We start from the raw sequence: 57,671 nt of genomic DNA on the forward strand, positions 1-57,671 counted from the left end.
AAATGAGTCCAACTTTATGGGGTCACTTCATAAACTCCGGCTTTTTTGTGATTAGAGATTACTGAAAAGCGCTTTTTGGAGAGCTGACCGAAAAGAGTTCTTGGTAAAGTTTGGCGGCGTAACCATCGGTCATCCCCGAAAGATAATCTGAAATAACCCGTAGCGAATTTCCACCCTTTTGCTGCTGTTGAATATAACGCAGCCGCGTATTTTCAGGGAGTAAGCGTTCGGGTTCCACTGACAAAACTTCAAAGAGTTCCATTACAATTTGTTGACCTTTAAATTCTTGTGCCTGCATTTCGGGTTTTCGAATCACCCATTTGAAGATAAATTGCTTTAGTGAATTCAACAAAACTTTTTCAGCGGTGCCTAACTGAACCTGATATTGAAGCAGAGGGCAGTCAAAGTCGTAGTTGGTCGATTCAAGCCTGGCTGATGTGAGCAGTCGGTTGACTAGGCCCCCAATGGCTTGTTTTCGAAGGTGATGGCTGCCGGAGAATAGATCGTCTGTTAATCCAGTCGCACTGAAATTGGTTAACTCTGCTTCTAATTTTTTTAAATCAGAGAGCATATTTTCTTCCCAGTGATGTCGGTGAATGAGGCCAACCACAATAGCGTCTTCAAGGTCATGAACGCCGTAAGCTATATCATCTGCAGTTTCCATAATAGACGCATCAATGCTTTTTAAAGCACTTTTACCATGGGTCGTTGCTGATGGTTGCTGCAGTAATGTTTGAAAGTTCTTTTTATCATTGCCACTGAGTGGTTCAAAAACCCAATTTAATTGAGCACAGTCATCATCGAACAAAGCTTTTGGTGGAAGCCACTCGCGAGTTTGTAAATGGCGGAAGTTGGTAACATCATCGGGTAATTTACCTCGCCGAATGCTGCTGGCCAGTATTGGGTACTTTAATAAGCCAAGCAGGGTGCGTCGGGTTAGATCCATGCCGTGCTCAGGTGTGTAAGCTTCAAGCTGAGTAACAATCCGAAATGTTTGGCCATTGCCTTCAAAGCCGCCGTTGTTGCGCATCATGTAATTAAGAGCAATTTCACCGCCGTGCCCAAATGGTGGATGGCCGATGTCATGGGCAAGACAAAGAGATTCAAGCAACGGCTCGGATAATTCAAGCTGAGCAGCCAGATCAGGGTATCGGTTGGTTAGATGGACAACCAGGCTTGCACCAATTTGACTGGCCTCCAGTGAATGCGTCAGTCGTGTGCGTGGGAAGTCGTGCATGCCAACATACATAACCTGAGTTTTAGCCTGCAACCGCCTGAAGGCTGCACTATGGAGGATGCGCGCTTTATCACGTTGAAAATCCGTTCGGGTGTCGTTGGGGCGCTGATCTGATATACCTGACTGACGTTCTGTCCAAATCATCTAACTGCTCAGTGATGTTGTTGACGAATGAGTAATCATAGTACGATAGATGCATTATTAAGAAAAGTAGGAAAAAGCACATGTCGGAAGTGAAGGTCGCTTTAGCTCTGGGCTCCGGAGCTGCTCGAGGGTGGTCACATATTGGTGTGATAAAAGCGCTGGAAGAGATGGGTGTCCGTATTAACATGGTGGCCGGAACCTCAATTGGTTCGTTAGTCGGGGCCGGTTATGCATCAGGACGACTGGCTGAAATTGAGCAGTGGGTACAGGGAATGAACCGCTGGGAAGTTTTTAACTTGCTGGACTTTGGCTTTAATCATGGCGGAATTATTGGTGGTGAAAAGGTATTTAACCGCGCAAGGGAAGAATTTGGTCATCGCAATATTGAGGATCTGCCTATAACTTACGGCGCTGTGGCTACGGACTTATACAGTGGTCGTGAAATTTGGCTACGAGAGGGCGATCTTTATGATGCTTCAAGAGCTTCTTGTGCGATGCCCGGGATATTGTCGCCTAAGTCATTTGATGGAAGATGGTTAATTGATGGAGGCTTAGTCAATCCGGTGCCGGTGTCTTTGTGTCGTGCCTTAGGTGCCGATTTTGTTATTGCAGTGCACCTTAACTCGCAACTGAACTCTAAAGCTCAACAACGGCGGGGGCGCAGTATCCCTCCGCAGACAGAGGCAGAGCAACTCGAGAAAGAAAAGACTGATATGGAAGTTCAGGATAATGAAAATGGCTTTTTCGATAATATGTGGTCGGGTAGCAAGGAGTATCTGGATAGCTTTAAAGAGCGTTTTCGGAACAATGGCGAAAAGGCCCCCGGTATGTTCAGTGTTATGGCCAGCTCTATCGATATTATGCAGGAACGTATTACCAAAGCGCGGATGGCAGGTGATCCACCCGATATATTGGTACAGCCCAAGCTTGGTCATATTGGCATCATGGAATTCTACCGTGGTCAGGAAGCCATTGACCTAGGTTATGAAACCACGACGAGGATGCGTGACTTGATTATGGAAGAGATTGACCTATATCGAGAGCGCCAAGGTTAAATAAAATCTAGAGAATATAAAGCCGTTTCACCTGAGTTTTGTTAGGTGAAACGGCCACAATGTTAGTAACCAGCCGCGTGTCCGTCTTTACGGCTTTCAGAAGCACCAATATAGACATCTTGTTCATGGTCTTTCCAGATAGCCTGATAGCCACCGTAGGGCCCCACGGCTTCCTGTAGTGTGTGCCCCATTTTTATTAATTCACGGCGAGTGTTTTTTGAGAAACCATTTTCCAGACTGACCACGCCACCATCTTCCATGACCGATCCTGTTGGCTGACTTGAGCCTGTATGCAGAATGCGCGGCGCATCGCCAGCCTCTTGCAAGTTCATACCAAAATCAATGAGGTTGATAAGAATTTGTGCGTGCATTTGTGGCTGCGTAGCTCCTCCCATAACCCCGTAGCTCATAAGCGGCTTACCGTCCTTAGTGACGAAAGCAGGTATAATGGTGTGGAAAGGGCGTTTCCCTGGTTCAAACACGTTACGGTGGTTTGGGTCTAACGCAAAGAGCTCGCCCCGGTTTTGCAGAACGAAACCTAAACCGGTTGGAGTAATGCCTGAACCCATACCGCGATAGTTACTTTGAATGAGTGACACCATATTACCGTGTTTATCGGCAGTAGTCAGATAGATGGTATCACCTTCGGTTGGCGGATTACCCGGCTCATAAGAGCGTCCGGCGCGTTCAGAGTTAATCAGTTGCGCACGTTCTTTGCCGTACTCTTTGTCGATAAGACCTTGAACCGGTACGTCATTGAACGCAGGATCCGAATAGTATTTAGCACGATCCTCAAACGCCAGCTTTTTGGCTTCTACAAAATGATGAATGTACTCGGGGCTATCATAACCCATAGCTTTGATATCAAATTGCTCAAGCATATTAAGAATTTGCAGCGCAGCGATCCCCTGGGTGTTTGGCGGTAACTCCCATAAATCGTATCCGCGATAGTTGGTCGATACCGGATCGACCCAGGTTGAGCTGTGTTGAGCCAAGTCGGTGTAGGAGAGAAAGCCACCGTGTTCTTCGACAAAGTCACTGATAGTACGAGCTATTTTCCCCTTATAAAAGCTATCACGACCTTCGTTTGCTAGTGTTTTATAGGTGTTAGCCAGAGCAGGGTTTTTAAAGCGCTCGCCTTTCTCTGGTACATTACCGTCACGCATAAAAACGTCGGCAAAGCCTGGAATGTCTTTCAGTACTTCGGCATTACGCTTCATGTAATAAGCGATGACTTCAGTAACAGGAAAACCTGATTCAGCATAATCTATAGCTGGCTGCAGGATATTATCCATACTCATCTGGCCAAAACGACCGTGTAGCTCAAACCAACCGTCAACTGCACCTGGAACCGATAACGGCAGTACGCCGCGTGCAGGGATAGAGTCATATCCATTTTCTTTGAAGTATTCCAAAGATAAGCTCTGTGGTGAGCGGCCTGAGGCATTTAATCCGTGCAACTTCTCTGAGTCAGCGTCCCATACAATAGCGTACAAGTCACCACCGATACCGTTGCCAGTGGGCTCAACCAGTCCTAAAACGGCGTTGGCAGCGATGGCTGCGTCAATAGCGTTACCGCCTTCTTGCATAATGTCCAATGCGACCTGAGTCGCTAAGGGCTGGCTGGTTGCCGCCATGGCTGTTGGCGCCATAGCTTCGGAACGGGTTGCAAAATGGTGGCCAGTAATACGATCGCTGGCATTGCTGGGTAGGGTTGCCGCAGCGCAGGAAAAAGCGATAGCAGCGGATGCAATGATATTAAGTTTAGCCATAGTGTTTACCTTCTCGTTTTTTTACCACTATAGGCTGGACTCTTAAAACAAAAAAGACCAGCCGCGATGGGCTGGTCTTTTTATCAGTTACAAAGCTGAGTTTATCTTAGCCTTGTTTGTCTCCGTGGTAGTACTCGTCAATGACACTTTCCATTTCGACAAATTTATCCTGCAGCTCTTGAGCTGGCTCAGCTGTGATTTTGCTGAAGATAATAACTGCCAGAGTAGAGAGGATAAAGCCGGGCACAATTTCATAAACATAAGCAGAAAGGTGCTCGCCGCCAAAGGTTGGTCCGTAAATCCAGAACAGAACCGTGATAGCACCAGCCAACATACCGGCTAATGCACCATTGCGGTTCATACGTTTCCAGAATAGGCTCAGAATAACCACCGGACCAAAGGCTGCTCCGAATCCTGCCCAAGCATTACTGACCAGACTCAGAATGGTATTTTCTGGGTTCCAGGCTAACCAAATAGCGACTAAAGAAACCGCCAGAACAGACATCCGTCCAACAAAAACCAGCTCTTTTTGGCTCGCATCTTTACGCAAAAAGGCTTTATAAAAGTCTTCTGTTAAAGAGCTTGAGCTAACCAACAACTGTGATGAGATGGTACTCATGATTGCGGCAAGAATAGCGGCCAGTAAGAAACCACTGATTAATGGGTGGAACAAGAACTGGGAGAATATAATGAAGATAGTCTCCGCATCAGGCAGGCTCATTTGGGTTTCAGCCACATACGCGATACCGACAAAGCCGGTTGCCATGGCACCGATAATAGACACTGTCATCCATGAAACACCGATACGGCGAGCGGCTTTTACATCGCTGACTGAGCGAATCGCCATAAAGCGGACGATAATATGCGGCTGACCAAAGTAACCAAGCCCCCAGGCCAACAAGGAAACAAGGCCAAGGAAGCCTAACATTTCACCGGTTTCCCCGTCTTTAAAGAACTCCAGAAAATCCGGATTCATATCACCAACCTGGCCAACAACACTGCTGTAACCGCCAAGTTCAGCAAAGGCCACTATAGGAACTAAGACCAGAGCCACAAACATAATACAGCCTTGGACGAAGTCGGTCATACTGACTGCCAGGAAGCCACCAAATAAGGTATAAGCACAGACAACGCCTGCGGTTATCCAGAGACCAGTGGTGTAATCCAAGCCGAAGGAACTGTCGAACAGTTTGCCTCCCGCAACTAAGCTGGCTGAAGTATATAAGGTGAAGAATATGATGATAACGACCGAAGAAAAGATACGTAACCGACGACCTTTATCATCAAAACGATTAGCAAAATAATCGGGAATCGTAATTGAGTCGTTAGCAACTTCGGTGTAGGTTCTGAGGCGGGGCGCCACAATGACATAGTTTAAGAATGCACCAATGACCAGACCCACTGCAATCCACAACTGAGATACGCCAGAGACGTAAATTGCACCGGGTAAGCCCATCAACATCCAACCACTCATATCGGATGCACCTGCTGATAATGCCGTAACTGCAGGGCCTAAGCCTCGTCCTCCAAGCATATAGCCGGAGACTGAATCCGTAGATTTCTTATAGGCATAAAGGCCAATACCTAGCATGACAATAAAGTACAGCGCTAGTGATATCAGAGTACCTGTTTCCACATTAAACTCCTGTTTTTTAGTTTTTAGTCAGCGATCTTATCGCTTCTGTCGCTGTTGCGTTAAATGTTCTGTTTTAAGTGTTCGTGCAGCAACTGTTGAACATAAGGTTGCTGCGTGTCTTCTAATACTATGTCTGTTTTATCAAACACGATCATTTTACCACGATACAAAATTAAGATCTTATCAGCAATATGTTTCACAATTTGCGGCGAATGTGTGACTAAAATATATGAAATTCCCATATCTTGCTGGAGATCGAGCATTAGGTTAATGATTTGAGCTCTAACAGATGGGTCAAGTGCAACTAAAGCTTCGTCGGCAACAACAATTTGTGGCTCGAGAATAATTGCTCGTGCAATACAGACTCTTTGCTTTTGACCACTCGATAGCATGTGAGGGTAGAATTCCCAGTGCTCACGTAGCATCCCCACGCGTTGCAGGGTCAAGTTAACGCGCTCCTGGCGTTCTGCCGCGGTTAGTTCTGTATTAAACAGTAAAGGTTCCTCTAGCTGTTTACCAATGGTTAAGTGGGCATTAAGCGAGTTCTCACTGTCCTGAAAAATCATGCGAACGTTGTTGCATAATTGAGAGTAGTTATGGCTATGCAGTCTCTGACCGTTAAGCCAAATCTCACCGCTAGTTGCAGTATCAACCCCGCCAATGATTTTTGCCAGTGTTGACTTGCCTGAGCCGGTTTCACCCATTACCGCCAGTATTTCTCCCGCTTCTAAAGTAAACGATAGAGGCTCTATAGCGACAGACTTAGGTGTCCAGGGCCAGCCCTTACGAGATCGAAACGTTTTACCTAGGTTACGAATTTCAAGTAAATGACTCATGAAGTGGTATCCAGTAATGGAAAGTGACAATGAAAAACGCGTTGTCTTTCATGAGTTGCGGTTGGCGCTTTAACGCAAGTTTTTTGTGCCTTTGGACACCTGGGCCCCAAACGACAGCCAATAGGCATATGACGCAATGTGGGAATAGCCCCCGGCAATGTCGGTAACCGGGCTTTATGCGGAAGTTGCTGCTGTGTTTGCAACGACATACGGATCATGGAATCGGTATAAGGGTGTGCGGGCTCCGATAAAATATCCTTTGCTGGCCCGGTCTCCATCAACTGACCGCAGTAAAGCATGGTCAGACGCTTGGTTTCCGGCAAAATGGAAGCGACATCCTGTGAAATGAGTACAACAGACATTTTTTGGCTTACCGCAAGCCGCGCTAGTAAGCGATGAATTTGCAGTCGTGTCGACGGTTCCATTGCCGTGGTGGGTTCATCAGCAATAAGTAATTTAGGGCGGTGAGCAATGGCAATAGCAATGCTGACCTTTTGTGCAATACCTTGAGACAACTCAAATGGGTAGCTATCCATTATCGACTCGTGGTCACGGATGCCGACCCGGTGTAGCAGCCTTTTAACCCGGGTTTTACGATCAACCCGGCGGCGCATAAAAGTGCCACGGACGTCTCCCTGAGGAATTGCTTCAACAATTTGCTGTTCAACGGTGCTGTTAGGATCCAAATAGGCGTTCGGGTCCTGAAAAATCATTGCCATATCGCGGCCGGTTATCTGTCGACGCTGGCGTGGGCTCATAGCTAATAAGTCCTGACCGTTCCACCAGAGACGGTCAGCTGTTACCTGCCAATTGGGATTAATAAAGCCGACAATGGCTTTTGCCAGCAAGCTTTTACCCGAACCGGACTCCCCGACAATACTATGAATTTCACCTTCGATGAGTTGCAGGTTAACTTTGTCGAGCACGCGAACAACTCCGTGTGGTGTCTGCATTTCAACTGTTAGGTTGCGGATATCAAGTAACTGCATTAACTGTTGACCCTTTCTTTTAAGGCGCGTCGCAAGCTGTCGCCGACAATGTTTATCGCCATTATCGTAACAAATAAGGTAACGCCGGGTAACACCATAGACCAAGGAGACAAGTAGACCTCATCCAGACTCCGGGCGAGCATACTGCCCCATTCCGGGGTTGGTGCCTGAATCCCCAATCCAAGAAAGCTGAGTGCAGCAATATCCATAATAGCGACCGAGAGCGATACGGTTAGCTGCATAACCAGAGTTGGGGTAACGTTGGGTAATATAACCCGGTAAAGCAAATAGGCCTTAGAACAGCCATTCAGCCGTGAGGCAGTGACGTAATCTTTGTGCCACTCTTCATGAACGGCATTGCGTGTTACAAAAATAAATTGAGGGATCAGCGATAGGGTAATCGCGAAAGCGACGTTGTTAAAGCCGGTGCCTAAAATGGCAATAATAATGAGCGCCATGAGAAATGATGGTATCGACAGCAAAGTGTCGAATAGTCGCGAGAGGCTCTGATATTTGATGGTTCGGTCAATGCCGGCAAGTGCCCCAATGCTCATTCCAATTAATGAGGATACAGCAACCATTAATATCGGCAGCCCCAGACTGTAGAGCCCGCCAATTAATAATCTTGAAAGCATATCCCGGCCAAGGTCGTCGGTACCAAAGAGAAACTGCATATTGCCACTTTCAACCCACGATGGCGGCAGTGCTATGGCATCAGAAAACTGAGTTGATGTATTAAATGGTGCCAATAAAGGCGACAATAAAACAACCAGTATCATTGCTAATAAGACATACAATGCGGCCATGGAAAGGAATCTTGCCCGAAAGCTTTTCCAGACAAGTTGCAGTGGCGATGGTGTTTCGTCGTGATGATAGAGGTTAACGTGTGGCATATTGCTCGTGCCTCACTATTGGGAAACGCCAGCCATGGTATAGCTCTACCAGCAGATTGAAAAACAAAATAACGAAAGCAAACATTAACACTGCTGACTGAATAATGGGGTAATCGCGTTCGAAAATACTGCGGATGAGCCAGTTGCCCATCCCAGGCCAATTAAAAATGGACTCAACAACAATGCTATTAGTTAACATCAGACTGAAAAGCAACGTGGTCTGATGCAGTACCGATTGTAAGGCATTTGGAATGGCATGTTTTACCAATACACGCCATTCGTTTAGACCTCGAGCGCGTGCTGCCTTAACAAAGGGTTTCTGCAACATTTCCTGTGTCGCATTGCGCATAAGTCGTAGTAATAACATCATTGGCATGATAGCCAGTATCAGCACCGGTAAGACAATATGGTTAATGGCGTCTTGAAAGGCTGCCGCTTTGTACTCTGAGTTACTTAAAAAGACATCGACCAGGATAGAACCGGTTTGTGGCTCAACACCATAAAGAGGATTAATTTGACCCGTGATAGGGAACCAGCCCAGCTTTATAGCAAAGAGCAATATCATTAGCTGCGCCAGCCAGAAGACAGGAACCGAATAGCCGATCATAGCGAGACTGATCACGGCTTTATCGGAGCGCTGTCTAAAGCGCGAAGCGGCGAAAACACCTAAGGGTAACCCAAGAGTCACTGCAACGAGCAAAGCCAGAATTATTAACTCCATAGATGCCATAAAGTGTTGAAATCCGTCAGCAAATACCGGGGTACCGTTACTGAGTGATTGTCCCCAGTTACCGGCAAATAAATGACGCAAATAGTGGAGGTATTGAGTTGCGATATTTTCATTTCCGGCACGCATTTCCATGACCAAAGGGTAGTTGCTTTGGAAGCTTCGAACACCACTCATATTGGTTATCGGGTCGCCAGGGAAAAAGTAATTCAGGCTGAAACTAAAAACCGTTAACAAAAATACGGCAATAATAAAGACTGTTAATCGTCCAATCAGGTAGCGGGTCATTGTGAGTCGTCCTCTGCCGTTTGTTTGGTCGCCAAACGGAAGTTAATGCCGCCATAAGGTGGCAACTCGACACCCGTGATGTCTTTCTGTTGAGCCTGAAAACGCTTTGAATGGGCAATAGGTAACAAGGGTTGCTGCTGATTTAACAGATGTTGAGCCGATTGATATAACGCCTTGCGTTCTTCTGCATTGGTTGTGGCTATCGCACTGTAAAGCAGTTGATCAAAGCCTGGGTGACACCAGTTAGCACGGTTACCTCCGGTGGCAACCGCGGCACAACTCAGCAACGGACGGAAAAAGTTATCAGGGTCGGCATTATCCGCATACCAGCCTATGAGGACCGTATCATGTTCTCCGCGCGAGAGGCGTCTGCGGAACGTGTTCCATTCGTACGACACAATACGTGCCGAAACTCCTATTTGAGCCAAGTCGGACTGCATTAACTCGGCCATCCTGCGAGCATTAGGGTTATAGACGCGCTGCACCGGCATAGCCCAGATATTAATGTTGAGGTTTGCATGTCCCGCTTCTTGTAACAAGCGCTTTGCTTTCTCTGGATTGTAGCGGTACTGAATGCCACGATCATCGTAAGCCCAGGATGTCGGTGGCAGTATTGACTGTGCTAGTTCGGCATTGCCGTAGTAAATAGTTTGAATGATGGCTTCGCGATTAATTGCGTGGCTTAGCGCCTGACGAACAAGAGGGTCATTAAAAGGCTCTTTTTCTGTATTAAAGGCCCAGAACGACACATTGGGGCTGACCTCATTGGTTACCTGCAACTCTTTTCTGTTGAGCGCTTTTAATTCGCTCACCAGAGGGTAAGGAATAATGTCACACTCTCCAGTAACCAGTTTTAACATACGTTTATTGGCGTTGGGAGTAATAGAGTAAACAAGGTGCTCTATGCCAGGGCCCTCGCGCCAGTAATCCGGGTGACGTGAATAGCGGATCAGTACGTCTTTACGATAACTCTCGAAGCGATAGGGGCCAGTTCCTATGGGTAGTATATCAATTTGGGCAGGGCGATCGACAACCAGCAGTTGTTGTGCGTACTCAGCCGATAAAATAATGGCAAAATCGGTTGCCAGGTTGGCCAAAAATGAACTGTCAGCATTGTTTAATACAATATCAACCGTCATTTTATCAATCTTTACCACTTTATTAATTAACTGGTCGAGGCCGGTTGCACTGAAAAAGGGGTAACTCCCTCCAACTGTGTGGTAAAGACTGGTGTCATCTAACCAACGGTTAAAACTGAACTGGACATCTTCAGCGGTGAGTTCTCGGGTTGGTTGAAAATAGTCAGTATGATGGAACTGAACGCCCTCACGTAAGTGAAACCGATATCGGGTTCCATTATCCAGTGTTTCCCAGCGCTTAGCCAGGGCGGGAACAAACTTTTGTTGGTTGGCGTCATAATCAATTAAACGGTCATAAAGTTGCGCGGCCGTTGCATCAACGGTGGTTCCTGAAGTGACCAGCTGAGGATTAAAAGTATCCGGGTTGCCTTCAGAACAATATATAATTCCATTTGCCAGGGGGGCAGGCGAAGGCTCTTCTGACTGACAGCCAGATATCAGGAATGCAGAAATTGCAGCTACAGTGGCGTACGCTTTAATCATTAGCTGCTGAAGCCCCTTCCAATAACTGATACTTTTTTAGGTACCCTCGTAACTGATGATAAGTCAGTCCGAGAAAGTTTGCTGTTTTCTTTTGATTAAACTGACATAAACGCAAGGCCTGTGACAAGACATCGACCTCATACTCTTGTGATTTCTGTTTGAAATCTATTGGCTGCTCAGGGTGCAGTTTCGGTATATCAATGGTTTCATTGCTATCACTAACGATCTGCTCGTCTTGAGCCGGGGCTTGAGGAGAAGCCTTGGGAGCCGACGTTTTTGGTCGGAACGGGCTATTGAAAGGGTCAATGACAATATCGTGGATGGGAACATGCCCATTTCCCAATCTGTACAAACTGCGTTCTACGGTGTTTTTCAGTTCGCGGACGTTACCAGGCCAGTGGTACTCCAGTAATGTCTTACGCGCTTTTTCAGAAAAGCCACTAAATAATTCAAGTTCCATTTCTCGAGCCATGGAGATAGCAAAGTGTTCGGCCAGTAACATGATATCTTCGCGCCGTTCGCGTAAAGGAGGCAGGGTGATGACATCAAAGGCAAGACGATCGAGTAAGTCGAGTCGAAACTTACCGTTAGCAGCAAGGGAAGGGAGGTCTTCATTCGTTGCCGCAATGAGCCGTGTATCGACTTTTACCGGATGGCGGCCACCAACCCGTTCAAACTCTCCGTACTCAATAACGCGCAGAAGCTTTTCCTGAACTCGTAAGGACGTATTGGCCAGCTCATCAAGAAACAATGAGCCGCCGTCAGCTCGTTCAAAGCGACCCTCGTGCTTTTTAGCCGCACCGGTAAAGGCTCCCGCTTCGTGACCAAACAATTCACTGTCGAGCAAATTCTCATTCAAAGCGGCGCAGTTCAGCGTAATGTACTGTTGCTGCCAGCGTCTTGAAAGGTAGTGACAGCGAGAAGCGATAAGCTCTTTACCTGTACCACGTTCACCAATAATGAGGACCGGCTTATCGAGAGGGGCAATTTGCGAAACTTGTTCCAGCACATCGGAAAAGCTATTAGATTGTCCGATGAGGTTATCGGGTTTCCGCTCGGGGCGCATGTCGAATGCCTTATATTATAGTTATTTTTGCTAATTATTAGTTTATTTTACGAACTCGCGCAAGTGCAAAGTGAACGTAAAATCAAAAAAACTTTTATAAAACAGCTGGTTAAAAAATAAATAAAAGTTGGCTTGATACTTGAATAATAAATTACCGAATCGTTTATTAAACCAGTATGAGGTAATTATTATGGGTATTTTTTCACGTTTTAGCGACATCGTGAACTCCAATATCAATTCTTTATTGGATAAAGCCGAAGATCCGCAAAAAATGGTTCGTCTGATTATCCAGGAAATGGAAGACACGTTAGTAGAGGTACGCTCGACTTCAGCGCGCTTGTTGGCTGAAAAGAAAGATATTCAGCGTCAGCAACAACGTATGGAAAATGAAGTTAAGGAATGGGAAAACAAAGCTGAGCTAGCGTTAACCAAAGAGCGTGAAGATTTAGCACGCCAGGCATTAGTTGAAAAACAAAAGGCACAGCAGGGCGTTGATGCGTTACAACAGGAAATGGATCGCGTTAATGAGAGTCTGGATAAGCTCAATGACGAAATTGGTCAGTTGCAGGAAAAATTGGCCGATGCTAAATCTCGTCAAAAAACTATCCTAATGCGCCAGAAAACGGCAAGTAGCCGTCTACAGGTTAAGCAGCAAGTTGATAGTGGCAAAGTCGATGATGCGATGCAGCGTTTTGACCGCTACGAAGCAAAAATTGATGACTTAGAAGCTCAGGTCGAGTCTTATGATATGGGTAAGCGGACTTTGCGCGATGAATTTGCAGAGTTAGAAAATGAGGGTAAGGTTAATGACGAGCTGGAAGCGTTGCGCGCTCGTATGAGTAAAAAAACCAAACAAGACTCTTAAAGCAGGCTGAAGAAAATGGATATTGAATCAATTTTAGGGATGTTGATGGCGCCGATCATTCTGTTCGTTGTGGTGGTCGCGCCCATCTGGATCATCCTTCATTATCGCAGTAAACGACAAATGAATCAGGGATTGAATGAAGACGAAAGGGAATCGTTGGCGTTGTTAGCTGATCAGGCAAAACGGATTCGGGAGCGCGTGCAAACACTGGAACGTATTCTGGATGCTGACGCTCCGGGCTGGAGGAACAGACAATGAGTGTACAACTACCAAAGCGTGAGCTACGTCGTGACTCTGAGAGAGGCAAAATTGCCGGAGTCTGTGCTGGACTTGGTGACTACCTGAACCTGGAACCCTGGCTGGTTCGTGTGGTGTTTTTCACCGGTTTGATTTTTTCCAGCGGCTTTTTCTTTGTTCTTTACATGGCGGGTTGGTTAATTCTGGACAAAAAACCGCCGAACAGTGGTCGTCATAATGTTGATGTAAAAACAAAGGTGTGGCAAGGCGGTGAACCGCCAAGAGACGCTTTTCGAGACATTCAACGGGAGTTTGATGAGTTGGAAGAGCAGTTGCAATCGATGGAAAAGTACGTAACCTCGAATCATTATAATCTGCAACGAGAATTCAATCGTCTGTGAGCCGTTTCCAGAAGTTTAAACACCAAACCCGCGACGTTATTCATCGCGGGTTTGATCGTCATATTCGTCTTGCTGTAACAGGGTTAAGCGGGGCAGGTAAGACAGCATTAATTACCGGTATACTAGAGCAATTGCTTTACGCAAACGAAACGCAACAGCTGCCATATTTTAACGTAAGGCAGCAACAGCGGCTTAACGGCTGTCGTTTGCATACCAGTAGTAACTGGCAGGTGTCGCGCTTCGATTACGAAGGGGCAATAGACTGTTTAACAGGACAAGCCCCCAAGTGGCCGCAGTCGACCCGAGATGTGAGTGAGATACGCGTAGAAATAAAATACCAGCCGCGAAGTGGTCTGGCAGGGCGGGTTATGGATACGCGCCGGTTGACGTTAGATTTGATTGATTATCCAGGCGAATGGCTATTGGATTTGCCGTTATTGCAACTGAGCTATGATGAGTGGAGCCGGCAACAGCAGCGTTTGCTGAAAGCGGAATTACGCGATCAATTGGCGAGTGGCTGGTTGGATAAAGTTCAAACAGCGGTAAAAGTAGCATCAGAAGAAAAAGCTGAGCAGCAATTACGCGAGTTAGCGACCGACTATCGCGCGTTTTTGCGTCAATGCAGGGAACGTAAACTGTTGTTATTGCAGCCCGGCAGAATGGTGTTACCCGGCGAACTTGAAGGGGCGCCGGCTCTGGAGTTTTTCCCCTGGCCTTTATCAGAGCCAATGCCCGAAGCCTGGGCGAAGCGCTTGCGGGAGAAGTACCGTTACTATCAACAGAACGTTATTACCCCATTCTATCAAAAATACTTTAAGCACTTTAACCGGCAGGTAGTGCTGGTGGATGTGTTGCAGGCCCTGCAGAACGGAGAACATCATTTCGCCGAACTGCAGTTGGCCATCAACGAGTTGATGAAGAGTTTTTCTTACGGTAATAACAGCTTATTGAAGCGGCTAATGTCACCAGTGATTGATAAAGTTGCTCTGGTCGCGACAAAAGCCGACAGCATTGCCCCGCAAAATCACCAAAAACTTACTCAGCTATTGCAATTAATGACGCAGAAGCAGCGTCAGGAGCTTCAGTTCGACCAAATTCCACATCAGGTATTTAGTGTTGCTGGCATTGCAACCAGCCAAATTAGAAAACTGAGCGACGGAACAACCGTGCTTGATGGTATTAACGAGCAAAGAGAGTTGGTAAGAGTGGGGGCTCCAGAAGTGCCGAATGCTATGCCAACAGAAGCAGACTGGCGACAAGGTTATGTTTATCCGCAATTTTACCCTGGCTTTACTGCGCAGGATTCGCCATTGCCTCATATCCGGCTTGATCAATTACTTGAATATGTTTTGGGAGATAAACTGAAGTGAGTGATTCACGCAAGTTAACTTATTACTCGGTTGAAGAGCCGGCAGTTGAAGTCTCTGATGACAATCATCTTCCTGAAGTTACCGAGCCAGAGCCCGCGAATGTATCGATCGCCAGAAAGTCCGGACGTTGGGGAAAGTGGTTGGCTGTGGGTGTTGTTTTTGCTTTATCGGCAGCTTTAATTGAAGCGGTCTTAATGGTCTTGGAACGGTTGCAGCAGAATGTTGTTCTTGGCAGCTTATGGGCGGTTGGTTTTGGCGTTATTGTATTCGCGTTTTTGAGCTTTATCGTGCGAGAGATTTGGTTGTTACAGCGTTTGAAACGACGCTGGAAAAAGCAATCCGCGGAGCCCGAACAACAGCTGCAGTTATTAGAACATCCGGATTTAGAACATCGCTGGCAGCAAATAAAGCAATCGTATTGGTCTGCAGACGAAAAGCGTGAACGTTTTGAAGTGGATATTCTCAGCCGTGTCGATCAGCAGGCAACACGAGTTATTAGCCGCTGGTCTGCCGAAGCTGCGGCTATGGTGGCAGTCAGCCCATTTGCTTTGCTCGATATGTTGATTGTGATGTGGCGTAACCAGCGCATGATATCGCGTATAGCTGAACTTTATGGCGTAAAACTGGGTTACTGGGCCCGGGTTCGTTTATGGCGACAGGTGTTTGCCAATATAGCCTATGCCGGTCTTAGCGAGGTTGCGGCTGACTTGGGTGCGCAGTGGGTGAGTGCTGAATTATTAACACGCCTGTCGACTCGTGCAGGACAAGGATTAGGAGCAGGGCTGCTAACCGCCCGGTTAGGGTATCAAGTTATTGAATTATGCCGGCCAATGCCTTTTGAAAAAGTTAAAAAACCCGGCTACCTGAAGCTGCAAAAGGACTTGCTAAGCCAGTTAAAGAGTGTCCTTCCCTTTGTCTATAAGTCACGTCAGACAAAGGCTAAAGCTGGCGCAGAACAAAAAGTGGAAAATTAGCGTTACAGTTTCGAAAAGCTTTGACGCAACGCAAAGATTGCCAATGAAGGTAAGCTCGTTGCACTCTGTTGCTCGTTAACAAAATTCTGACAAACGAGCAAAAATGCATGTCTTCTGACTCAAATAATAACAACAATAATTGGCAGCCAGCGACTCAGGTTATTCATGCCGGTGCAGCGCATGATGACCCTCATGGTGCGTTAACTTCACCACTTTATCAGACGTCAACATTCAAATTCTCTTCGGCTGAGCAGGGCACTAGTCGTTTTGCTGGCGAAGAAGAAGGTTATATATACAGCCGCCTGGGCAACCCAACTACCGCAGAACTCGAACGCCGGATGGCGACACTAGAAGGCTATGATGCAGCCGCAGCAACGGCAACCGGCATGGGTGCTATTGCCGCTGCTACTATGGCTTTTGTGCGCAGCGGTGACCATATTGTGGTGTCAGATGCTATTTACGGTTGCAGCTTTGCGTTATTTAGTGAAATGTTCGAACGCTTTGGGGTAGAAGCGGATTTTATCGATTTAAATGACGAAGGCCTGCTGAAAAAGACATTAAAAGAAAATACGCGCTTGGTGTTTCTTGAAACTCCGGCTAATCCGCAATTAAAGGTCGTCGATATTGAAAAAGTCCATGCTGTAATCGCCGATCGGGATATTCGTCTGATTGTTGATAACACTTTTATGACACCACTGATGCAGCAGCCTAAGCGACATGGTGCAGATATTGTGGTTCATAGCGCAACAAAGTTCCTAAATGGTCACGGTGATGTGGTTGCCGGCATTATTTGCGGTAATGCTGATGATATTAGCGAGATAAAAGGCACCACGTTAAAAGATATGGGAGCGACGATAAGTCCGCATGATGCATGGTTGATATTACGCGGACTGAAGACCCTGGATGTTCGTATGCAGCGTCACTGTGAGAATGCAGATGCGGTCTACCAATTCTTGTCTGGACGCCGCGATATTAAAAAGATTTATTATCCCGGGGCGCCTGACCATGAAGCGCAAGCATTAATGGGGAAGCAGATGAGCAGTCACGGTGCTGTTATCGCTTTTGAACTTGAAGGTGATGAAGCGAAAGCACGCTATTTTTTAAATCATCTGCGGATGATTGCTCTTGCGGTCAGTCTGGGTGATGCTGAAACCTTGATTCAACATCCTGCTTCGATGACGCATTCTCCCTACACGCCCGAAGCGCGAGCGAAAGCCGGGATTTCGGATACATTGATTCGGATTGCCGTCGGTTTAGAAGCGGCAGGCGATATTATTGCGGATCTTGAACAAGCGCTGGAAGCGTGCCGCGTGCAGTGGCAGCAATCCGCATAATCTGAACTAATAATAACAATAACGATCTAACACTAATGAGGAAGCAACAAGGCTGAATTATGGGTAAACAAAGTCAATACGTATCAAAGCAACCGGATGAAAACGGTATTATTCATTGGAGCGACGAAGAAAATCAGGTCTGGAAAGATTTGGTAGAGCGACAGTTGGAGTGCATACCGGGTAAAGCTTGCGATGAGTATATGAAGGGACTGGAATTACTCGACTTGCCACAAGATCGCTTGCCACAAATGCATGAAGTTAACGATGTATTGGAACGGGAAACCGGATGGCAGGTTGCAGCGGTTCCTGCATTAATTCCATTTGATGAATTTTTCCGTTTGCTGGCAAACAAGCAATTTCCGGTCGCTACTTTTATTCGCACACGGGAAGAGTTTGATTACTTGCAAGAACCTGATATTTTTCACGAAATATTTGGACATTGCCCGCTATTAACCAACCCGGCATTTGCGCATTTTACGCACCAATACGGTAAATTAGGCTATGCGGCTACGCCAAAAGAACGAGTTTATTTAGCTCGTTTATATTGGTTTACCGTAGAATTCGGACTATTAAAAACCGAAGAGGGCATTCGAATTTATGGCGGTGGTATTCTCTCTTCACCAGCGGAAACTGAATATGCCGTTAACAGTGATACGCCAGAGCGCAAGCCGCTTAAAGCGCTGGATGCGCTGCGTACACCTTACCGAATTGATATCATTCAACCTATCTACTACACCATAGAAAGTGTGGACGAGCTGTTTAAGATATCTGATATGGATATTATGGCTTTGGTCCATGAGGCTATGGAACTTGGGTTGTTTGAACCGAAATTTCCACCAAAAGATGCAGCTTAAGGCAAAGGAGTATTAAATAATGTCAAACTTGGAAAATGAACGTTGCGAAGCGTGTCATGCAGACGCGCCAAAAGTCAGTGATGATGAGTTAAAAGAACTCATGCGTGAAATCCCTGAGTGGACGCCAGTAACAAACGACGGCGTGATGATGCTCCAGCGTGAGTTTAAGTTTAAAAACTTTAAACAGGCGCTGGCATTCACAAATCGTGTAGGCGACCTTGCTGAGGAAGAAAAGCACCATCCTGAGCTGACAACCGAGTGGGGTAAGGTGACAGTGACTTGGTGGACGCATTCTATTAACGGTCTGCACAAAAATGACTTTATTATGGCGGCAAAAACGGACAGCGTATTTGACGCATAACGTGCATTTGTCGATGACTGCCATAAAACCCCGGTTTGTTGACCGGGGTTTTTGTTTTGTCGGCGATAACAATAGTGTATTATTTGCTTTACATTTAGTTCAATGCAGTAGGGTTTATGCGACTTGAGATAACTTGTGATGACCGTCTGGGTATCTGTCAGGATGTTCTGCAAATTTTACGAGATCACGAAATTGATTTACGTGGTATTGAAGTCGATCCGAAAGGAAAAATTTTCCTTAACTTCCCTGAATTAGCTTTTGATGATTTCCGGCACTTGATGCCACAGATTCGTCGCATCCCCAATATCATTGATGTAAAAACGATTCCTTACATGCCGTTTGAGCGTGAGCATTATGAATTCAGTTTGTTACTGAGCACCTTACCGGACCCGGTTCTCTCTATTGACAGTAAAGGCTGTATCGACATTATTAATGATGCCGGGCTGCGATTACTGGCCGGACATGAGGACAGTTTGAAAGGTGAACCATTGATGCAATATGTCCAAGGTATCTCTTTGCAACGGTGGTTGGATAAGAAACCGCGGGATCCGATTTATGAAGCGGTCACTATTGGTAACTCAGAATATTATGCTCAACTTTTACCCATCTGGGTAAATGACGTTGAAGGCAGCACCGCGTTTGCTGGTGCCGTTATGACCTGTAAGTCAGAGCCAGTCACTGCAACCTGGCAAAGTCAGAGTAATGAGAAGGCCTTTGAACGTTTGCTTACCGACAACAGTACCATGAAGCGGGTGATTAAAGATGCACAGCGTATGGCAGAGCTTGATGCACCGCTTTTAATTGAGGGTGAAACCGGTGTTGGAAAAGAGCTGCTGGCAAAAGCTTGTCACTTGGCCAGCCCGCGTAACGATAAGCCGTTTCTTGCAATCAATTGCGCGGCTTTGCCGGATAACGTTGCTGAAAGTGAATTATTTGGTCATGGTGAAGGTAGCCTGAGTGCTCAAAGCACGCGAAAAACCGGTGTGCTGGAACAATCTGCCGGTGGTACGGTGTTACTGGATTCCGTGAGTGAGATGTCGATTGGCCTGCAGGCAAAGCTATTACGCTTCCTGGAAGACGGCGTTTTCCGTCGTATTGGAGAAGAGCAGGAAGTTAGTGTCGATGTGCGAGTCATTTGTACAGCCCAAGGGAATCTTTATGAGCTGGTTGAAAACGGTGAATTCCGTGAAGATCTGTATTACCGGCTAAACGTGTTGGCGCTTAATGTCCCTCCGCTAAGAGAGCGACAGAGCGATATTTTGTTGCTGGCGGAACACTTTGTTGGGCAGGCTTGCAAAAAACTGGGGCGCAGTCAGGTTAGCCTGAGTCGTGCGGCGAAAGAAAGATTAAAGCGTTACCAATGGCCGGGTAATGTGCGTCAGTTAGAAAACACCATGTTCCGTTCGGTTTCTATGATTGAAGGTTATACACTGGAGCCAGCCGATATACGCCTACCGGAATTGAATCAAGAAGATGATCAGCTTGCACTGGATATTGACGATATGAGTCTGGATGATGCGGTACGTCGTTTTGAAAGTCATGTTTTACGTCGACTGTATCCGAGCTTTCCCAGCACTCGTCAGTTAGCTAAACGTTTAGGGCTTTCACATACTGCGGTTGCTAATAAGTTGCGGGATTATGGTATTGGGAAGCAACGAAGCGGGCGCAGTCGTAAAGCAGAACGGACAAAAAAATAGAGTTGTATTAAAAACTTTACACGCTAATCAGGCTGCACCTTGATTCAGAGCAAGTATGCAGCCTGTATAGTTAACTTTACGTTTAAGTGATAATTCCCTCCGCCACCTATCTTTGTTTTCGATTCGCCTTTACCCCATAAGTACCGCTACAGTCATGATGTTAACAACCGAATAATAAGAGGAAGTACCATGACAGATAAAATGATTAATCCGCTAAATACAGATGGTTTTGAATTCGTTGAGTATACGGCTCCGGATCAAAAAGGCATTGACGCATTAAAAGATTTGTTCGACAAACTGGGCTTTACAGAAGTGGCTAAGCACAACAGCAAGCAAGCTTGGTTATATAAACAGAATGACATCAATTTCATTATTAATGCTGAGCCAGGTGGCCAGGCTGAAGAGTTTGCTAAAGACCATGGCCCAAGCGTTTGCGGTATGGCATGGCGCGTTGAAGATGCCGCTCATGCGTTAAAACATTCACTTGAGAACGGTGCTAAAGCGTTTCCAGCGGATAAAGGCGTTGTTGAAGGCGTGCCAGCGGTCTTTGGTATTGGCGAAAGTGCCTTATACTTTGTTGATAACTACGAAAACCACGAGATCTATAACCAGCATTTTGATTTCTACGACGACTGGAATGCGAAAATGAACGGTCACGCGGCAGGGTTGTTTGATATTGACCACCTGACGCACAACGTATTCCGCGGCAACATGGATACTTGGGCTGGTTTCTATGAGCGCATTGGTAACTTCCGTGAGATTCGCTATTTTGATATCGAAGGTAAGCTGACTGGCTTGTTGAGCCGTGCTATGACTGCCCCGTGCGGTAAGATCCGTATCCCAATTAACGAATCTCATGACGACAAATCGCAAATTGAAGAATACTTGAAAGAGTACAAAGGCGAAGGTATCCAACATATTGCGCTAACCAGCGACAATATCTACAAAACGGTAAAAGACCTGCGCTCTATTGGTATGGACTTCATGGATACGCCTGAAACTTACTACGAGAAAGTGAATGACCGCGTTGAAGGTCACCAGGAAGACTTAGAGGCGCTACGCGAGCAGCGTATTTTAATTGATGGCGCGCCAATGAAAGACGGTATTTTACTGCAAATCTTTACTCAGACCGTTATTGGTCCTGTGTTCTTCGAAATTATTCAGCGTAAAGGCAACGAAGGTTTCGGTGAGGGTAACTTCAAAGCTCTATTTGAAAGCATCGAAGAAGACCAGATCCGCCGGGGAGTGTTAAGCGATGCGTAAATGGATCAGCTTTCCGAAGCAGGTGGGCAAGTCATCACGACAAGCCCATGCTGACTTTCCGGAGCAGGCCATTTATGAACGTGAAGCTGGTCGTAGTGGCTTTTTTGGCCCGGCTACGCATTTTCACCATCAGCATGCTCCGACCGGTTGGTCGGAGTGGCGTGGGCCTTTGCGTCCACGGGCGTTTGACTTTAATAAGTTAGAAGCCATAGCTCCGGAAAACCCCTGGTTAACGCCTGACTTATTGCACAACAATAATTGCCGTTTTCGCTTGTGGCATTGCCACAGTAAAATGGATTATCTAGTACGTAATGCCGATGGTGATGATTTACTGTTTGTTCATGAGGGCAGTGGCCATCTGCATTGTGATTACGGTCACATTCATCTGGTAAAAGGGGATTACTTTTTAATTCCTCGTTCGACTAGCTGGCGTCTGGAGCCTGATGAAACCATGCAGTTGCTGATGATTGAGGCAACTAATGGTTCGTACAGTTTGCCGGAAAAAGGCCTGGTTGGTAACCACGCCATTTTTGATCCAGCCGTATTGGATACACCAGATATTGATGAGGCGTTTCAGGCGCAATACAGTGAAGAACAATGGCAGGTGTATGTAAAACGTCACCAGCAGGTGTCTGTCATTACTTATCCTTATAACCCGTTGGATGCGATCGGCTGGCACGGTGAATTGGCACCGGTTCGCCTGAACTGGCGTGATATCAGACCGTTAATGAGTCACCGATACCATCTGCCACCTTCGGCGCATACAACTTTTGTTGCGGATCGTTTTGTGGTCTGTACTTTTGTCCCACGTCCTATCGAATCAGATCCGGGCGCGTTAAAAGTGCCGTTCTACCACAATAACGATGATTACGATGAAGTGCTGTTCTATCACGAAGGTGACTTTTTCAGCCGTGATAATATCGATCGCGGTATGGTAACCTTCCATCCGGCAGGCTTTACTCATGGCCCACACCCGAAGGCGTTTAAAGCCGGGCGTGAGCACAAAAAAACATTCACAGACGAAGTTGCGGTTATGCTTGACGCCCGCGATGCCTTGCATGCAAGTGATGAGGCTTTGGCAGTTGAGAACCCGGACTACGTTTACAGTTGGCAGGAGAAATAACAACTTATGAAACTCGCCACATACAGAAATGGTACACGTGACGGTCAATTAATGGTCGTCAGCAAAAATTTGAATTCAGCAGTAGCGGTTCCGGCCATTGCGTCTTGCATGCAAGAACTGCTGGACGACTGGGACGGTATTGCGCCTAAACTTGAGAAAATTTATCAGCAATTAAATGACAGTGATGTTGATGGCAGCGTTCAATTTGATGAAGCATTATGCGAGTCGCCTTTACCGCGTGCGTATCAATGGGCCGATGGCAGCGCTTATGTGAATCATGTTGAGCTAGTTCGTCGTGCTCGCGGCGCGGAAATGCCACCGAGCTTCTGGGAAGACCCTTTGATGTACCAGGGCGGTTCAGATGACTTTTTAGCACCCTACGACGACATTGAAATGGGCAGTACTGACTGGGGTATCGATTTTGAAGGCGAGGTTGCCATTATTACTGATGACGTTCCTATGGGCGTTGATGCTAAAACAGCTGGACAGCATATTAAACTGTTGATGCTGGTTAATGACGTCTCACTGCGTGGGCTTATTCCAGGCGAACTGGGCAAAGGCTTTGGTTTTTTCCAGAGTAAACCATCGTCGGCCTTCTCTCCTGTTGCTGTAACACCGGATGAACTGGGCGATGCCTGGAAAGCCAATAAGGTTCATTTACCGCTATTGTCAGAGTACAACGGTAAAGCCTTTGGTAAACCTAACGCTGGTGAAGACATGACCTTTGATTTTGGTCAGTTGGTGGCTCATGCGGCGAAAACTCGTCACTTAGGTGCTGGTGCTATTATTGGTTCAGGTACGGTTTCCAATAAGCAGGGCACTGACCACGGAACGTCAATTGAAGAAGGTGGTGTTGGTTACAGCTGCATTGCCGAAGTGCGCATGATTGAAACCATTCGTGACGGCAAGCCGGCCACGCAGTTTATGCAATTTGGTGACACCATTAAAATGGAAATGAAAGATGAAGGTGGTGAATCCATATTTGGCACCATTAATCAAAAAGTGGTTCAATACGAAGGTTCAGACAAGTGATGAAACTCTACGGCTACTGGCGCTCAAGCGCCAGTTACCGGGTTCGTACTGCTCTAAATCTGAAGGGCTTATCCTACGAGTATGAACCGGTACATTTAGTAAAAGATGGCGGACAACAGCACAGTGAAGCTTATCGAAAGCTTAATCCTGCGCGGTTGGTTCCTACCTTTATCGATGGCGATGTTAAGTTAAACCAGTCATTAGCCATTATTGAGTATCTGGAAGAGTGTTATCCACAAAACCCATTATTGCCGTCGGCTCCAGCTGATAAAGCCAGAGTCAGAGCCTTGGCTTATGATTTAGCCTGCGAGTTGCAACCTGTTACCAATTTACGGGTGTTACAGTATTTAACCGGTGAGTTGAATTGTAGCGATAAACAACGCTCAGAATGGATAGCAAACTGGGTAGAAAAAAGTTTTACCGCATTTGAACAGCGGCTGACCGAGTATGCAGGTGATTATTGCTATGGTAATTCGGTAACATTGGCTGATATCTGTTTGATACCTCAGGTATACAATGCACAACGCTTTAATTTGGATTTGTCTTCTTATCCAACCTTGATGGCAGTGCATGAACGTTTGCAAGCGCTTGACGCGGTGCAACAGGCTCGGCCTGAAAATCAAGCGGATGCACAATAATCCAGCGGATCCTAAAAAGGAAAAATAATATGGTGAAATCACGTCTGGTGATGGCCATTGGGGCGACATTGTTTGTCGCCTCTTGCGCATCGACCTCCCCACAAAGCACGACCACTGCTGATACGCAGAAAAACACACCGACCATACAAGCTAACTCTCTTGCCAGTGCGCAAGGAACAGCCGAGCTCACCATGGAACAAATTATGGCTGATCCGGACTGGATGGGACGCTTCCCTGAACAGGCGTTCTGGAGTATGGACGGTGAAGACATTCTGTTTTACCAGAAGCGCGAAGGCAGTGACATTCGTGATTTAATGATGCTGGAAAATAGTGCCGGCGAACCACAGAAAGTGGCTGTAGAAAACCTGCACCAGTATATTGCAGATGAAAAAGTTCATGCAGCTGATGGCAGCTTTTTAGCTTATACCTTCGAAGGCAATATTTTTGTTCGTTTTGACGATGGCACTGTTCGCCAGTTAACACGTGATGGCGCAAGGCAGCATAATCTGCAGCCGATGACCAATGGACAACTGAGTTATCAGCAAGATAATAACTTTTTTGTTCTTGATGTGAGTTCTGGGTTAAGCCGTCAAATAGCTTCTTTAGCCTTTCAAGAAAAGCCGAAAGCAAATGAAGAGCCGAAAGATTACCTGGCTCGTGAAGAACAACAGCTAATTCAGTATGTGCAGAAAGAACGAAAAGCGTCTGAAGAGCGTTTTGCTCAGCGTTCTGAGTTACAAAACCGAAATTCGACATTGGCGCCGGAGCCGTTCTATTTGCCAAAGGATAAAGAACTGGTTTCTGCAAGCTTATCGCCAAAAGGCGACTTTATGCTGATAGCCATTACCGAGCCGCAAAGCTGGCGTGACGAAGGCGATATTATGCCGAATTACATTAGCGAAGATGGCCGTGTAAAAAGCGAAAATGTGCGTCGTCGTGTGGCTGATGCAAAGCCGGTTGAACACCAATTGGTTTTACTTAACTTAAGTGACGGCAGCCAGTCGACGCTAACCTACAACACCTTACCGGGCTGGAACGAAGATGTTCTGGCAGAAGTTAAACGTGAAAACCATGAAGCTCGTGGTGAAACCTATAAGTCGGAAGAGAAACCTCGCCCAATTACGCTAATGGCTGACTGGGGCTGGGAAAACGGCGCTATTCAGTGGAATGAAGAGGGCACTGAAGTTGCGGTTATGCTGGAAGCCTGGGACAACAAAGATCGCTGGCTTGCAACGGTAGACACCGCCGGTAAAAAACTGGTTTCTCAAGACCGTTTACACGATGATGCCTGGATCAATTACACTCATAACGAGTTCGGCTGGTTAGACAGCGATGAGTTGTGGTTCATGTCAGAGGCGGATGGTTATTCGCACTTGTATGTTAAACCGCTAGACGGCAGCACGCGTCAATTGACTGACGGAAGTTATGTCGTTGAAGATGCAGACTTAAGCAGTAATGGTGACTACTTATACTTTCAGGCAAACATCGAGCACCCTGGTATCTATGAAGTGTACCGGGTGAAGACTGATGGTAGTGGTGACCCGGAAGCGCTAACGGATCTCGATGGTATGACAGCCTTTGAGCTCAGCCCTGAAGATGATGAGTTATTGCTGACGCATTCAACGCCGTTAATGCCACCAGAGCTATACCATAAGTCTGTCAATGCTTCTGGAACTGCAGAGCGTTTGACTCATACGGTTTCAGAGAAGTTTTTAAGTATTGACTGGACCGCACCTGAGTTGGTGGGCGTTAATTCTTCTCATGTTGACGAGCCTATTTATACCCGCATTTATAAGCCAGAAGGCTTTGATGAAAACCGGGCTGAAGAATATCCTGCGGTTGTGTTCATTCACGGTGCTGGCTATTTGCAAAATGCGCACATGGGTTGGTCAGGCTATTTCCGCGAGTTCATGTTCCACAGCTTACTGAATAAAAATGGCTATGTGGTTGCAGACCTCGACTACCGCGGTTCAAAAGGTTACGGACGCGACTGGCGCACTGCCATTTACCGTCAAATGGGAACGCCGGAAGTTGAAGATCTGGTCGATGTTGCCGGTTATTTGGAAAGCGAGCTGAATGTTGATGGCGATAAATTAGGAACCTATGGCGGTTCTTATGGTGGTTTCCTGACCTTTATGGCTCTGTTCAATGAACCCGGGTTATTTGAAGCTGGATCGGCGCTGCGTCCGGTTACAGACTGGGCTCATTACAACACAGGCTATACGTCTAATATCTTGAACCTGCCACAGGATGACGCCATTGCGTACCGTCGCAGTTCACCCATCTACTTTGCTGAAGGCTTAGAAGACGCTTTGCTTATCAACTCACCCATGATTGATGACAATGTTTTCTTCCAGGACAGTGTTCGTCTTGTCCAACGCCTGATTGAGCTGAAGAAAGAAGATTGGGAGACGGCAATTTACCCAGTTGAGCCGCACGGCTTTCGTCAGCCAGAAAGTTGGCTGAACGAGTACCGTCGGATTTTCAAATTGTTTGAAGAGAACCTTAAGTAAGCCTTTTGGTTTTACTCATCCCGCATAACGGCGTCGCTAAGGCGGCGCCGTTCTAATTTATAAAGCACTAATGAGCTCAGCAAACCCGCAGCATGAATGTAACTGACGTGTTCTCCAACAAAGTGATCCGGCTGCCACCCCAGCAACTCAATAATCACTTTGGTAACCAGCGCGACCAGTATCAGCCACATCCATTTTTTACCTGAACGAATATCTTTAATCAGACAGTAGCCAAGTAATCCGTGCAAAACCCCGGATAAACCGACGAAGGTCAGTTCAATCGGAATGATCCACAGCACAACCGATGTCAGCACGCCACTTATTAATAAAGCGTTTACTAACCAGCGCGTGGTCCAGAATTCACGCCAAATCAGCACAATAAGTGCTAGACCTATGAAGTTAAATAACGCATGCCACCAGTCTAAGTGAATAAAATGAGCGGTGATCAGCGGCCAGCCTTCTGCCATGACATTGTCTGAGTTAAAAGTTAGCAGTGGATGCCATTCAGGCATCAGTTGCAGAAATGCTGAGAACATCAAAACCAGAACAAGCCCGGCCCAGTATTGATTAAACCTCTCCATTCAGAGTCCTTTTCGTTGCGTCATGGGGTTCTGGTTCGTATGATAGGGCAAATTGTTTCCAATATGAATGAGACCTTATGAAGTTCTGGCTAACAACGATAATCGCCGCGGGTGTATTAACGGCCTGCTCACCTACTACAGAACAAGAAGCCCGTGAACCGGAAGCGGCTACCGGTTTTTCTGAAAAAGCAGCCGTAACAGCCGATAAATTTATGGTTACAGCAGCGAATAAACACGCTGTCGACGCGGGCTACAATGTGTTAAAGGAAGGTGGTAGTGCCGTCGATGCGGCTATTGCAGTGCAGGCCATGTTGGGTTTGGTTGAGCCTCAGTCGTCAGGTCCGGGTGGAGGCGCTTTTATTCTGTACTGGGATAACCAAGAAAACAAACTTTATACCATTGATGCCCGCGAGAAAGCCCCTATGGCAGCCACTGAGTCGCTGTTTCTGGATGAAGAGGGCAATGCGCCTAAATGGATTGAAGCTGTAGTCGGTGGTCGTTCAGTTGGTACTCCGGGCGTTATACGAGGGTTAGAACTGGCACATGAACGTTGGGGTAAAGCTGATTGGTCGTCGCTTTTTAAGCAAACGATAGAACTGTCTAAAAGCGGTTTTGAAGTGTCTCCACGATTGGCTAAGTTGGTTGAGATGGAAATTAACCCTGGCGTAAAAAAAATGCCTGCTGCTAGTCGTTACTTCTTTCCTAATGGTAAACCATTGGAAGCCGGAACTATCCTGAGAAACCCTGAATACGCGAGCAGTTTAAGTTTAATTGCGGAGCAGGGTGCTGATGCATTTTATAAGGGCGAGTTAGCAGAGAAGATTGTTCGTGCGGTGCAAAACAGCCCAATTGAACCCGGTGTATTAAGCCTTGAAGACTTGAGCCAATATCAGGCTAAGTTACGGGAACCAGTGTGCAATGCTTACCGACAATATCAAGTTTGTGGAATGGGCCCACCGAGTTCGGGAGGCATTACTACCTTGCAAACCTTAGGTGTATTAGAAAACTTCGATTTAAGCGAACTTAACCCGAATTCTGAGCGGTTTTCTCATCTATTCACTCAGGCGTCTCGATTAGCTTATGCCGACAGAAACCAATGGATTGCTGACCCTGACTTTGTTGGTATACCGGTTGACGCGATGCTGGATAAAGCTTATTTATCGAGTCGGGCCGATGAAATTACAGATAAGGACATGGGTAAAGCCAAGCCGGGCGTTCAGTTACAGCCTGAATATGAACAAGATATTGCTTACGAGTTGCCCAATACCAGTCATATTTCCATTATTGATGCTGAAGGTAATGTCGTATCAATGACAACCAGCATTGAAATGGGTTTTGGTTCGACTGTTATGGCGGGCGGCTTTCTGCTCAATAATCAGTTGACAGATTTCTCTCTGGCTCCTGGTAATGGGAAAGAGAAATTTGCTAACCGGGTAGAGCCTGGGAAACGGCCGCGAAGTTCGATGGCTCCGGCCATCGTGCTCGATGAGAGTGGTGAGCAAGTCTTACATGCAGTGGGGTCTCCTGGTGGTAGCCGTATTATTAACTATGTTACTCAAACTTTGATTGGTCTTCTGGACTGGGAGCTTAACGTGCAAGAAGCGATTAATCTTGGTCATGTTACCAACAGAAACGATTATACGTCGCTGGAAAAAGGCCGGGAAATCAGTGAACTGAAAGCTAAGCTGGAAAAGCGAGGACACGACGTAAAAGTTATCGATCTGAACAGTGGCTTACACGGAGTCAGTATCAACCCGGATGGCACCTTAGTTGGTGGCGCTGATCCACGCCGCGAAGGCGTGGCTAAAGGAGAGTAGGAAACGATGGGAATGTTAAGAGTGTTTTTGTTAGCTTTTGCGATGTCGACGGTTTCAGCTTGTGGTAGTGAAGAGCCTGCCGATTATACAGAGGCAAAACCCGCAGAAGTGATTAGCGGCTTTTATAATGCGGTATATGAAGAGGAAGACCTGGAAAAAGCCAAACGACTCTCTTCGACTCGCATGGCTGACTTGATTACGCATTATGGCGCTGTGAGCCAAGTAGAACGGTACGTTCTTGGACGCTATTTTGACACGGTTGAAATTGAAGTGGTCAGCGACTCTTTAACGGACTACTTAAACAATTCAAGTGAATTACGCGCGACGGTTATTTTTGAAGGAACGTATGAGGGCGATAATATTAAAGATAGCCGTGATGTGGTACTTATTCAGCAGGACGGTAGCTGGGTGATCGATAAGATCCTTGATGCCAGGTACCGCCCTTAGTTATTTACACTTGCTTTAGTTTATCCGTATACGGTGGCCAACCGAGTTGTTTACCTGCTAAGACGTGCAGGTGAATATGGTACACACTCTGCCCACCGTATTCGTTACAATTCATAACTAACCGATAGCCGTCCTCTGCAAAGTTGTATTCAACAGCTAACTTAGCGGCAATGACATACAAATGACCAACTAAAGCCGCGTTATCTTCATTGATGTCGTTTGCTGTAGCAATAGGTTCTTTGGGAATAACTAAACAGTGAAAGGGGGCTTGTGGATTAACGTCTTTAAACGCAAGCGCTTTGTCATCTTCGTAGATAATATCCGCAGGAATATCACGGTTAATGATTTTCGTGAAAATCGTCTCTTCTGCCATCTTCTTGCCCTCATTGCGTTATTTTATTCTATGGTAACTATAGCAATGAATATCGGCAAATTTAGTTAAGATTCTCTGATAGCTTATATTGACTGGCGGATTTTCCTGAGAACAACAAATCGACCATAGGGTGTTGAATTTCTTGTTCTGAAAAGTCGGCTTCTAAACTGCTTTCACTAACGTACGTCTGAATTGATGAATTATTGACGAGTATATGGTACCACGGCTGATCTTTTGCCGGCTTAGAGGTTGCCATTTTGTCATACCAACTGTCAGACAATGTGAAACATGGATCAGCATCAATAATAACACCACGGTAACCGTAAAGGCTGTGGGTAATAAGTTGACCTATTGAAAATTTAGCTTCTACCATGACGACGGTTCCTTGTTATCCGATACTATTTTTTTATCGGCCAAGGCGTGCTAAAACTGAAGTAAGATTTACACTTTATAAACAAAATAGAGGGCAACATGCTGGAATCGCAAGAAAATCGACATTTTATGCGAATGGCTGTTAATGCGGATGTGAAAGTGACTGTGAAAAACGGTAAGGGTAAACAACTATTAGACGGCGTTTGTCTGGACTTAAGTGCTGAAGGGCTTTCACTGCAATTGCCTTCAAATTTAGATGTAGGTCATAAACTGTTTGTTGAAATCTTATCGTCCGGCTCTGTTGCGCCTTTAAAAATAGACGCTGAAGTCGTTCGCAGTCAGCGACTGGACGACAACAGCGGCGATTTTATTTTAGGCTGTCGCATTATCTCAATGGACTGACAGCCAGCTGGTTACATGATTCTCATGCCAGGCTTAGCACCGTCATGTGGGTTTAGAATATAGATTTCATCTTTACCCGGGCCTGCCGCAAGTACCATACCTTCCGATAAACCAAAGCGCATTTTACGGGGAGCCAGATTGGCGACCATAACAGTCAGTTGGCCTTTCAGAGCTTCTGGGTCGTAAGCTGATTTAATACCAGCGAAAACCTGACGGGTTTCACCACCCAGATCCAACGTCAGTTTTAGCAGTTTATCAGCGCCTTCAACATGCTCAGCGTTTGCAATGAGGGCTACGCGTAAATCGACTTTAGCAAAATCATCGAAGCTGATTTCGTCCGCAATAGGCTCTTTTTTCAATTCGTCATTAGCTTCAACCGCAGGAGCTTGTGAAGCTTGTTCTTCTTTTGAAGCGTCAATCATGGCGTTTACATCATCCATTTCAACGCGCTGCATCAGCGCTTTGAATTTATTTATAGGGTGGTCTGTTAAAGCCGTTTTGTGGCTTTCCCAGGTAAAAGTATCGTTCAAGAAGTGCTGCACTTCTTCCGTCAGTTTAGGGACGACCGGAGCTAAATAAACCATTAAAGTCCGGAACAGATTGATACCCAGAGAGCAAATCTCGTGCACTTCCTGTTCGGAGCCTTCCTGCTTAATTAACTGCCAGGGTTCTTTATCTGCAATATACTGATTCGCGCGATCGGCCAGAGCCATAATGTCACGCATAGCACGAGAGAACTCACGCTTTTCGTAAAGCTCGGCAATATTGTCACCGGCCAACTGAAAGTCCTCCAGTAGCGCGGAGTCAGCTATGTTCGCAGAAAGTTTCCCGTCGAATTTTTTCTGAATAAAACCAGCACAGCGGCTGGCAATGTTAATCACCTTGCCGACAAGATCAGAGTTTACCCGCTGCGCAAAGTCAGTCAGGTTCAGGTCCAGATCATCGATGCGGCTGGTTAATTTTGCTGCAAAGTAATAACGCAGATATTCCGGATCAAGATGCTCGAGGTAAGTACGGGCCTTGATAAAAGTGCCCTTAGACTTAGACATCTTGGTGCCGTTAACGGTAATGAACCCGTGTGCCCAGACATTGGTTGGCTGACGGAAGTCTGCGCCTTTTAACATGGCAGGCCAGAATAAGCTGTGGAAGTAGATGATATCCTTACCAATGAAATGATAAAGCTCAGCTTCGCTGTCGGCCTGCCAATAAGTATCCCAGTCGGCTTTGCCCGTGGTTGTGCAGTAGTTTTTAAAACTGCTCATGTAGCCTATGGGTGCATCCAGCCAGACGTAGAAGTATTTATTTTCTGTGCCGGGGATTTTGAAGCCAAAGTAGGGGGAGTCGCGAGAAATATCCCAGCGTTGCAGCCCTTGCTCGAACCACTCGTTGAGCTTGTTCGCCATTTCATTTTGTAATGAACCAGAACGTGTCCAGCTTTTTAGCATGTCACCAAATGCCGGCAGGTCAAAGAAGTAGTGTTCCGATTCACGCAGTTCGGGTTCCGCACCAGAAACCACCGACTTCGGGTTTTTCAGGTCGGTTGGGGCGTATGTTGCGCCACAAACGTCACAGTTGTCACCGTACTGGTCTTCTGCGCCGCAATCCGGACATTCACCTTTAACAAAACGATCGGGGAGAAACATCTCTTTTTGCGGATCATACAACTGTTCAATAACTTCGGTCTTAATGTGACCGGCTTTATCAAGGCGTGTGTAGATAGTTTCGGCCAGCTCTTTGTTTTCATCGCTGTGGGTACTGTAATAGTGGTCAAAACCGACTAAAAAGTCGCTAAAGTCTGACTCGTGTGAGCGTTGCATATCGCCAATCATTTGCTCTGGCGTTATCCCAAGCTGCTGAGCTTTCAGCATAATGGGCGTACCGTGGGCATCGTCGGCACAGACGAAATGACATTCGTTACCGCGTAGCTTTTGAAAGCGTACCCAGATATCGGCTTGAATATAACCTAGCATATGACCGATATGGATAGGTCCGTTAGCGTACGGCAGTGCGTTAGTAACCAGTATTTTACGTGCGGATTGGCTCATGCGAAAATCTGCTTCCGTTTCGTTGATTAATCGAATCTAAACCCCAAAATTTTATGCCGCTCATGTTAGCATAGCTCTTGGCTGATACACAGATCCCAGAGGTTGATGATGACAGATTTTACTCACCCCTTATTACCTAATGGTATTCCCAATGACTGGGTAACAGGTTCTGGTAAGCAGCGGGTATTAAACTTGCCTTTTGTTGCAGGTGAAAGTTTGTTGGAAGCTATTCGTAACGATGCTGAATTAGGGCTGTTTGACTGGCAGCTTAATTGTCAGGTTAAAAAGCTGAAGAACTCACAGCCAGAATTGCCTTTAACTACCGGTAATGTGATTGTTGTTTCATCGGGTAAAGGCGGAGTGGGGAAATCGTCTGTGAGTGTGAACCTGGCATTAGCCTTGTCACAGCTAGGTGCTAAGGTCGGGTTACTCGATGCCGATATTTACGGGCCATCAATTCCAACGATGCTTGGCGGTGGCGGCGCAGAGATGGAACTGACCAAAAACAATAAAATGCTGCCGTTAGAGCGTCACGGCCTGTATGTGCATTCGTTGGGGTATCTGGTCGACGACAATGATGCGACTATCTGGCGCGGTCCGATGGCAAGTGGTGCTTTGCAACAATTATATAAAGACACAGCCTGGCCCGCTCTGGACTACCTTATTGTCGATATGCCGCCTGGCACCGGGGATATTCAACTGACTATGGCACAGAAGCTGCCGGTGACCGGTGCGGTTGTGGTGACAACACCGCAAACGGTAGCGTTGAAAGACGCAGAAAAAGGCGTGGCCATGTTTGAAAAGCTGAATATTCCGCTCATAGGCATACTGGAAAACATGAGTTTTTACCAATGCCCTTCGTGCGGGCATGAAGATCCGGTTTTTGGCAAAAATGGGGGAGCGGACATGGCAACAGAACACAACTTGCCGTTATTGGGTCAATGGCCTTTAAACAGTGACTTACGGGAAAGTCTTGATGGTGATACACCACTGCTATTGGCGCAGCCGCGGCACCCTTTAAGTCAGCTAATTTTAAATTCAGCGCAACAAGTTGCTGCAAACCTCTATTATCAACAAGAAAATTCGTTATAGTACTGGCCTTAAGGTCTTAAATGACAACACGGAGATTGATGAACGATGCGCCTAAACGACACTGAAATAGAACAACATTTGAAAGATGGAATCATAGGTGTCGAACCTGCACCCCAAGCCAATAATATCTCAGGCGTTACACTAGATATTCATTTAGGCAACGATTTTCGTGTGCTGCAGGATCATGCCGCACCTTTTATTGATATTAGCGGCTCACGTGAAGCTATTGAAGCGGCAATTCAGGAAGTGATGAGTGATGAAATAGTGCTGAAAGACGATCAGGCTTTTTTTATTCACCCGGGCGAATTTGCTTTAGCGGTAACGCACGAGTCTATTACCTTACCCGCTGATATGGTCGGTTGGTTAGATGGTCGCTCGTCTTTAGCTCGTTTAGGCTTAATGGTGCATGTGACAGCCCATAGAATTGACCCTGGCTGGTCAGGTCAAATCGTACTGGAGTTTTATAACAGTGGGAAATTACCGCTAGCGCTTAGAGCCGGTATGAAGATTGGTGCAATCAGTTTTGAGAAACTCAGTAGTCCTTGTGCTCGACCTTATAATAAGCGTGAAGACGCAAAATACCGGGATCAGCACAGCGCAGTTGCTTCACGTATTTCGGCTGACGGTGGTTAAGCACTCTCAACTAAGAGTTGTTTCGTGGCGGCTTCCAGTTTAGCTAATAAGTTGCTTGTGTTATGGCGGTAGTAGACATCTTCATCGCTCTCCAGACCGCCAATAACAGGTAGTTTCAGGTCTTTCTCCTGCTTATTACTCAAAACTAAATCGACAATCTGTTTTCCTAATTGCTTTTCTATAAACGCGACTTTTTCCGCCAGACTCAAGTCGCCGGCAGGTCCATTTTCGTCTACCAGGTTATCAATAAAAACGACTTTTGCCTGAGTTGTCAGTAAGGCGTCGCGAATGCCGTTAACCAGCAAAGGCGGCATAACTGAGGTCATAAAGCTGCCCGGCCCGAGTAGGATGAGCTGACTGTTATGAATGTGACGTATAGCTTCAGGCGTGGCTTTTACCGTTCCTGAGAGCGACAGTTTACGCGGCATAACTGGCAGTTTATCAATGCGTATTTCGCCGTGACACTGGATACCATCATTAGTTGTGGCGATCAGGTCGGTTGGGCATTCCGACATGGGAAGTATGCGGTTGTCGATATTTAATAAGCGACTGAGAAGCTGAATACCATCTAATGGTCGGGCGCTGAGCTGGTCTAGTGTATAAAGTAATAGGTTACCGAAGTTATGACCGTGTAGTGACGACGTGCAATCAAATCGATAATTGAGCACTTCGGCCGCCAGAGGCTGTTCGACAAGTTGTGACAGGCAATTACGAATATCGCCCCAGGCAATGCAGTGTTGGGATTCACGCAATAGGCCAGTGGCACCGCCGTTATCTGTGGTTGCTACAATACCGACTAACTTATGTTTCATAAACGACAGAGTCGACAGTACCCGACCGAGTCCGTGACCACCGCCTATTGCGGTGATACGTCGTAAAGAATGCAGTTGCATGCGGCTTCCTTTGCTGCCAATGGCCAAACGTTGCGACCTTAGCTGATTTATTATGAGTTATGCAAGCCTCGCTGACTGTGTAACAATCTAACTAGCAGGAGGATGTATGCCAATAGTTTTTGATAACCGCTTTGCCCGTAAGTTCCCGGAAATAATAACCCATCAACCAATAAAGCCTGACGGAAAGGCGAAACTGGTGTGGTTAAATGACAATTTATGGGCTGAACTATCCGCGGGTGAACAGCTCCCGAATGACTTAGCTGACCGCATTAGCGGGGTAGCTCCCTGGCCAGGAACAGAACCGGTTGCACAGAAATATGCGGGGCATCAATTTGGCCACTTCAATCCTTATTTAGGCGATGGCCGCGGACTTTTGCTGGCACAGGTTGATGTAGAGGGGCAGTTACAGGATGTTCATGTAAAAGGTGCTGGACCAACCCCTTATAGCCGCGGAGCTGATGGACGAGCTGTTTTACGCTCCTCCATTCGAGAACTGCTGGCAAGTGAAGCGTTGCACGCGGTTGGCATTCCGACGACGCGTGCATTGGCGCTAGTCAGAACCGAAGGCAAAATACAGCGGGAGCGATTAGAGCCCGGGGCGATGTTGGCGCGGACCGCTGCTACGCATGTTCGCTTTGGACATTTTGAACACTGCTTTCATCGAGGCCTGCAAGACACCATGCAAAACCTCTGGCAGGACACCGTAGAAGTGGTTTGGCCTAATTTGGCCGATGCCAGTATCGCCGATCAGTTTTCTCAAGTTGTTAAAAGCACCGCTGAAATGATAGCCAGTTGGCAAGCCTATGGCTTCATTCATGGCGTTATGAATACTGACAACATGAGTTTAGCTGGAGAGACGTTTGATTTTGGACCTTATGCGTTTTTAGATGAATATGAGCCAGAAAAGATTTTTAATCATACCGATGCTGGAGGGCGTTATGGTTTCCTGCAACAACCCGGAGTTGGTCTTTGGAACCTAAAAAAATTGGCACAGGCTATCAGCCCTTTAGCTCAAACGGAGACGTTGCAGCCAGCACTCGACAGCTACGAGCCGGAACTCCGAAAAGCGTATTTAAACTTGATGACACAACGTCTGGGCATGTCCTCAGTCCCTGCTGAGCAAAGAATGTCACTAATCGGTGGTTGGTTAAGTCTGCTTGAGGTAAACCATGCGGATTATCAGCTCTCGTTCCGCGATCTTATCGACTCTATCGAGAAAGGGGAACCGATAGGACTGTTGTCCCAAAGTGGTGGGAGTTGGTGGCAGGAATACAAAACAGCGACGGGCAAAAACAATGATGTGGAGTGTATGAAGCAGGTAAACCCGTGGGTGATCGTCAGAACGCATCATGCACAGCGAGTTATAGAGGCTTCAGATGCGGGTGACGACTCTTTATTGCGTGACTATATTGCCGCACTACTTAATCCATTTTCGGAGGCGCTACGCGACAGTCAGTGGACTAAGCCGCCGAATGCTGCAGAGAAGGTTTCACAGTTGTCCTGCTCTAGCTGAGGTTTGAATTGCGATCTCCTCCTGGATAGGACAAAATCAGGGAAGTGATTATGACAAGGTTAAGCTGATGAACCATCGATTGATTTTTACCCTGGTGAGCATGCTATCTTTTAATAGTGTTGCTCAACAGTGGAATGTTCCTGAGCCACAGGAATTCGATAAAACCCACGTTTGCCTGGGAGCTATTGAACAACCGTTGACGGTTGAGTTGGCGGATTCTCAAGCGCAACAGGCTCGGGGATTAATGCAGCGCGAATCGCTAGGAACCTACGAAGGTATGTGGTTTCGATATGGCAATGAGCGTCCGGGCTATAGCGGATTCTGGATGTATCAAACCTTGATTCCGCTGGACATAGCCTACCTTGATAAGAATCGACGCATTGTTAAAACCTTTACTATGCGCCCCTGTAAGAGTGACGATCCAGGCAATTGCCGAAGTTATTCTCCGGGTGAAAATTACTGGAGTGTACTTGAAGTTAACGCCGGTTTCTTCGCGGAAAATGGGGTTCGTATGGGCGACCGGTTAAGAAAAGCAGAGAGTGGTAGTTGCGTGCCAGAAAGCGGCAAAAATAATAAATAATCGATAAGAGGAGAGACCATGAAGTACGTCATGATAGGTGCACTAAGCTTAAGTTTTTTAGCTGCCTGTGGACCGGTAGATGAATCAAATAAGGAAGCGGATAAAGCCGTTGCTGACATAAAAGACTCAGCTTTTAACCCAAATTACCGTGATTACCTAAAAACCTTATCCTCTGATGAGTTTGAAGGCCGTGCACCGGCATCAGCGGGTGGCGAGAAAACCGTCAGCTTTATCGAAAACCATTTTCGCGAATGGGGTTTAAAGCCTTATGATCAAGAAAGTGATAGCTATCGTCAGCCTGTTCCACTGGTCAAGTTGATGCCGTACAAAGTGAGCTCTTTGAATTTCAGTGGTGACTCAGCACCAGAATCAATGGAGTATCGTACTGAGATGATGGCCTGGACGCCAAGAGTGGTAGACGAAGTCAAAATTGAAAGCAGTGACGTTGTTTTTGTCGGATACGGAATAGTTGCTCCTGAATATGACTGGAACGACTACGAAGGACTGGATGTTGAAGGTAAGACGGTTGTTATGTTGGTCAATGATCCGGGCTATGCGACAGGCGACGCTGAATTGTTTAATGGTAATGCAATGACCTATTACGGTCGTTGGACTTATAAATTTGAAGAAGCTGCTCGCCAAGGAGCTGAAGCCGCTTTTGTTGTGCACGAAACGGGTCCTGCTGGTTATGGTTGGGGTGTTGTTGCTGGTGGCTCACCCGTACGCTTTGATTTGAAGCGTGAGAATAAGAACATGGATCGCTCAGCGATCGAAGGTTGGGTAACTGAAAAAAGCGCCAATGCTTTATTTGCAACTGTAGGCAAGGATTTAGAGCAAATGCGGGAGCTAGCGCTGAGTGGAGAGTTTAAGCCGGAACCTCTGAATATTGAGGCATCGCTAACCGTTAGTAATAAGTTTGAGTACTTAGATACCAATAATGTGATTGGTTATATCGAGGGCTCTAAATACCCTGAAGAACACGTTATTTATATGGCTCACCATGATCACCTGGGAACCGATCCGGTGCGTGAAGATGACCCTATCTATAATGGTGCACAAGATAATGCATCAGGCACGGCGGCGTTAATGGCCATGGCAGAGCAGTTTGCAAAAGGGCCGCAACCTGAGCGTTCAATTGTTTTTGCCGCTGTTGGTGCGGAAGAAAGCGGTTTATTGGGCTCAGATTGGTACGCGACTCATCCTATGTTGCCCCTGGGCAAAGCGGTTGGTGGCATCAACATGGATGTTATGAACGTCTATGGTCCAATGAAAGATATGGTTGTAGTGGGTTATGGTAATTCTTCCATGGAAGACTACTTGAAACGCTACGTAAAGGCCCAAGATCGTTATGTAGCACCTGAACCAACCCCTGAAGTTGGCTCTTTCTATCGCTCGGATCACTTTAACCTGGCGAAACGAGGCGTACCGATGCTGTATGCGAAAGGCGGTAATGACCATGTTGAGAAAGGGCGTGAGTGGACGGAAGAACAGCGTGCTATATTTAATCGCGATGCGTATCATAAGCCGGCTGATGAGTTTGATGAAAACTGGGATCTGCGCGGAGTTCAGCAGGACATGTCTATTTTCTACTCAATAGGCAATGAGCTGGCAAACTCGCGTGATTGGCCGCAGTGGGCTCCGGGCAATGAGTTTGAAGCTGCACGTAAGGCAACTCAGGATATGCGTAAGTAAACGTTAAGATAACCTTGCTGGAACGGTCAGTGCCGTATGTTGTCTTAACTTTGTAGTCATTTTTTAGGAGCAGTTATGACTCATAAACGAGATAAAGTTTATGTCCGTTTCAACCAAGGTTCACGTACCGGAGGTTCCTCCTCTGGTAACTGGCTCAGTCGGATACTGGGCCTTTTTTTGTTATTGGTCCTGATTGGCCTGGGGCTTGCGTTCGGAATGGTGATTGCGGCAGTACTTGTGCTGCTGATGATTCCGGTTATGTGGCGCCAACGTCATACGATTAAGCAAGTTTGGCGTATGCGTAAACAGGCTAAGCAACACTATCAAGAGCAGCAACGACAACAACAAAAACAACAAGAACATTATGAAAATACTCGGCAAGATAGTGGATCGGTTATTGATGGAGAATACGAAGTCAAAGAAGATCAGGACAAAAAACCTTAGAAAACAAGGTCCAGTGCTCGAATGAAAAAACCTTATATTGTTATTCCGGCCCTGGATCCTGACCAGCACCTGCTGGAGCTAATTGATAAAATTACAGATGAAGACCCTGAATGGAATCACTATCTGGGCATTGTTGTTGTAGATGATGGTAGTCGATCCCAGACTGTTTTCCAGCAACTCAATCAACGCCACCGCATTCATGTTGTAACGCATGAGCAGAATCAAGGAAAAGGCGCTGCGCTACGTACCGCATTTGAGTGGATCCTCGAACAACAAGAAGACCGTTGCTCAGGTGCAGTGACGGCCGACGCCGATGGTCAACATTTGGCTAAAGACATACTGGCTGTCTGTACTCGTCTCAAAGGATATCCCGATAAATTATGGCTGGGTAGCCGTACTTTTGATGAAAAAGATATTCCCTTACGCTCTAAAGTTGGCAACAAATTAACCCGCGTTATTTTCAGATTGGTTACCGGGCAGGATATTAAAGACACTCAAACTGGGCTGCGTGGAATTCCTGCGGGCTTTTTAGAAAAGCTCGTTGACTTCAACAGCTGTGGTTATGAGTTTGAATTAGAGATGCTGCTGTCCGCGAGGCGCTATGGTTACCGGATAAAGTCTCAGGAAATTACCACAGTTTATGAGGAAGGCAATGAAACCAGTCATTATCGGCCGATTGTCGACTCGATAAAGATTTATCGAAAGTTTTTGAAGTTTGCCAGTATCGGCATTTTGTCTGCCGGGCTTGATTATTCGGTTTTTGCTACGGCCTACTTTTTCTCAGGCCAGGTGCTTGAATCGATTGTTTTGGCCAGAGTGATTTCCGGGGTATTTAACTTTTCCTTAAATCGTCAGTGGGTGTTCAAACAGGGCTCTCATGTTGCCTGGGATGCAACTAAATATGGATGCTTAGCTGTAGTTCTGGTGGCAGCAAATTATGGGTTAACCGAGGCGTTTCGATATATAGGGCTGACACCATTTATTGGCAAGCCATTAGCGGAAGGGTTGGTCTTTTTATTGAGTTACAGAGGACAAAAGCTGTTGGTCTTTAAAAAAGCCGTTTAACAAACGGCTACCAAAAAAAACCGGAGTTTTGAACTCCGGTTTTTTTGTTTCTATCACTCTTCAGGCTGTTTGGGCGGGAAAATTCGTCGTACCACATAAAAGAATAGTGGAACAAAGAAGATTGCCAGCACAGTACCGCCTATCATACCTCCAATAACACTGGTTCCGATGGCATTACGACTTGCCGCACCAGCGCCATCACTTAGCGCCAGAGGCATGACGCCGAACACAAATGCTAATGATGTCATCAGAATAGGGCGTAGGCGTAAACGTACGGCTTCCAGAGTTGCTTCTAGTAGCTCTTTACCTTGGGCTTGCAAGTCTTTTGCAAACTCGACGATGAGTATCGCATTCCTTGCTGATACACCAACGGTGGTTAACAGACCAACCTGGAAGTACACATCGTTAGAAATGCCTCGTAGCATGACGGCGATAACCGCACCTAAAATCCCTAAGGGCACAACCAACATGACCGAGAAGGGTATCGACCAGCTCTCGTAAAGGGCCGCGAGGAACAGAAATACGACAATCAGGGATACGCTATAAAGAATTGGCGCAAAATCACCCGACTGACGTTCTTGTAACGAAATACCGGTCCACTCAAAGCCTATTCCGGGCGGCAGTTGTTCAATCATTCGCTCCATTTCAAGCATTGCTTCACCGGTACTAACGCCCGGAGCCGCTTGGCCCTGAATTTCCATTGCAGAAACGCCGTTATAGCTTTCGACTCGTTGCGGACCATAAGTCCATTCCCAACTTGAGAAGGAACTGAACGGCACCATGTCGCCCTGGTTATTCCGTACGTACCAGTCGTTAATATCTTCCGGCAGCATGCGAGACTCAGATTCGCCCTGAAGGTAGACTTTTTTGACCCTTCCCCGGTCAATAAAGTCATTCACATAGGATGAGCCCCAGGCGGTGCTCAAGGTGTCGTTGATACTGGTAATGGTCAAGCCTTGAGCCTGAGCTTTTTCAAAATCGATATCAATTCGCAATTGTGGTGCATCTTCAAGTCCGTTCGGGCGTACCTGAACCAGTTTATCGCTTTGTCCTGCCATGCCCAGCAATTGGTTACGGGCCTCAAGCAAACCGGCATGACCCAGGTTACCGCGATCCTGCAAGAACAGGTTAAAACCGCTGGAAACGCCAAGTTCCGGAATCGGTGGCAGGTTAAAAGCAAAGACCATGGCTTCTTTTATCGACGCAAAGAAACCAAAAGCCCGTCCAATAACTGCTTCAACACTTTGACTTTCATCACGCTCGCCCCAGTCCTTTAAACGTACGAAAGCGATACCGTTAGCCTGACTGCGCCCCGAGAAACTAAACCCAACAACTGAGAAGACTGACTGAACGGCATCTTCCTGGTTGAGGTAGTAGTCCTCAATCTTATCCATGGTATTAACCGATTGTTCTATGGTCGAGCCAACCGGTAACTGCATCTGGGTTAGAAACACGCCACGGTCTTCGTCAGGTAAGAAAGAGGATGGCAGTTGAGTAAAGAGGTAGGCAAGCACCCCGATAATACCTAAATACAGTACGCCAAAGCGGATGGTACGACGCAAAATTGAATGAATAGAGTTGGTGTACTTAACGGTCCATTTTTCAAGCGTCCGGTTGAACCAGCCAAGCGGGCCCCAGCCACTGTTTTTGTCATGCTTAACCGGCTTGAGCAGAGTAGCGCAAAGTGCCGGTGAAAAAATGATAGCAACAAGAACCGATAGACCCATTGAGGTAATAATGGTTAACGAGAACTGTCGGTAGACAGCGCCAGTGGAGCCAGGGAAGAAGGCCATGGGGGCGAATACCGCTGCCATGACAACACCTATGGCCACAAGAGCACCGGTTATTTGGCCCATTGATTTAATGGTTGCCTGTTTGGGCGATAAGCCTTCTTCAGACATTAACCGCTCAACGTTTTCTACAACAACAATGGCGTCGTCAACCAGCAAGCCAATGGATAAGACCATACCAAACATGGTCAGGGTATTAATAGAGAATCCAGCTAAAGACATGACGCCCATAGTACCCAAAATGACGACCGGAATTGCCAGAGTCGGTATTAAGGTTGCGCGCAAGTTTTGTAAGAAAACAAACATTAACAGGAAGACCAGAATAATGGCCTCAATCAGAACCTGAGCCACCTCAGAAATCGAAATTTTGATAAACGGGGTTGTATCATAAGCCGTGACCAGTTCCATTCCATCAGGAAAAAACTGTTCAAGTTCATCCATACGTGCTTTTACAGCGTCTGCAGTCTCCAGAGCATTCGCTCCTGTCTGCAGGTTAATCGCTAAACCGGTCGCCGGCTTGCCATTATAGTTGGCCCGAATGGAGTAGTTTTCTGCGCCTTTCTCTACTTCGGCCACATCTTTAAGGCGAACCTGAGAGCCGTCAGACATCACTTTTAGTGTAATGTTTTCAAATTCTGACGGATCTGACATGCGAGTTTGCGCAATGATCGTAGCGTTTAAACGTTGCCCATCTACAGCGGGTGTGCCACCTAGTTCACCTGCTGCGACCTGAGCGTTCTGCGCCCCAATGGCTTCTTTTATATCTGCCATGGTCATGCCGTAATTAACCAGCGAAGAAGGGTCGACCCAAATTCGCATGGCATAAGGAGAGCCAAATAGCTGAACGTTACCGACACCGGTAGTTCGTGCTATCGGATCCTGAATATTTGACGCAATATAATCACTTAAATCGGTTTGGGAATAACGATCGTCTGATGCAACGAGGGCGGCAACCATCAAGAATGAGCTACTTGATTTACTGACGGTTATCCCCTGAGCCTGAACTTCCTGAGGCAATTGGGGAGTAGCCTGAGAGAGCTTATTCTGGACTTGCACTTGAGCAATATCTGGATCGGTACCCGATGCGAAAGTCAGACTGATACTCGCATTGCCAAAGTTACTCTGAGAAGAGAAATAGATCAGGTTATCGATACCTGTCATGTTCTGCTCAATGACTTTAGTCACCGTATTAGAAACGGTCTCCGCATTAGCGCCAGGATAGCTCACCTGAATTTCAACAGCAGGTGGTGCGATAGTCGGGTATTGCGCTATCGGCAACTGCAACATAGCAATGGCACCTGCCATCATTGTCAGCAGCGCGATAACCCAGGCAAATATAGGGCGATTAATAAAAAACTTAGCCATGACTGACGTTCCTTACTGCTGCTGTTCAGAGGTAGACGAGCCGTCGATAGTTACCGTATCGCCCGGGCGGATCTTTTGTAAGCCCGAAGTGACTATCGTGTTGCCTTCTTCAAGTCCGTCAGCTACTAACCAGTTACTACCCATCGCACGTTCAGTCGTTATCATGCGCTGCTCAACTTTGTTGTCATCAGTAACCAGCATCACGTAAGGGCGACCCCTAGGATCACGAGTCACGGCTTTTTGCGGTACCTGAATAGCGTTCTGAATGGTTCCTTCGCTAACTTCGGCTCGCACAAACATGCCCGGATAAAGGGTTTTGTCGGGGTTAGGGAACTCCGCGCGTAATAAAATCGCGCCAGTGTCCTCATCAACGCTGACTTCGGAGAAAAGTAATTCGCCTTTCTGATCGTAGTTTAAACCATTGAGTTTTAAGCGGACCAGTGCGTTACCTTTATCATTAGCTTGTATGCGGCCTGACTTTATATCAGCTTGCAACTTCATAAACTGCTTGCTGGACTGGTTAATATCGACGTAGATTGGATCCAACTGATTAATACTAACCAGAGGTTCAGCTTGTGACGCCGTGAGCAGGGCACCTTCGGTAAAGTTTGAACGGCCAATAACTCCGCTAATTGGCGCATTAACTTTGGTGTATTCGAGGTTAATACGGGCACTTTTTAATTGAGCTTCAGCCAGAGAGACGGCCGCTTTATTTTGATAAAAGGTTGCTTCTGCGCTATCAAACTCATCCTGGCTTACAGCGTTTTCATCTAACAATTCCTGAAAACGGTTGTAACGGAGTTCTGAACTACGCTGAACGGCTTTGGCTCTCTCGACTTCAGCTTTTGCACTGGCTAACTCTGCTTCATAGATAGCTGGATCAATCTGATAGAGTTGCTGGCCCTTTTCAACAAAAGTACCTTCCTCAAAAGTTCGTTCAAGCAACACACCACTGACCTGTGGGCGAACCTGTGCAACTCGATACGCAGCGGTACGGCCAGGCAAGTCAGTACTTAAACTGATTGACTCAGGGGTTACGGTGATCACTTCAACTTGAGCCGCTTGCTGTTGACCCTGTTGCTGCTGTGGCTGGTCACTGCAGGCGGTTAGTGTCCCGGTTAACAGAAGACTCACTGCTAAAATGGGAGCAAACCTTAAACGCGTGTTCATTAAATTACCTCTGACCTATTATTGATATTAATTCCGGAATTATACATACATTCATGTATGTTTGTAAAATTAATCAGCAACAGTTAAGGCAATTTTTCCGATGGTTTTATGACTTTCTATTGCTTTGTGTGCTTTACGCAAATTATCTGCGTTCATCTCTCCGAAGCTCTTACCTAGAGTCGAACGGATTTGGCCTTTTTCGACCATTCGAGCAATATGAGTCAGTAATTCTTGCTGTTTAATCATATCGTCCGTCGTAAACATCGACCGCGTAAACATAAACTCCCAATGCAGACTAATACACTTCTGCTTCATTTTTGTAATGTCGATACTTTCTGCTGGGTCATCTATCAGGGAAAATCGTCCCTGAGGAGCCATAAGCGTCATGCATTGATTAAAATACTGCTCACTATGAGTCAGGCAGGCAACGTCGGTTACCGGAGGTGTCCCTATCGATTCAAGTTGCTCGGCTAAATCCTCGTAATGGTTGATAACATGATCGGCACCTAACGCTTTTACCCATTGTTGAGACTCAGCTCGTGACGCTGTTGCAATAACGGTCACATCTGTCAACTGAGCGGCAAGCTGAATTAAGATAGAACCAACGCCGCCAGCACCGCCAATGATCAATAGCGTTCTTTTTTTATGCGGTGATGGTTTATCAATTTGAAGGCGGTCGAACAGTAATTCCCATGCGGTAATACTGGTCAGGGGCAGGGCAGCGGCCTGGCAGTCATCAAGGTTCTCGGGCGCTTTACTGGCTATCCGGTAGTCTACAGCTTGGAACTGTGCGTTACAGCCCGGTCGAGTGATATCACCAGCGTACCAGACTCTGTCGCCTGGTTCGAAACCCGTAACTTTATCGCCAATTGAAATTATTTCGCCGACGGCATCCCAGCCAATGATCTTATGGCCTGATTCTGGCGCCATGCGCATCCGAATTTTAGTGTCGACTGGGTTAACCGCTACTGCTTTGACTTTAACGAGTATATCGCTTGCTCCGGGAACGGGATCATCAACGGTAATATCCAGTAATGAATTAGCGTCCTCAACAGGCAATGACTGTTTGTATCCTACGGCGCGCATAGTGTTCTCTCCTTAAGTAACAATACTGACACTGTATACGTAGTATAAGAAAAAGCGATGACAGTAAAGTGGCAATTAAGAAGAAAAACCGGCCTTTTCGAGATTATTAGCAAAGGTTTCCAGTGCTGCTAACCCCTGAACATCTTCTTCCAACAGGTAAAGAGAATAACTCGGCCAAGCGTCGAAACGCTTTGCTATGTCTTCTAAGTAAGACTTTTCCTGTATACGACGTTTAGCAAGAAAGCTTCCATCCGCCTGTTCAGGCAAAATTCGGTTAATGACGACGCCGCCGACAGGTAAATTCTCGGCTGTTAAAGATTGCAGCGCTCGAGTGGTTTCTTGTATAGGCAGGCGCTCGGGGGTCAGTACGAATAAAATAGATGTGTAGCTATTATCCTGTAACAACCGCCGAGTTCTCTGAAACAGCCTTTGTCTATTTAACAGTTGCTCGGTGATTGCCTTGGTACGATCAGTCATACCGTCACTTGCATTTTCTTTGGGATCTGCCATCGGGTTGTTGATATCTTTGCCCGATTTGGGCGACAAGTGATCCAGTACCGAGTCGAAATCCTGCGAACGTTTTTGTGATCGCAACATTCCCTGTGTCCAGGCGGCCATTGCTTCGGGCAAGGTTAACAGACGCAAAGTATGGCCCGTGGGAGCGGTGTCAAAAATCAATAAATCATAATCTTTTTCTGCTTCGTCTATGACATGACAGATCCTTTCCAGAAGAGCTGCCTCTTGTGCCCCGGGTGATTGTTGCGTTAAACGCATTTGCCGCTCAATTTCTGGGAAAAGATCGGGATTAGTAAAGCGTTTCATTTGTGAGCTAACACGAGCAATGTGTTCTTTTACTTCGTGGTCAGGATCGATTTCTAATGCGGTTAAATTCTCACGCATGACGGTTTTGTGATCACCAATCTTTTTATCAAACACATCAGCCAAACTGTGTGCCGGATCAGTTGAAACTAACAGGACTTTTTTGCCTTTACGGGCTGCAAGTACAGCCAGAGCAGATGAGACGGTTGTTTTACCAACGCCACCTTTTCCGCCAATCAACAAAACTTTTTTATCGCTTAACAACATGAGAAATGAACCCTGTTTCTGGTCGGGTTATAAGACTAGCAACAACGGAAATGATCAAGCGGTGAGTGTTCCATCCCCATACGTTGATGCCACTGGTGGAATCGCTCCAGCATTAATGGTTGTAGTTCCAGTGTGTAATAGGCGGCCGGATTAGGCACGCCCATCATTTCGGAGAAAACCAGTAGCATGAACAAATCGTCCTCATCGCGCTTTGCCCGGGCAATAGCAGAGCGATAGGGCGCATTGTAAAACTCGTTTGCTAAGTCGCTTGCCCGACTGAACCAACGGCGCACTGACTGTATGTTCATGCTACTTACTCCTGTTTAAGATTGCTTCTGTGCTTTTTGCTCCTTGCGGAGTTTAGTTAGTCCGGCACTGGCTTCAAGTGCAATCCAGATAGCCGCAACCAATACGACTAAATCGAGACCCATTAAGAACCAATCTCCACTATCGTAGAAGCCTTTAAGCTGCACAATAAGCGCGAATACCGTCATTATCAGCAAGAAGATTAACGGTAACAAGGTGTAATACATTGGGCGGCCCAAGCGCACCAACATGACCGTAATAACCAGTAAAGTTAAACCGGCTAATAATTGGTTTGTGGTACCAAACAGAGGCCAAATGACTAAACCGCCACTGCCATCAGCGCCACCAGCACCAAACGCCAGTAATAGGCAGCTACCGACTGCTAACAGCGTTGCCGGTAAAGCTTTTTGCATCCAGTTAATGTTATACAGGTTGCCCCATTCCTGAAAAATATAACGCTGTAAACGAAGGCCGGTATCCATGGTTGTGCCAGCAAAAAGCACTGCCATGACCGTCAGTAAGGTTTCAGAAATACCGACGTCCAGACCCAGGCCCTGGCTAATAATATTGGCCCCACCTTCAACAAAGGCTGATACGCCACCTTGTCCGAAGGAGGAATATACGGCCTCCCAGTCAGCCAGTGTCGCAAAGCCAGCGGTAGCGGCAATGATAGTGGCTAAGGATAGCGAACCTTCGCCAATAGCACCGAAATAGCCAACAAAGCGTGCATCGGTTTCCTTATCAAGCTGCTTAGATGTTGTTCCTGACGCAACCAGTCCGTGGAAACCAGAGATTGCACCACAGGCAATGGTTACGAACAGCAATGGCAACATGGAAGGTGTGCCTTCAGGTGTGTTGCTGTTAAAGGCAGGCGCGGAAATCTCTGGCCCTAATAGCAATGTTGCCCCGTAAAGCAGAATCAGACCAATGAATAACTGTAAGCCGTTGATGTAATCGCGAGGCTGCAATAGTACCCAAACTGGCAGTAAGGACGCGATGGCAGCGTAACCGAACAGGATAAGAACCCACTGCGCGTTGTCACTAATACCCATAACGGTTTCAGGTAACTGGATTGGGAACGACGGACCCGCCCAAATGAGCGCGTATAACGCCAGAACACCAATAATTGATATAGCCCCGAGACCCATCCATTTACGGAAAATAATTTGACCGATAATGAGTGCAACAAATATAGCTCCCCATACTGGCACAACAGAGCTCGAGAATTTGATCAGCAAACCAGAGATAGCTGTGGCGAAAACGGCATTAACCATTAACAGCACAAGGAATATGACAATCATGAAAAGCGTTTGTGACCGTTTGCCAACGACATCGCCGGTTAAATTACCGATGGATTTCGCTTTATTACGGTTACTCGCCCAAATTGCACCGGCGTCATGCACACCTGCAAAAAATATGGTTCCAAATATGACCCACAAAAATGCCGGTACCCAACCCCAGATAACTGCGATAGCAGGACCTATGATAGGTGCTGCGCCAGCAACAGAGGTAAAATGGTGACCCCAAAGAACGTATTTATTGGTAGGGACGAAATCAACGCCGTCTTCTAGTTCATGAGCTGGGGTTCTGAAGTTTGGATCGAGCTTAAATATTTTTTCGGCAATGAACTTAGAATAAAAGACATAACCGAGAAACATAGCGCCTAAACCCAGAACCATCATTACGATTGCGTTCATGGCAAGAGCCTCATTGTTGTAGTGTTAGACAGATAACGTAAAATGCCAACGGTTATTGTAGCGTAAATTCAATAACCGTTGGCATACGACCAATGTCTAATATCTATCGAAGCTTATAGGTTTTAGAGCCTCTTGTTCCCCTGAAGCAGGCGGACAACCAATGAAACTACGAATAAAACAACAAAGATAAAGAAGATAATTTTAGCGATTTCAGCGGCTGCACCAGCAATACCACCGAACCCTAAAATGGCTGCGATAACTGCAACAACGAAAAATATAAGAACCCAACGTAACATAAGCACCTCATTAATTAATTGAGAAGTTTCAATTAGTAAGGTAGACCATGATTGGAGTAATAACCAGTATTCAGGAATGTAAAAAAACGCTAAGGCGGAAATGCCTTAGCGTTTTTCTGTTTCTAGAGAAGTTATAAATTAATGAGCTTCGGCAGCGGCGTCTGCTGCAGCTTTATCATCCAATTTTTTGGCGTAAACCTGAATCCGTGGAGCTAAGTAAATTGCATTACTCAACAATTTAGCGGTGCCCCAGAAATAGGCACGGAAGTTGATGTTATCCGCAAACCCAATAACCTGGCCGTCACCGAAGCGATGTGCGGCAATATTGGTTTTGCCTTTTAGTATTTCGCGGTTCCGTTCGTCCGTATAACCACTCATGACCGGTTGTTCTGAATAACGAGCAACGGAAACAAAGGGGGACTCAGGCTCTTCCATAGCGCTAGCCGAGTTTTTAAATACTGGCATTTGTTCACGCGGGAAGCCAAAGAATAGTGGATGAGACGTATCCACATCCATTGAGAATATCGCACCAGCAATACGTTGTTCCGCATAAAAATCGTCACGTTCTTCGTAACTTAACTGCTGTTGAGCGAATGCGTCCTGAAAGACGGCATCATCAATAAAGCGAGTATGCAGAAGATCATTTTCTGCCAGCCACTCAGCACCACCACGTTGACCAATGATAATTCCGCCTTGGCTAACCCATTGCTTAATTTTCTTACGTAACTTTTTGTCAAGGTTACCATAGTGCCCGTCAACCATAATGATATGGCTGTAACGCGTTAAGTCGGCACGTGCTAAGCGTTCGGTATCGACCATAGATAGAGGAATGCCAACATGACGATCAAGGTAGTACCAGGTTTCGCCCGCTTCATAAAGGTTGACGCCTGAGCCAGTTAGCATCATGACGCTGGGTTCTTCTACCGGCTGAATGTTGCGGCTGCCCAAATCAATGCCTTCCGGGGTTAGTCCTGTTTCAATTGACGTTACATGAATGCCTTTTTCTTTTGCGGCTGTTGCCAGGCGACGCTGCACATCGTGCCAGTCACGCTGTTGATACGCTTTAGGCACAACAATAGAGCCTGCTGCGAATTGTTGGCGGCCTTGTTCTGCTTGTACAGTAAACGGTTTAGTTGTCTGACGAACATGAATGTTTTGTTCTAACAGCTCTTGTAGCAAGCCCGGTGCATGGTAATCGTTCCAGTTAAATGCGTAAGCATAGGCATCGGTTAATGCTGAAGTTTTACGCTTGGGTGCATCCCAGGCATTATCAGCGATTTGAATGCGTCCACGGTGGGTTTCAAATGGTATATTGAAAGCCAGTGGCAATGTCCAGCCTGAAACATCGTAAAACGTATTATTCGGGAAGTTTTTACGCGTGCTGAAGATGCCCTGAATCAAACCGTATTGTGCTTGGGCTAATGGCACATAATAGCTACTACCTGCTTTAAACTGAGTACCGTTTTGCTCAATATCTTTTTCGACTCGATACGCTCTAATGCCGTGTTGCTTGAAAATTTCCAGCAAGCCTTCGACACGAGAAGGATCGCTTGAATCTCCAAGGAGGTAGCCCTCAAAGTTGGCTTCTTTAGCTGCTTCCATACCTTGGTCATAGGCGCTTTCCTGAAACTCAATAAAGCGGCTTTTGTTTTTATGGGTGCCATAAATCGTACTGAGTGACGCGACAAATTGGTTGCGAATCGTGAACGGGAAGCTGACTTCGCCATTAACCGAATCTTGCAGGTGTCCGCGGCTGGAGGCCTGTTCAAACAGCACGCCTACAGCGCCCTGAATGTCTGGGTAAGTGGAGCCTTTACCGTAGTAGAAGTCATCAAATGATTCTTCGGTGTAATATAGACTGCCAATATCATCCAGTGAGTCAGCGTGTTCAGCTGCCAGAACTTCCGTTAAGCGCACGTTTTCGTCCGGGGTCAGCGGGTTCTTACGTGAAGGAATGCCCGGCTGAAAGAAATAGGTGCTGTTGGTTCCCATTTCGTGGTAGTCGGTCAGTACGTTCGGCTTCCACTTTTGAAAGTTGGCGATACGAGCACGCGATTCAGGGTGTTGTAGTAATAGCCAGTCACGGTTCATATCAAACCAGTAGTGGTTAACCCGGCCACGGGTGAAAGGCTGTACGTGCTCACGATGCTGAGGATCGGCAACCAGGTTTTGTCCGCGGTGTTGGTTTGCCCACTGTGCAAAGCGCGCGAGACCGTCGGGGTTAAATGCCGGATCCAGCAAAATAACCGAGTCGTTCAGAAGTTCATCAATGGCTTCGCCCTGAGCTGCGGCCAGATAATAGGCAAAAAGTATGGCTGCATTACTGCCGCTGGACTCGTCGCCGTGAATACTGTAGCCCATGTACATAACCACGGGAGTATTGTCAGGATCAGCATCGCGGGATGGATCGGCTGCTGCCAAGTGACGTTTGCGAACATCATCAATATTACTGTGGTTATTTTCAGAGGTTACTGTGAGCAACAACAGTGGACGCTGTTCATGTGTGCGTCCGGTTACTTCCAGAGTAATACGATCTGACTCTTCGGCCAGAACTTCCATATACTTCACAATTTGTTCGGGGCGAGCATGCCATTCACCAACTTGATAACCCAGTACATCTTTGGGCTTGGTAATTTCAGGGTTGTAGCTCACATCCTGTGGTAAGTAATACGAAAGGTCTTTTGTTGCTGCCATAGAGGGCAGGGCAACGATGACCAATGCGGCCGTGGTAATACCGCTTAACATTCGCTTTAACATAGATAAATCCCCTTGGTGTTATTATCTCACCACCATAACAAAAGCTTAAAAGATTAACTGCTGTTTTCGGCGGGTCGCAGATTTTTAGCGATGCTTATCGCTTTTTCATTTGGTAGTCGTACATCGGGTCATAATAGTCAACCAGTAACCCTTTTATCCACTGCTTATGAAGCTCTCGACTGTCTTGACTCAGAGCTTGCTGAAGTGTGCTGAATAACTGACGAAAACGAAGGTCTCCTAAACGCTTGCGGGTTCGACTTAAGCTGTCCAGCAGGTAGTGTTCGAACTGTTCACGTGAACAATAGCGGTTCTCTGCTTCAATCACGTACTCTTGATAAATAACCTCAACGCGTTGTTCTAAAGTGGACTCAATAGGGTAGCGTTCGGCTTTTTGAGTGGCCTGCCGTAAATTTTCAGGAACAGAGACCGAGCCTATGTGACTGCCTTCATCTTCGATATAAACCGTCTTGGCGCCTTGAGCTTTCAACTTGATAAGCGCAACCGCCAACTGGTTTTCGAAGTCAATCTGTGTTGGTTGTGGCTCAGGGTGGCGTCCGAATGCGGAACCTCTATGGTGCGCCAGTCCCTCTAAATCAATTGAATAAGAGCTGCGCTTGATAAATTCCGTTTTCTGGCAGCCGGTACGACCGCTAACCACAATCCAGCGGAAGTTAGCTACCAGCTCTTCGGTACGCTGAATTAAGTGTTGCCTCAGTGCTTTATAGCCGCCTTCAACTCGGGGCCTGTCTACTCCTTCTTCGGTTAACCACTGTTGTACTATTTGTGAGCGTAAACCCCCGCGAAAGCAATAGATAACGCCACTTGGCTGGTCTTTGAAAAAGTCCTTCCAGGCGTCAACTCTTTGCTGCTTAGTATCCCCACTGACCAAATCATGACCTAATGCAATTGCCGCATTTTGTCCATGCTGTTTATAACAAGTGCCAACTTTGGCTCGTTCGTCATCGGTCATCAATGGTTGATTAACGGCTGTGCTAAAGGCGCCTTTTTTAAACTCTGAAGGCGCTCTTAAATCTAGCAACGGTGTATCGTTAAGAAACAGTTTATCAAATTGTGTTTTGGTGACTTGTTGTTCAGACATCTACTCAATAACCACGCGATGCGGTTGTGACTTACTATGATAAAGCTCGCCTATTATCTGTATGAACTGATTTTGCTCCCGACAAATTTCATTCAGGTTTTCTATCTCTTCTTTTGCAACGCTAATAAGTAAACCGCCCGAGGTTTGTGGGTCACATAGCAAATTGCGCTGATGCGCCGGCACCTGACTAATAAGGTGTCCGTAACTATCGAAATTACGCAGGCTGCCACCGGGAACACACCCTTGAAGCAAATAATCATGAACATGGGGGAGTGTCGGGATGTCTTCGAACTGAACTCGAGCGAAAAGATCCGCACCTTCAGCCATTTCAATTAAATGGCCAGCTAAACCAAAACCAGTTACATCGGTCATGGCGTTGACACCTTGTATATCAGCGAAAACACTGCCGATACGGTTAAGCTGACACATGGTTTCAATCGCTATGCCACTATGCTCCGGTAGGAGTTTCTTCTGTTTTTGGGCGGTCGTTAAAATGCCCACACCTAAAGGTTTGGTCAGCATTAATACGTCACCTTCCCGTGCGGTATCGTTTTGTTTCAGTTTTTGTTTTTCAACCTGACCGGTGACCGCTAGTCCAAAAATTGGTTCTGGTGCATCAATACTGTGTCCACCGGCAAGCATAATGCCTGCATCGGCGCAGGCCTGCCGGCCACCATCAATAACTTGTTGAGCGATTTCTGCTGGTAGCTTGTTAATAGGCCAACCGAAAATAGCGATAGCCATTAGTGGTTTCCCTCCCATCGCGTAAATGTCACTAATGGCATTGGTGGCGGCTATTCGACCGAAATCGAAGGGATCATCACAGATAGGCATAAAAAAGTCGGTGGTACTTAATACCACCTGACCATTACCTAAATCATAGGCGGCGGCATCATCACGAGTGTTGTTTCCTACCAGCAATTTAGGGTCGGGCGCTATATCCAGCTTGCTTTTCAGAATGCTTGATAAAACCTGAGGCGATATTTTGCAGCCACAACCGGCACCGTGACTGTATTCTGTTAGCTTAACGTCCTGACTCATGGCTGTATGTCTCTGTTAATGGGTTGTTGTAATGAAATGAGCGTTTCTGTCGATTGTATTTCATCAATAGCCTGAATTCGATTGATAAGGGTGTGCTGCAACTCGTCAATTGACGGCGTCATGATCTTAATGAAGACATTGTATTGTCCGGTTGTGTAGTACGCCTCAATGACTTCTTCGAGCTTTTCCAGCTTTTCGATTGCGGCGGGGTAGTCGCCCGCACTTTTCAGTGTGATGCCAATAAAACAACAGACATCGTAGCCTAAGCGCTTGGCATTGACCTGTAAACGGGTGCCTTCAATGATGCCTGCTCGTTTCATTTTTTCAACCCGCACGTGAATAGTGGCCGGACTCACTTTATAGCGTTTAGCCAGCTCAGCATAAGGAATACGTGCCTCGTCCATCAGGGTTTTAAGTATGGAACGGTCCAGATCATCGATTTGATAATTTTCAGGTGATTTTTTCATGTTTTATTAAAGCTTCGTTAATTAACTTAGGTATAAATTAACGGAAAATAATAAGTAAAGCTATTTTTGTTGAATGTTATTGAATAAATAGTCCTGAAAGGTATTAATTGAATTGTGTTTTTATTCTTTTATTAACGATTCGGAGTATTTATGAAGTCACAATACATGTTACAGCAACAGAAAATTCAATTCGTAAAAGCCTGTTTTACTCAGCAGTTACAGCTTCAGCTTGGGTTGATTGAAGTACAGTCGCCACTACTAAGTGAGTTGGGCAGTGGTGTTCAAGACGATTTGTCGGGCTGGGAAAAGGCGGTTGCAGTTAAAGTAAAAGCCGTGCCCGACAAAGATTATGAAGTCGTTCATTCGTTGGCTAAGTGGAAACGCTTTACCCTTGGCCGTTACGGCTTTGGTGCAGGCGAGGGCATCGTTACCCAGATGAAAGCCCTGCGGCCCGACGAAGAAGCTTTAGGCTCGGTACATTCGGTTTACGTTGACCAGTGGGACTGGGAAAAAGTCATTAATGAAGAGCAGCGTTCGCTGGCTTATCTGACTAAGACAGTAGAGCGCATTTACGCTGCTTTGCGTCAAACGGAGCAGCAATATATTGAACAACACGGTGGAACCGGAACCTTACCGGAGAAAATACAGGTTGTGCATGCAGAGGATTTAATTACTGCCTATCCAGACCTTACTGCAAAACAACGTGAGCGCAAAGTGGTTAAACAACATGGCGCCGTATTTTTAGTCGGTATTGGCGGGGAGTTGAGTCATGGCCATGCACATGACGTAAGAGCGCCGGACTACGATGACTGGAGTTCGGTTAACGAGCAGGGCAGTACTGGCTTAAACGGCGATATTCTTGTTTGGCATCCGGCATTAGATGACGCGCTGGAACTTTCTTCTATGGGGATACGTGTTGACCAGCACGCATTAAAGCGTCAGTTGGCTATTAGCCAACAGGAGGAAAAGCTCAAGCTACCCTGGCATCAGTCCTTGTTAGCGGGCGAGTTGCCCTTAACTATTGGAGGGGGAATAGGGCAGTCACGGGTGGTGATGCAAATTTTACAAAGTGATCATATTGCTAAAGTCCAGTGTGGTGTCTGGCCGGAGTCCATTGCCGAAGCTCTGTAATTGCAATTGTTCAACTGATCTTGAAGTTTATAGACGACTGGTCTAATATAATCCGCATGACTAAGAATGATACACGACAAAACATCATAACAATCGGTGCTGACCTGATATCCATACATGGGTTCGGCAGCACTGGCTTGAATAAAATTCTGAGCGAGGCGCAGGTGCCCAAGGGCTCTTTTTATCATTACTTCAAAAGTAAGAATGATTTTGGCCTGGCGGTTATCGAAGCCTACGCTGAGGATTATGAAGCACGCATGGACGAAACTCTGGCAAACGAAAAATTGGAGCCGGTTGATCGTTTGCGCAGCTATTTGCGTCGCTCAGTAGAAGACTTAAAGTCGTGTGATTTCTCCAAAGGCTGTCTGATAGGCAACTTGGGTCAGGAAATGGCCTCGCAGAGTGATTTATTTCGCGAACGGTTAGATGACATTTTTTCCGACTGGGAGCAGCGTATTGCCCGGTGTTTAAAAGCTGCGCAGGACGCACAGCAAATTCAGCAATGCATTGACACCGAACAGATGGGAGCCTTCATTCTTTCAGGTTGGCAGGGAGCGTTACTGCGAGCCAAAGTTCAGCGTTCTATGCTGCCGCTACTGCGTTTTGAAGAGATGATATTAAGGCAGTTAGGGGCAGTTGACCAATAGCACTAACCGGAGGTAAAGCTATGTCAGAAGTACAAGATAAAGTTGTAATTATTACGGGGGCAAGCAGCGGCTTAGGTGAAGAAACCGCGCGTATGCTTGCTAAAAAAGGCGCAAAACTGATGCTAGCGGCGCGCCGTGAAGATCGTTTAAAAGAATTGACTGAATCAATTAAAAAAGAGGGTGGTCAGGCAGCTTATCGTGTGGTTGATGTAACAGACAAAGCGGCAGTTCAAAAACTGGCTGACGACACTAAAGCTGAATTTGGTCGTATTGATGTGCTTATTAATAACGCCGGACTCATGCCATTGGCACCGCTCGATGCGCTGAAAGTGGACGAATGGGACACCATGATTGATGTGAACATTAAAGGTGTTCTGTATGGCGTAGCTGCTGTATTACCGGTTATGCGTGAACAGCATGTCGGTCATATCATCAACCTGTCATCGGTTGCAGGTCAGAAAGTCTTTGCCGGCGGAACAGTATATTGCGCAACCAAGTTTGCTGTAAAAGCCATTTCCGAAGGCATTCGTCAGGAATCTAACGGTGAAATTCGCGCGACTAATATTTCACCGGGCGCTGTAGCAACAGAACTGACTGACCACATTAGTGACAAAGATGCGAAAGAGATGGCAGACAGCTTGTACTCAGATGCCATTGATTCAGCGGCGATTGCCCGTGCCATTACGTTTGCAATTGAGCAACCTCAGCAAGTTGACGTGAATGAAATGATCATTCGCCCAACCAAACAAGAGCTGTAATTTGTTATGAAATATTCAGTTCTTGATTTAGCGCCTGTCACGGAAGGTGGGTCAGTGGCTGAATCATTGCATAACTCGGCTGATTTAGCCCAGCATGCC

Annotated in this window: 54 protein-coding genes (1 of these 54 running past the window's edge); 29 read left to right on the top strand and 25 right to left on the bottom strand. The window is 46.5% G+C overall.

Annotated features, from left to right (window positions below; genetic code table 11):
- Window positions 1–58: 58 nt before the first annotated feature.
- Window positions 59–1,381, bottom strand: a complete 1,323-nt coding sequence (locus CWI78_RS00005; protein ID WP_126779035.1) for an anti-phage deoxyguanosine triphosphatase — start codon at window positions 1,379–1,381, stop codon at window positions 59–61.
- An 80-nt stretch (window positions 1,382–1,461) separates the two neighbouring features.
- Between CWI78_RS00005 and rssA the strand changes: the two genes are divergently transcribed.
- On the top strand, window positions 1,462–2,436 hold the full coding sequence (rssA, locus tag CWI78_RS00010) for a patatin-like phospholipase RssA (RefSeq protein ID WP_126779037.1): 975 nt from the start codon (window positions 1,462–1,464) through the stop codon (window positions 2,434–2,436).
- A gap of 62 nt (window positions 2,437–2,498) precedes the next feature.
- Here rssA and ggt (CWI78_RS00015) read toward each other — a convergent pair whose 3' ends face one another.
- The 8 genes from ggt (CWI78_RS00015) to pspF all read right to left on the bottom strand — a co-directional run bounded on the left by ggt (CWI78_RS00015) (window position 2,499) and on the right by pspF (window position 12,265).
- A complete protein-coding gene (ggt, locus tag CWI78_RS00015; protein ID WP_126779038.1) occupies window positions 2,499–4,208 on the bottom strand; it encodes a gamma-glutamyltransferase in 1,710 nt (569 codons plus the stop codon).
- A 106-nt stretch (window positions 4,209–4,314) separates the two neighbouring features.
- Window positions 4,315–5,844: a sodium/proline symporter PutP gene (gene putP / locus CWI78_RS00020; protein WP_126779039.1), complete on the bottom strand. Its 1,530-nt coding sequence runs from the start codon at window positions 5,842–5,844 to the stop codon at window positions 4,315–4,317.
- Between the two features lie 59 nt (window positions 5,845–5,903).
- Complete coding sequence (locus CWI78_RS00025) at window positions 5,904–6,680, bottom strand: peptide ABC transporter ATP-binding protein (RefSeq protein ID WP_126779041.1); 777 nt, start codon at window positions 6,678–6,680, stop codon at window positions 5,904–5,906.
- A complete protein-coding gene (locus tag CWI78_RS00030; protein ID WP_126779043.1) occupies window positions 6,677–7,669 on the bottom strand; it encodes a peptide ABC transporter ATP-binding protein in 993 nt (330 codons plus the stop codon). Before CWI78_RS00030 ends, CWI78_RS00025 begins: the two co-directional genes overlap by 4 nt.
- Window positions 7,669–8,562 carry an ABC transporter permease subunit gene (locus CWI78_RS00035; protein ID WP_126779045.1) on the bottom strand — a complete coding sequence of 298 codons (894 nt, stop codon included), beginning with the start codon at window positions 8,560–8,562 and terminating at the stop codon, window positions 7,669–7,671. The genes CWI78_RS00030 and CWI78_RS00035 overlap by 1 nt, the downstream gene beginning before the upstream one ends.
- The gene (locus CWI78_RS00040; protein WP_126779047.1) at window positions 8,549–9,577 is read right to left on the bottom strand and encodes an ABC transporter permease; all 1,029 of its coding nucleotides are present in this window, start codon (window positions 9,575–9,577) and stop codon (window positions 8,549–8,551) included. The genes CWI78_RS00035 and CWI78_RS00040 overlap by 14 nt, the downstream gene beginning before the upstream one ends.
- Window positions 9,574–11,199 (bottom strand): ABC transporter substrate-binding protein, encoded by a 1,626-nt coding sequence (locus tag CWI78_RS00045; RefSeq protein WP_126779049.1) that lies wholly within the window; start codon window positions 11,197–11,199, stop codon window positions 9,574–9,576. Before CWI78_RS00045 ends, CWI78_RS00040 begins: the two co-directional genes overlap by 4 nt.
- Window positions 11,192–12,265 (bottom strand): phage shock protein operon transcriptional activator, encoded by a 1,074-nt coding sequence (gene pspF / locus CWI78_RS00050; protein ID WP_126779051.1) that lies wholly within the window; start codon window positions 12,263–12,265, stop codon window positions 11,192–11,194. The genes CWI78_RS00045 and pspF overlap by 8 nt, the downstream gene beginning before the upstream one ends.
- Window positions 12,266–12,455: 190 nt before the next feature.
- Here pspF and pspA point away from each other — a divergent pair, with 190 nt between their 5' ends.
- From pspA to CWI78_RS00120, 14 genes are all read left to right on the top strand, one after another.
- On the top strand, window positions 12,456–13,130 hold the full coding sequence (gene pspA, locus CWI78_RS00055) for a phage shock protein PspA (protein ID WP_126779053.1): 675 nt from the start codon (window positions 12,456–12,458) through the stop codon (window positions 13,128–13,130).
- Window positions 13,131–13,145: 15 nt separating this feature from the next.
- Window positions 13,146–13,388, top strand: coding sequence for an envelope stress response membrane protein PspB (pspB, locus tag CWI78_RS00060; RefSeq protein ID WP_126779055.1), 243 nt, complete (start codon window positions 13,146–13,148; stop codon window positions 13,386–13,388).
- Window positions 13,385–13,768 carry an envelope stress response membrane protein PspC gene (pspC, locus tag CWI78_RS00065; RefSeq protein ID WP_126779057.1) on the top strand — a complete coding sequence of 128 codons (384 nt, stop codon included), beginning with the start codon at window positions 13,385–13,387 and terminating at the stop codon, window positions 13,766–13,768. Before pspB ends, pspC begins: the two co-directional genes overlap by 4 nt.
- Window positions 13,765–15,138, top strand: a complete 1,374-nt coding sequence (locus CWI78_RS00070; protein WP_126779059.1) for a YcjX family GTP-binding protein — start codon at window positions 13,765–13,767, stop codon at window positions 15,136–15,138. Before pspC ends, CWI78_RS00070 begins: the two co-directional genes overlap by 4 nt.
- Window positions 15,135–16,112, top strand: a complete 978-nt coding sequence (locus CWI78_RS00075) for a YcjF family protein (protein ID WP_126779061.1) — start codon at window positions 15,135–15,137, stop codon at window positions 16,110–16,112. Before CWI78_RS00070 ends, CWI78_RS00075 begins: the two co-directional genes overlap by 4 nt.
- 107 nt (window positions 16,113–16,219) lie before the next feature.
- Complete coding sequence (locus CWI78_RS00080) at window positions 16,220–17,446, top strand: trans-sulfuration enzyme family protein (RefSeq protein ID WP_126779063.1); 1,227 nt, start codon at window positions 16,220–16,222, stop codon at window positions 17,444–17,446.
- Window positions 17,447–17,505: 59 nt separating this feature from the next.
- Window positions 17,506–18,300, top strand: a complete 795-nt coding sequence (gene phhA / locus CWI78_RS00085) for a phenylalanine 4-monooxygenase (RefSeq protein WP_126779065.1) — start codon at window positions 17,506–17,508, stop codon at window positions 18,298–18,300.
- 19 nt (window positions 18,301–18,319) lie between these two features.
- Window positions 18,320–18,661 (top strand): 4a-hydroxytetrahydrobiopterin dehydratase, encoded by a 342-nt coding sequence (locus CWI78_RS00090; protein ID WP_126779066.1) that lies wholly within the window; start codon window positions 18,320–18,322, stop codon window positions 18,659–18,661.
- A 116-nt stretch (window positions 18,662–18,777) separates the two neighbouring features.
- Window positions 18,778–20,358 carry a transcriptional regulator TyrR gene (tyrR, locus tag CWI78_RS00095; protein ID WP_126779068.1) on the top strand — a complete coding sequence of 527 codons (1,581 nt, stop codon included), beginning with the start codon at window positions 18,778–18,780 and terminating at the stop codon, window positions 20,356–20,358.
- A 189-nt stretch (window positions 20,359–20,547) separates the two neighbouring features.
- A complete protein-coding gene (gene hppD, locus CWI78_RS00100; protein WP_126779070.1) occupies window positions 20,548–21,621 on the top strand; it encodes a 4-hydroxyphenylpyruvate dioxygenase in 1,074 nt (357 codons plus the stop codon).
- On the top strand, window positions 21,614–22,744 hold the full coding sequence (locus CWI78_RS00105) for a homogentisate 1,2-dioxygenase (protein ID WP_126779072.1): 1,131 nt from the start codon (window positions 21,614–21,616) through the stop codon (window positions 22,742–22,744). Before hppD ends, CWI78_RS00105 begins: the two co-directional genes overlap by 8 nt.
- Before the next feature lie 6 nt (window positions 22,745–22,750).
- Complete coding sequence (locus tag CWI78_RS00110) at window positions 22,751–23,776, top strand: fumarylacetoacetate hydrolase family protein (protein ID WP_126779074.1); 1,026 nt, start codon at window positions 22,751–22,753, stop codon at window positions 23,774–23,776.
- A complete protein-coding gene (gene maiA, locus CWI78_RS00115) occupies window positions 23,776–24,414 on the top strand; it encodes a maleylacetoacetate isomerase (protein ID WP_054487959.1) in 639 nt (212 codons plus the stop codon). Before CWI78_RS00110 ends, maiA begins: the two co-directional genes overlap by 1 nt.
- 29 nt (window positions 24,415–24,443) lie before the next feature.
- Window positions 24,444–26,927, top strand: a complete 2,484-nt coding sequence (locus tag CWI78_RS00120) for a S9 family peptidase (RefSeq protein WP_126779076.1) — start codon at window positions 24,444–24,446, stop codon at window positions 26,925–26,927.
- A gap of 11 nt (window positions 26,928–26,938) precedes the next feature.
- Here CWI78_RS00120 and rrtA read toward each other — a convergent pair whose 3' ends face one another.
- Window positions 26,939–27,508 (bottom strand): rhombosortase, encoded by a 570-nt coding sequence (rrtA, locus tag CWI78_RS00125; protein ID WP_126779077.1) that lies wholly within the window; start codon window positions 27,506–27,508, stop codon window positions 26,939–26,941.
- Window positions 27,509–27,585: 77 nt separating this feature from the next.
- Between rrtA and ggt (CWI78_RS00130) the strand changes: the two genes are divergently transcribed.
- Together ggt (CWI78_RS00130) and CWI78_RS00135 are read left to right on the top strand one after the other, a co-directional pair.
- Window positions 27,586–29,325, top strand: a complete 1,740-nt coding sequence (ggt, locus tag CWI78_RS00130; protein ID WP_126779079.1) for a gamma-glutamyltransferase — start codon at window positions 27,586–27,588, stop codon at window positions 29,323–29,325.
- A gap of 12 nt (window positions 29,326–29,337) precedes the next feature.
- Window positions 29,338–29,772: a hypothetical protein gene (locus CWI78_RS00135; protein WP_244213037.1), complete on the top strand. Its 435-nt coding sequence runs from the start codon at window positions 29,338–29,340 to the stop codon at window positions 29,770–29,772.
- 4 nt (window positions 29,773–29,776) lie between these two features.
- Here the strand turns inward: CWI78_RS00135 and CWI78_RS00140 are convergent, their stop codons facing one another.
- Window positions 29,777–30,145 (bottom strand): histidine triad nucleotide-binding protein, encoded by a 369-nt coding sequence (locus CWI78_RS00140; RefSeq protein ID WP_126779083.1) that lies wholly within the window; start codon window positions 30,143–30,145, stop codon window positions 29,777–29,779.
- Window positions 30,146–30,206: 61 nt separating this feature from the next.
- Complete coding sequence (gene hspQ / locus CWI78_RS00145; RefSeq protein WP_054487945.1) at window positions 30,207–30,518, bottom strand: heat shock protein HspQ; 312 nt, start codon at window positions 30,516–30,518, stop codon at window positions 30,207–30,209.
- 98 nt (window positions 30,519–30,616) lie between these two features.
- Between hspQ and CWI78_RS00150 the strand changes: the two genes are divergently transcribed.
- A complete protein-coding gene (locus CWI78_RS00150) occupies window positions 30,617–30,919 on the top strand; it encodes a PilZ domain-containing protein (protein ID WP_126779085.1) in 303 nt (100 codons plus the stop codon).
- A gap of 11 nt (window positions 30,920–30,930) precedes the next feature.
- Here CWI78_RS00150 and metG read toward each other — a convergent pair whose 3' ends face one another.
- Complete coding sequence (metG, locus tag CWI78_RS00155; RefSeq protein ID WP_126779087.1) at window positions 30,931–32,964, bottom strand: methionine--tRNA ligase; 2,034 nt, start codon at window positions 32,962–32,964, stop codon at window positions 30,931–30,933.
- Between the two features lie 108 nt (window positions 32,965–33,072).
- On the opposite strand from metG, the gene apbC reads away from it, so the two are divergent.
- Complete coding sequence (gene apbC / locus CWI78_RS00160) at window positions 33,073–34,056, top strand: iron-sulfur cluster carrier protein ApbC (protein WP_126779089.1); 984 nt, start codon at window positions 33,073–33,075, stop codon at window positions 34,054–34,056.
- Between the two features lie 45 nt (window positions 34,057–34,101).
- A complete protein-coding gene (gene dcd, locus CWI78_RS00165) occupies window positions 34,102–34,689 on the top strand; it encodes a dCTP deaminase (RefSeq protein ID WP_126779091.1) in 588 nt (195 codons plus the stop codon).
- On the opposite strand, the gene CWI78_RS00170 is transcribed toward dcd, so the two are convergent.
- On the bottom strand, window positions 34,686–35,582 hold the full coding sequence (locus tag CWI78_RS00170; RefSeq protein ID WP_126779093.1) for a gluconeogenesis factor YvcK family protein: 897 nt from the start codon (window positions 35,580–35,582) through the stop codon (window positions 34,686–34,688). The genes dcd and CWI78_RS00170 overlap by 4 nt on opposite strands.
- Before the next feature lie 106 nt (window positions 35,583–35,688).
- On the opposite strand from CWI78_RS00170, the gene CWI78_RS00175 reads away from it, so the two are divergent.
- From CWI78_RS00175 to CWI78_RS00195, 5 genes are all read left to right on the top strand, one after another.
- Entirely contained in the window at window positions 35,689–37,095 is a 1,407-nt protein-coding gene (locus tag CWI78_RS00175; protein WP_126779095.1) for a protein adenylyltransferase SelO, read from the top strand.
- Between the two features lie 67 nt (window positions 37,096–37,162).
- Window positions 37,163–37,675 (top strand): DUF192 domain-containing protein, encoded by a 513-nt coding sequence (locus tag CWI78_RS00180; RefSeq protein WP_126779097.1) that lies wholly within the window; start codon window positions 37,163–37,165, stop codon window positions 37,673–37,675.
- Window positions 37,676–37,693: 18 nt separating this feature from the next.
- Entirely contained in the window at window positions 37,694–39,367 is a 1,674-nt protein-coding gene (locus CWI78_RS00185; RefSeq protein WP_126779099.1) for a M28 family metallopeptidase, read from the top strand.
- 75 nt (window positions 39,368–39,442) lie between these two features.
- Window positions 39,443–39,811, top strand: coding sequence for a hypothetical protein (locus tag CWI78_RS00190; RefSeq protein ID WP_126779101.1), 369 nt, complete (start codon window positions 39,443–39,445; stop codon window positions 39,809–39,811).
- A 21-nt stretch (window positions 39,812–39,832) separates the two neighbouring features.
- Window positions 39,833–40,876, top strand: a complete 1,044-nt coding sequence (locus CWI78_RS00195) for a bifunctional glycosyltransferase family 2/GtrA family protein (RefSeq protein ID WP_126779103.1) — start codon at window positions 39,833–39,835, stop codon at window positions 40,874–40,876.
- Window positions 40,877–40,929: 53 nt separating this feature from the next.
- Here CWI78_RS00195 and CWI78_RS00200 read toward each other — a convergent pair whose 3' ends face one another.
- The 11 genes from CWI78_RS00200 to asnC all read right to left on the bottom strand — a co-directional run bounded on the left by CWI78_RS00200 (window position 40,930) and on the right by asnC (window position 55,036).
- Complete coding sequence (locus tag CWI78_RS00200; protein WP_126779105.1) at window positions 40,930–44,031, bottom strand: efflux RND transporter permease subunit; 3,102 nt, start codon at window positions 44,029–44,031, stop codon at window positions 40,930–40,932.
- 12 nt (window positions 44,032–44,043) lie between these two features.
- Window positions 44,044–45,201 carry an efflux RND transporter periplasmic adaptor subunit gene (locus CWI78_RS00205; protein WP_126779107.1) on the bottom strand — a complete coding sequence of 386 codons (1,158 nt, stop codon included), beginning with the start codon at window positions 45,199–45,201 and terminating at the stop codon, window positions 44,044–44,046.
- 69 nt (window positions 45,202–45,270) lie between these two features.
- Window positions 45,271–46,287: a zinc-binding alcohol dehydrogenase family protein gene (locus CWI78_RS00210; protein WP_126779109.1), complete on the bottom strand. Its 1,017-nt coding sequence runs from the start codon at window positions 46,285–46,287 to the stop codon at window positions 45,271–45,273.
- A 75-nt stretch (window positions 46,288–46,362) separates the two neighbouring features.
- Window positions 46,363–47,373, bottom strand: a complete 1,011-nt coding sequence (locus tag CWI78_RS00215; protein WP_126779111.1) for an ArsA family ATPase — start codon at window positions 47,371–47,373, stop codon at window positions 46,363–46,365.
- Window positions 47,374–47,408: 35 nt separating this feature from the next.
- On the bottom strand, window positions 47,409–47,681 hold the full coding sequence (locus CWI78_RS00220) for a cory-CC-star protein (RefSeq protein ID WP_126779113.1): 273 nt from the start codon (window positions 47,679–47,681) through the stop codon (window positions 47,409–47,411).
- 15 nt (window positions 47,682–47,696) lie between these two features.
- Window positions 47,697–49,376: a carbon starvation CstA family protein gene (locus CWI78_RS00225; RefSeq protein WP_126779115.1), complete on the bottom strand. Its 1,680-nt coding sequence runs from the start codon at window positions 49,374–49,376 to the stop codon at window positions 47,697–47,699.
- A gap of 122 nt (window positions 49,377–49,498) precedes the next feature.
- Window positions 49,499–49,672: a DUF1328 family protein gene (locus CWI78_RS00230; RefSeq protein ID WP_126779116.1), complete on the bottom strand. Its 174-nt coding sequence runs from the start codon at window positions 49,670–49,672 to the stop codon at window positions 49,499–49,501.
- Window positions 49,673–49,810: 138 nt separating this feature from the next.
- Window positions 49,811–52,429: a M14 metallopeptidase family protein gene (locus CWI78_RS00235; RefSeq protein ID WP_126779118.1), complete on the bottom strand. Its 2,619-nt coding sequence runs from the start codon at window positions 52,427–52,429 to the stop codon at window positions 49,811–49,813.
- 94 nt (window positions 52,430–52,523) lie between these two features.
- Complete coding sequence (gene mnmH, locus CWI78_RS00240; RefSeq protein WP_126779120.1) at window positions 52,524–53,528, bottom strand: tRNA 2-selenouridine(34) synthase MnmH; 1,005 nt, start codon at window positions 53,526–53,528, stop codon at window positions 52,524–52,526.
- Complete coding sequence (selD, locus tag CWI78_RS00245) at window positions 53,529–54,569, bottom strand: selenide, water dikinase SelD (protein WP_126779122.1); 1,041 nt, start codon at window positions 54,567–54,569, stop codon at window positions 53,529–53,531.
- Entirely contained in the window at window positions 54,566–55,036 is a 471-nt protein-coding gene (asnC, locus tag CWI78_RS00250) for a transcriptional regulator AsnC (RefSeq protein ID WP_126779124.1), read from the bottom strand. Before asnC ends, selD begins: the two co-directional genes overlap by 4 nt.
- Window positions 55,037–55,186: 150 nt before the next feature.
- On the opposite strand from asnC, the gene asnA reads away from it, so the two are divergent.
- The 4 genes in view from asnA to CWI78_RS00270 are tightly spaced (at most 56 nt apart) and all read left to right on the top strand, a layout consistent with a single transcriptional unit that may run on beyond the window.
- Complete coding sequence (asnA, locus tag CWI78_RS00255) at window positions 55,187–56,167, top strand: aspartate--ammonia ligase (protein ID WP_126779126.1); 981 nt, start codon at window positions 55,187–55,189, stop codon at window positions 56,165–56,167.
- A gap of 56 nt (window positions 56,168–56,223) precedes the next feature.
- Window positions 56,224–56,814 (top strand): TetR/AcrR family transcriptional regulator, encoded by a 591-nt coding sequence (locus CWI78_RS00260; protein ID WP_126779128.1) that lies wholly within the window; start codon window positions 56,224–56,226, stop codon window positions 56,812–56,814.
- Window positions 56,815–56,834: 20 nt separating this feature from the next.
- The gene (locus CWI78_RS00265; protein ID WP_126779129.1) at window positions 56,835–57,572 is read left to right on the top strand and encodes an SDR family oxidoreductase; all 738 of its coding nucleotides are present in this window, start codon (window positions 56,835–56,837) and stop codon (window positions 57,570–57,572) included.
- 6 nt (window positions 57,573–57,578) lie between these two features.
- A protein-coding gene (locus CWI78_RS00270) for an LLM class flavin-dependent oxidoreductase (protein WP_126779131.1) crosses the window boundary here: on the top strand, window positions 57,579–57,671 show its start. Its footprint extends 891 nt past the window's final position; the window shows 93 of its 984 coding nt (coding positions 1–93); it begins with the start codon at window positions 57,579–57,581; its stop codon lies off the right edge, out of view.

It is taken from the genome of Idiomarina ramblicola (assembly GCF_003987255.1).
GTDB lineage: Bacteria > Pseudomonadota > Gammaproteobacteria > Enterobacterales > Alteromonadaceae > Idiomarina > Idiomarina ramblicola.

What these genes read in the sequence shown, in the direction of transcription:
- CWI78_RS00005 (WP_126779035.1), bottom strand. Translation starts at nt 1,381, where the DNA reads ATGATTTGGACAGAACGTCAGTCAGGTATATCAGATCAGCGCCCCAAC.
- rssA (WP_126779037.1), top strand. Translation starts at nt 1,462, where the DNA reads ATGTCGGAAGTGAAGGTCGCTTTAGCTCTGGGCTCCGGAGCTGCTCGA.
- ggt (WP_126779038.1), bottom strand. Translation starts at nt 4,208, where the DNA reads ATGGCTAAACTTAATATCATTGCATCCGCTGCTATCGCTTTTTCCTGC.
- CWI78_RS00025 (WP_126779041.1), bottom strand. Translation starts at nt 6,680, where the DNA reads ATGAGTCATTTACTTGAAATTCGTAACCTAGGTAAAACGTTTCGATCT.
- CWI78_RS00030 (WP_126779043.1), bottom strand. Translation starts at nt 7,669, where the DNA reads ATGCAGTTACTTGATATCCGCAACCTAACAGTTGAAATGCAGACACCA.
- CWI78_RS00035 (WP_126779045.1), bottom strand. Translation starts at nt 8,562, where the DNA reads ATGCCACACGTTAACCTCTATCATCACGACGAAACACCATCGCCACTG.
- CWI78_RS00040 (WP_126779047.1), bottom strand. Translation starts at nt 9,577, where the DNA reads ATGACCCGCTACCTGATTGGACGATTAACAGTCTTTATTATTGCCGTA.
- CWI78_RS00045 (WP_126779049.1), bottom strand. Translation starts at nt 11,199, where the DNA reads ATGATTAAAGCGTACGCCACTGTAGCTGCAATTTCTGCATTCCTGATA.
- pspF (WP_126779051.1), bottom strand. Translation starts at nt 12,265, where the DNA reads ATGCGCCCCGAGCGGAAACCCGATAACCTCATCGGACAATCTAATAGC.
- pspA (WP_126779053.1), top strand. Translation starts at nt 12,456, where the DNA reads ATGGGTATTTTTTCACGTTTTAGCGACATCGTGAACTCCAATATCAAT.
- pspB (WP_126779055.1), top strand. Translation starts at nt 13,146, where the DNA reads ATGGATATTGAATCAATTTTAGGGATGTTGATGGCGCCGATCATTCTG.
- pspC (WP_126779057.1), top strand. Translation starts at nt 13,385, where the DNA reads ATGAGTGTACAACTACCAAAGCGTGAGCTACGTCGTGACTCTGAGAGA.
- CWI78_RS00080 (WP_126779063.1), top strand. Translation starts at nt 16,220, where the DNA reads ATGTCTTCTGACTCAAATAATAACAACAATAATTGGCAGCCAGCGACT.
- phhA (WP_126779065.1), top strand. Translation starts at nt 17,506, where the DNA reads ATGGGTAAACAAAGTCAATACGTATCAAAGCAACCGGATGAAAACGGT.
- CWI78_RS00090 (WP_126779066.1), top strand. Translation starts at nt 18,320, where the DNA reads ATGTCAAACTTGGAAAATGAACGTTGCGAAGCGTGTCATGCAGACGCG.
- tyrR (WP_126779068.1), top strand. Translation starts at nt 18,778, where the DNA reads ATGCGACTTGAGATAACTTGTGATGACCGTCTGGGTATCTGTCAGGAT.
- hppD (WP_126779070.1), top strand. Translation starts at nt 20,548, where the DNA reads ATGACAGATAAAATGATTAATCCGCTAAATACAGATGGTTTTGAATTC.
- CWI78_RS00105 (WP_126779072.1), top strand. Translation starts at nt 21,614, where the DNA reads ATGCGTAAATGGATCAGCTTTCCGAAGCAGGTGGGCAAGTCATCACGA.
- CWI78_RS00110 (WP_126779074.1), top strand. Translation starts at nt 22,751, where the DNA reads ATGAAACTCGCCACATACAGAAATGGTACACGTGACGGTCAATTAATG.
- maiA (WP_054487959.1), top strand. Translation starts at nt 23,776, where the DNA reads ATGAAACTCTACGGCTACTGGCGCTCAAGCGCCAGTTACCGGGTTCGT.
- CWI78_RS00120 (WP_126779076.1), top strand. Translation starts at nt 24,444, where the DNA reads ATGGTGAAATCACGTCTGGTGATGGCCATTGGGGCGACATTGTTTGTC.
- rrtA (WP_126779077.1), bottom strand. Translation starts at nt 27,508, where the DNA reads ATGGAGAGGTTTAATCAATACTGGGCCGGGCTTGTTCTGGTTTTGATG.
- ggt (WP_126779079.1), top strand. Translation starts at nt 27,586, where the DNA reads ATGAAGTTCTGGCTAACAACGATAATCGCCGCGGGTGTATTAACGGCC.
- CWI78_RS00135 (WP_244213037.1), top strand. Translation starts at nt 29,338, where the DNA reads ATGTTAAGAGTGTTTTTGTTAGCTTTTGCGATGTCGACGGTTTCAGCT.
- CWI78_RS00140 (WP_126779083.1), bottom strand. Translation starts at nt 30,145, where the DNA reads ATGGCAGAAGAGACGATTTTCACGAAAATCATTAACCGTGATATTCCT.
- hspQ (WP_054487945.1), bottom strand. Translation starts at nt 30,518, where the DNA reads ATGGTAGAAGCTAAATTTTCAATAGGTCAACTTATTACCCACAGCCTT.
- CWI78_RS00150 (WP_126779085.1), top strand. Translation starts at nt 30,617, where the DNA reads ATGCTGGAATCGCAAGAAAATCGACATTTTATGCGAATGGCTGTTAAT.
- metG (WP_126779087.1), bottom strand. Translation starts at nt 32,964, where the DNA reads ATGAGCCAATCCGCACGTAAAATACTGGTTACTAACGCACTGCCGTAC.
- apbC (WP_126779089.1), top strand. Translation starts at nt 33,073, where the DNA reads ATGACAGATTTTACTCACCCCTTATTACCTAATGGTATTCCCAATGAC.
- dcd (WP_126779091.1), top strand. Translation starts at nt 34,102, where the DNA reads ATGCGCCTAAACGACACTGAAATAGAACAACATTTGAAAGATGGAATC.
- CWI78_RS00170 (WP_126779093.1), bottom strand. Translation starts at nt 35,582, where the DNA reads ATGCAACTGCATTCTTTACGACGTATCACCGCAATAGGCGGTGGTCAC.
- CWI78_RS00175 (WP_126779095.1), top strand. Translation starts at nt 35,689, where the DNA reads ATGCCAATAGTTTTTGATAACCGCTTTGCCCGTAAGTTCCCGGAAATA.
- CWI78_RS00180 (WP_126779097.1), top strand. Translation starts at nt 37,163, where the DNA reads ATGAACCATCGATTGATTTTTACCCTGGTGAGCATGCTATCTTTTAAT.
- CWI78_RS00185 (WP_126779099.1), top strand. Translation starts at nt 37,694, where the DNA reads ATGAAGTACGTCATGATAGGTGCACTAAGCTTAAGTTTTTTAGCTGCC.
- CWI78_RS00190 (WP_126779101.1), top strand. Translation starts at nt 39,443, where the DNA reads ATGACTCATAAACGAGATAAAGTTTATGTCCGTTTCAACCAAGGTTCA.
- CWI78_RS00195 (WP_126779103.1), top strand. Translation starts at nt 39,833, where the DNA reads ATGAAAAAACCTTATATTGTTATTCCGGCCCTGGATCCTGACCAGCAC.
- CWI78_RS00200 (WP_126779105.1), bottom strand. Translation starts at nt 44,031, where the DNA reads ATGGCTAAGTTTTTTATTAATCGCCCTATATTTGCCTGGGTTATCGCG.
- CWI78_RS00205 (WP_126779107.1), bottom strand. Translation starts at nt 45,201, where the DNA reads ATGAACACGCGTTTAAGGTTTGCTCCCATTTTAGCAGTGAGTCTTCTG.
- CWI78_RS00210 (WP_126779109.1), bottom strand. Translation starts at nt 46,287, where the DNA reads ATGCGCGCCGTAGGATACAAACAGTCATTGCCTGTTGAGGACGCTAAT.
- CWI78_RS00215 (WP_126779111.1), bottom strand. Translation starts at nt 47,373, where the DNA reads ATGTTGTTAAGCGATAAAAAAGTTTTGTTGATTGGCGGAAAAGGTGGC.
- CWI78_RS00220 (WP_126779113.1), bottom strand. Translation starts at nt 47,681, where the DNA reads ATGAACATACAGTCAGTGCGCCGTTGGTTCAGTCGGGCAAGCGACTTA.
- CWI78_RS00225 (WP_126779115.1), bottom strand. Translation starts at nt 49,376, where the DNA reads ATGAACGCAATCGTAATGATGGTTCTGGGTTTAGGCGCTATGTTTCTC.
- CWI78_RS00230 (WP_126779116.1), bottom strand. Translation starts at nt 49,672, where the DNA reads ATGTTACGTTGGGTTCTTATATTTTTCGTTGTTGCAGTTATCGCAGCC.
- CWI78_RS00235 (WP_126779118.1), bottom strand. Translation starts at nt 52,429, where the DNA reads ATGTTAAAGCGAATGTTAAGCGGTATTACCACGGCCGCATTGGTCATC.
- mnmH (WP_126779120.1), bottom strand. Translation starts at nt 53,528, where the DNA reads ATGTCTGAACAACAAGTCACCAAAACACAATTTGATAAACTGTTTCTT.
- selD (WP_126779122.1), bottom strand. Translation starts at nt 54,569, where the DNA reads ATGAGTCAGGACGTTAAGCTAACAGAATACAGTCACGGTGCCGGTTGT.
- asnC (WP_126779124.1), bottom strand. Translation starts at nt 55,036, where the DNA reads ATGAAAAAATCACCTGAAAATTATCAAATCGATGATCTGGACCGTTCC.
- asnA (WP_126779126.1), top strand. Translation starts at nt 55,187, where the DNA reads ATGAAGTCACAATACATGTTACAGCAACAGAAAATTCAATTCGTAAAA.
- CWI78_RS00260 (WP_126779128.1), top strand. Translation starts at nt 56,224, where the DNA reads ATGACTAAGAATGATACACGACAAAACATCATAACAATCGGTGCTGAC.
- CWI78_RS00265 (WP_126779129.1), top strand. Translation starts at nt 56,835, where the DNA reads ATGTCAGAAGTACAAGATAAAGTTGTAATTATTACGGGGGCAAGCAGC.